The organism is Ralstonia pickettii (assembly GCF_001699815.1).
Lineage (GTDB): Bacteria > Pseudomonadota > Gammaproteobacteria > Burkholderiales > Burkholderiaceae > Ralstonia > Ralstonia thomasii.
In genome coordinates this window covers 1-55,726 of sequence record NZ_MCGB01000092.1, presented here as the reverse complement: position 1 = coordinate 55,726, position 55,726 = coordinate 1, and the positions used below count along the sequence as shown (strand labels likewise).

Annotated in this window: 51 protein-coding genes and 3 pseudogenes (1 of these 54 cut by a window edge); 19 read left to right on the top strand and 35 right to left on the bottom strand. The window is 64.5% G+C overall.

The annotated features are described in order from the left end of the window. Both BEK68_RS19305 and BEK68_RS19300 read right to left on the bottom strand, forming a co-directional pair. Nucleotides 1-637 carry the 5' portion of an NmrA family NAD(P)-binding protein gene (locus BEK68_RS19305; RefSeq protein WP_012430196.1) on the bottom strand. The gene continues 254 nt to the left of window position 1, outside the view, so 637 of the gene's 891 nt are visible here — the first part of the coding sequence; its start codon is at nt 635-637; its stop codon lies off the left edge, out of view. 94 nt (nt 638-731) lie between these two features. Continuing rightward, nucleotides 732-1,631, bottom strand: coding sequence for a helix-turn-helix domain-containing protein (locus BEK68_RS19300; RefSeq protein ID WP_012430195.1), 900 nt, complete (start codon nt 1,629-1,631; stop codon nt 732-734). Nucleotides 1,632-1,859: 228 nt separating this feature from the next. Between BEK68_RS19300 and BEK68_RS19295 the strand changes: the two genes are divergently transcribed. Next, complete coding sequence (locus BEK68_RS19295) at nt 1,860-2,123, top strand: cupin domain-containing protein (RefSeq protein ID WP_004627644.1); 264 nt, start codon at nt 1,860-1,862, stop codon at nt 2,121-2,123. Between the two features lie 9 nt (nt 2,124-2,132). Here BEK68_RS19295 and BEK68_RS19290 read toward each other — a convergent pair whose 3' ends face one another. The 3 genes from BEK68_RS19290 to BEK68_RS19280 form a co-directional block, all read right to left on the bottom strand. Beyond that, entirely contained in the window at nt 2,133-3,296 is a 1,164-nt protein-coding gene (locus BEK68_RS19290; protein ID WP_012430194.1) for an alkane 1-monooxygenase, read from the bottom strand. A 302-nt stretch (nt 3,297-3,598) separates the two neighbouring features. Beyond that, nucleotides 3,599-4,411 (bottom strand): alpha/beta fold hydrolase, encoded by an 813-nt coding sequence (locus tag BEK68_RS19285; RefSeq protein ID WP_012430193.1) that lies wholly within the window; start codon nt 4,409-4,411, stop codon nt 3,599-3,601. A 7-nt stretch (nt 4,412-4,418) separates the two neighbouring features. Next, nucleotides 4,419-5,519 (bottom strand): branched-chain amino acid aminotransferase, encoded by a 1,101-nt coding sequence (locus BEK68_RS19280; protein WP_004627649.1) that lies wholly within the window; start codon nt 5,517-5,519, stop codon nt 4,419-4,421. A 369-nt stretch (nt 5,520-5,888) separates the two neighbouring features. On the opposite strand from BEK68_RS19280, the gene BEK68_RS19275 reads away from it, so the two are divergent. After that, the gene (locus BEK68_RS19275) at nt 5,889-6,320 is read left to right on the top strand and encodes a hypothetical protein (protein WP_012430192.1); all 432 of its coding nucleotides are present in this window, start codon (nt 5,889-5,891) and stop codon (nt 6,318-6,320) included. 90 nt (nt 6,321-6,410) lie between these two features. On the opposite strand, the pseudogene BEK68_RS26590 reads toward BEK68_RS19275, so the two are convergent. Then, nucleotides 6,411-6,672, bottom strand: a pseudogene (locus tag BEK68_RS26590) (MFS transporter); the annotation flags it as partial. Here BEK68_RS26590 and BEK68_RS19265 point away from each other — a divergent pair. Beyond that, nucleotides 6,671-7,168, top strand: a pseudogene (locus BEK68_RS19265) (LysR substrate-binding domain-containing protein); the annotation flags it as partial. The pseudogenes BEK68_RS26590 and BEK68_RS19265 sit on opposite strands and share 2 nt — an antisense overlap. Before the next feature lie 77 nt (nt 7,169-7,245). Here BEK68_RS19265 and BEK68_RS19260 read toward each other — a convergent pair. Further along, a complete protein-coding gene (locus tag BEK68_RS19260) occupies nt 7,246-8,169 on the bottom strand; it encodes a recombination-associated protein RdgC (protein ID WP_012430191.1) in 924 nt (307 codons plus the stop codon). A gap of 175 nt (nt 8,170-8,344) precedes the next feature. On the opposite strand from BEK68_RS19260, the gene BEK68_RS19255 reads away from it, so the two are divergent. Genes BEK68_RS19255 through BEK68_RS19245 form a run of 3 tightly spaced genes read left to right on the top strand, consistent with a single transcriptional unit; the run spans nt 8,345 to nt 10,062 of the window. Beyond that, nucleotides 8,345-9,007 carry a dihydrofolate reductase family protein gene (locus BEK68_RS19255; protein WP_012430190.1) on the top strand — a complete coding sequence of 221 codons (663 nt, stop codon included), beginning with the start codon at nt 8,345-8,347 and terminating at the stop codon, nt 9,005-9,007. 22 nt (nt 9,008-9,029) lie between these two features. Continuing rightward, on the top strand, nt 9,030-9,455 hold the full coding sequence (locus BEK68_RS19250; protein WP_012430189.1) for a lipocalin-like domain-containing protein: 426 nt from the start codon (nt 9,030-9,032) through the stop codon (nt 9,453-9,455). Between the two features lie 37 nt (nt 9,456-9,492). Continuing rightward, complete coding sequence (locus tag BEK68_RS19245) at nt 9,493-10,062, top strand: YdeI/OmpD-associated family protein (protein WP_012430188.1); 570 nt, start codon at nt 9,493-9,495, stop codon at nt 10,060-10,062. Nucleotides 10,063-10,110: 48 nt separating this feature from the next. Here the strand turns inward: BEK68_RS19245 and BEK68_RS19240 are convergent. The 5 genes and pseudogenes from BEK68_RS19240 to BEK68_RS19220 all read right to left on the bottom strand — a co-directional run. Continuing rightward, a pseudogene (locus BEK68_RS19240) lies at nt 10,111-10,455 on the bottom strand (type II 3-dehydroquinate dehydratase); the annotation flags it as partial. A gap of 64 nt (nt 10,456-10,519) precedes the next feature. Next, the gene (yjfF, locus tag BEK68_RS19235) at nt 10,520-11,593 is read right to left on the bottom strand and encodes a galactofuranose ABC transporter, permease protein YjfF (RefSeq protein WP_012430186.1); all 1,074 of its coding nucleotides are present in this window, start codon (nt 11,591-11,593) and stop codon (nt 10,520-10,522) included. Beyond that, nucleotides 11,590-12,639: an ABC transporter permease gene (locus tag BEK68_RS19230; RefSeq protein WP_012430185.1), complete on the bottom strand. Its 1,050-nt coding sequence runs from the start codon at nt 12,637-12,639 to the stop codon at nt 11,590-11,592. The genes yjfF and BEK68_RS19230 overlap by 4 nt, the downstream gene beginning before the upstream one ends. Next, nucleotides 12,636-14,213 carry a sugar ABC transporter ATP-binding protein gene (locus BEK68_RS19225; RefSeq protein WP_012430184.1) on the bottom strand — a complete coding sequence of 526 codons (1,578 nt, stop codon included), beginning with the start codon at nt 14,211-14,213 and terminating at the stop codon, nt 12,636-12,638. Before BEK68_RS19225 ends, BEK68_RS19230 begins: the two co-directional genes overlap by 4 nt. Nucleotides 14,214-14,313: 100 nt before the next feature. Continuing rightward, on the bottom strand, nt 14,314-15,300 hold the full coding sequence (locus tag BEK68_RS19220; RefSeq protein WP_012430183.1) for an ABC transporter substrate-binding protein: 987 nt from the start codon (nt 15,298-15,300) through the stop codon (nt 14,314-14,316). Between the two features lie 395 nt (nt 15,301-15,695). Here BEK68_RS19220 and BEK68_RS19215 point away from each other — a divergent pair, with 395 nt between their 5' ends. From BEK68_RS19215 to BEK68_RS19190, 6 genes are all read left to right on the top strand, one after another. Then, nucleotides 15,696-16,481 (top strand): GntR family transcriptional regulator, encoded by a 786-nt coding sequence (locus BEK68_RS19215; RefSeq protein WP_012430182.1) that lies wholly within the window; start codon nt 15,696-15,698, stop codon nt 16,479-16,481. Continuing rightward, the gene (locus BEK68_RS19210; protein ID WP_012430181.1) at nt 16,478-18,202 is read left to right on the top strand and encodes a fumarate reductase/succinate dehydrogenase flavoprotein subunit; all 1,725 of its coding nucleotides are present in this window, start codon (nt 16,478-16,480) and stop codon (nt 18,200-18,202) included. The genes BEK68_RS19215 and BEK68_RS19210 overlap by 4 nt, the downstream gene beginning before the upstream one ends. A gap of 2 nt (nt 18,203-18,204) precedes the next feature. Next, a complete protein-coding gene (locus BEK68_RS19205; RefSeq protein WP_004627681.1) occupies nt 18,205-18,471 on the top strand; it encodes a 4Fe-4S dicluster domain-containing protein in 267 nt (88 codons plus the stop codon). Between the two features lie 7 nt (nt 18,472-18,478). Then, nucleotides 18,479-19,438 carry a HEAT repeat domain-containing protein gene (locus BEK68_RS19200; protein ID WP_012430180.1) on the top strand — a complete coding sequence of 320 codons (960 nt, stop codon included), beginning with the start codon at nt 18,479-18,481 and terminating at the stop codon, nt 19,436-19,438. After that, a complete protein-coding gene (locus BEK68_RS19195) occupies nt 19,425-19,718 on the top strand; it encodes a DUF971 domain-containing protein (protein WP_012430179.1) in 294 nt (97 codons plus the stop codon). The genes BEK68_RS19200 and BEK68_RS19195 overlap by 14 nt, the downstream gene beginning before the upstream one ends. Nucleotides 19,719-19,815: 97 nt before the next feature. Continuing rightward, complete coding sequence (locus BEK68_RS19190) at nt 19,816-20,802, top strand: sulfonate ABC transporter substrate-binding protein (RefSeq protein ID WP_012430178.1); 987 nt, start codon at nt 19,816-19,818, stop codon at nt 20,800-20,802. 49 nt (nt 20,803-20,851) lie between these two features. On the opposite strand, the gene BEK68_RS19185 is transcribed toward BEK68_RS19190, so the two are convergent. Further along, on the bottom strand, nt 20,852-21,415 hold the full coding sequence (locus BEK68_RS19185; protein ID WP_012430177.1) for a YbhB/YbcL family Raf kinase inhibitor-like protein: 564 nt from the start codon (nt 21,413-21,415) through the stop codon (nt 20,852-20,854). Between the two features lie 177 nt (nt 21,416-21,592). Between BEK68_RS19185 and BEK68_RS19180 the strand changes: the two genes are divergently transcribed. After that, nucleotides 21,593-22,153: a YggT family protein gene (locus tag BEK68_RS19180; protein ID WP_012430176.1), complete on the top strand. Its 561-nt coding sequence runs from the start codon at nt 21,593-21,595 to the stop codon at nt 22,151-22,153. Nucleotides 22,154-22,225: 72 nt separating this feature from the next. Further along, nucleotides 22,226-22,408 (top strand): glycine zipper 2TM domain-containing protein, encoded by a 183-nt coding sequence (locus BEK68_RS19175; RefSeq protein WP_004627694.1) that lies wholly within the window; start codon nt 22,226-22,228, stop codon nt 22,406-22,408. 41 nt (nt 22,409-22,449) lie between these two features. Here the strand turns inward: BEK68_RS19175 and BEK68_RS19170 are convergent, their stop codons facing one another. Then, nucleotides 22,450-23,445 (bottom strand): GlxA family transcriptional regulator, encoded by a 996-nt coding sequence (locus BEK68_RS19170; RefSeq protein ID WP_012430175.1) that lies wholly within the window; start codon nt 23,443-23,445, stop codon nt 22,450-22,452. A 134-nt stretch (nt 23,446-23,579) separates the two neighbouring features. On the opposite strand from BEK68_RS19170, the gene BEK68_RS19165 reads away from it, so the two are divergent. Next, the gene (locus BEK68_RS19165) at nt 23,580-24,239 is read left to right on the top strand and encodes a cysteine hydrolase family protein (RefSeq protein ID WP_012430174.1); all 660 of its coding nucleotides are present in this window, start codon (nt 23,580-23,582) and stop codon (nt 24,237-24,239) included. A gap of 4 nt (nt 24,240-24,243) precedes the next feature. On the opposite strand, the gene BEK68_RS19160 is transcribed toward BEK68_RS19165, so the two are convergent. Further along, nucleotides 24,244-24,783 (bottom strand): hypothetical protein, encoded by a 540-nt coding sequence (locus BEK68_RS19160; RefSeq protein WP_012430173.1) that lies wholly within the window; start codon nt 24,781-24,783, stop codon nt 24,244-24,246. A 303-nt stretch (nt 24,784-25,086) separates the two neighbouring features. On the opposite strand from BEK68_RS19160, the gene BEK68_RS19155 reads away from it, so the two are divergent. Beyond that, on the top strand, nt 25,087-26,871 hold the full coding sequence (locus BEK68_RS19155) for an IlvD/Edd family dehydratase (protein ID WP_012430172.1): 1,785 nt from the start codon (nt 25,087-25,089) through the stop codon (nt 26,869-26,871). Nucleotides 26,872-26,892: 21 nt separating this feature from the next. Here the strand turns inward: BEK68_RS19155 and BEK68_RS19150 are convergent, their stop codons facing one another. Together BEK68_RS19150 and BEK68_RS19145 are read right to left on the bottom strand one after the other, a co-directional pair. Then, nucleotides 26,893-27,909: a LacI family DNA-binding transcriptional regulator gene (locus BEK68_RS19150; RefSeq protein WP_012430171.1), complete on the bottom strand. Its 1,017-nt coding sequence runs from the start codon at nt 27,907-27,909 to the stop codon at nt 26,893-26,895. 89 nt (nt 27,910-27,998) lie between these two features. Continuing rightward, a complete protein-coding gene (locus tag BEK68_RS19145; protein ID WP_012430170.1) occupies nt 27,999-28,754 on the bottom strand; it encodes an IclR family transcriptional regulator in 756 nt (251 codons plus the stop codon). Between the two features lie 139 nt (nt 28,755-28,893). Here BEK68_RS19145 and BEK68_RS19140 point away from each other — a divergent pair, with 139 nt between their 5' ends. After that, the gene (locus tag BEK68_RS19140) at nt 28,894-30,078 is read left to right on the top strand and encodes a fumarylacetoacetate hydrolase family protein (protein WP_012430169.1); all 1,185 of its coding nucleotides are present in this window, start codon (nt 28,894-28,896) and stop codon (nt 30,076-30,078) included. Here the strand turns inward: BEK68_RS19140 and BEK68_RS19135 are convergent. The 5 genes from BEK68_RS19135 to xylF all read right to left on the bottom strand — a co-directional run bounded on the left by BEK68_RS19135 (nt 30,069) and on the right by xylF (nt 35,653). After that, nucleotides 30,069-30,974, bottom strand: coding sequence for an SMP-30/gluconolactonase/LRE family protein (locus tag BEK68_RS19135; RefSeq protein ID WP_012430168.1), 906 nt, complete (start codon nt 30,972-30,974; stop codon nt 30,069-30,071). The genes BEK68_RS19140 and BEK68_RS19135 overlap by 10 nt on opposite strands. Then, nucleotides 30,971-31,738 (bottom strand): SDR family NAD(P)-dependent oxidoreductase, encoded by a 768-nt coding sequence (locus tag BEK68_RS19130; protein ID WP_012430167.1) that lies wholly within the window; start codon nt 31,736-31,738, stop codon nt 30,971-30,973. Before BEK68_RS19130 ends, BEK68_RS19135 begins: the two co-directional genes overlap by 4 nt. Nucleotides 31,739-31,784: 46 nt before the next feature. Next, a complete protein-coding gene (locus BEK68_RS19125; RefSeq protein WP_012430166.1) occupies nt 31,785-32,987 on the bottom strand; it encodes a sugar ABC transporter permease in 1,203 nt (400 codons plus the stop codon). Between the two features lie 2 nt (nt 32,988-32,989). Continuing rightward, complete coding sequence (xylG, locus tag BEK68_RS19120) at nt 32,990-34,543, bottom strand: D-xylose ABC transporter ATP-binding protein (protein ID WP_012430165.1); 1,554 nt, start codon at nt 34,541-34,543, stop codon at nt 32,990-32,992. A gap of 81 nt (nt 34,544-34,624) precedes the next feature. Beyond that, nucleotides 34,625-35,653, bottom strand: coding sequence for a D-xylose ABC transporter substrate-binding protein (xylF, locus tag BEK68_RS19115; protein ID WP_012430164.1), 1,029 nt, complete (start codon nt 35,651-35,653; stop codon nt 34,625-34,627). Between the two features lie 269 nt (nt 35,654-35,922). Between xylF and BEK68_RS19110 the strand changes: the two genes are divergently transcribed. Then, nucleotides 35,923-37,146, top strand: a complete 1,224-nt coding sequence (locus tag BEK68_RS19110; protein ID WP_004627722.1) for a XylR family transcriptional regulator — start codon at nt 35,923-35,925, stop codon at nt 37,144-37,146. After that, nucleotides 37,143-38,225, top strand: coding sequence for an aldose epimerase family protein (locus BEK68_RS19105; protein WP_012430163.1), 1,083 nt, complete (start codon nt 37,143-37,145; stop codon nt 38,223-38,225). Before BEK68_RS19110 ends, BEK68_RS19105 begins: the two co-directional genes overlap by 4 nt. A 28-nt stretch (nt 38,226-38,253) precedes the next feature. Here BEK68_RS19105 and BEK68_RS19100 read toward each other — a convergent pair whose 3' ends face one another. The 13 genes from BEK68_RS19100 to nosZ form a co-directional block, all read right to left on the bottom strand. Continuing rightward, on the bottom strand, nt 38,254-39,681 hold the full coding sequence (locus tag BEK68_RS19100; protein WP_012430162.1) for a nucleobase:cation symporter-2 family protein: 1,428 nt from the start codon (nt 39,679-39,681) through the stop codon (nt 38,254-38,256). 378 nt (nt 39,682-40,059) lie between these two features. Then, nucleotides 40,060-40,821: an RNA polymerase sigma factor FliA gene (locus tag BEK68_RS19095; RefSeq protein ID WP_004627728.1), complete on the bottom strand. Its 762-nt coding sequence runs from the start codon at nt 40,819-40,821 to the stop codon at nt 40,060-40,062. Between the two features lie 8 nt (nt 40,822-40,829). After that, complete coding sequence (locus tag BEK68_RS19090; protein ID WP_012430161.1) at nt 40,830-41,621, bottom strand: MinD/ParA family ATP-binding protein; 792 nt, start codon at nt 41,619-41,621, stop codon at nt 40,830-40,832. Nucleotides 41,622-41,636: 15 nt separating this feature from the next. After that, complete coding sequence (flhF, locus tag BEK68_RS19085) at nt 41,637-43,535, bottom strand: flagellar biosynthesis protein FlhF (RefSeq protein ID WP_012430160.1); 1,899 nt, start codon at nt 43,533-43,535, stop codon at nt 41,637-41,639. Further along, nucleotides 43,532-45,658: a flagellar biosynthesis protein FlhA gene (flhA, locus tag BEK68_RS19080; protein WP_004627733.1), complete on the bottom strand. Its 2,127-nt coding sequence runs from the start codon at nt 45,656-45,658 to the stop codon at nt 43,532-43,534. Before flhA ends, flhF begins: the two co-directional genes overlap by 4 nt. Nucleotides 45,659-45,951: 293 nt before the next feature. After that, nucleotides 45,952-47,115, bottom strand: coding sequence for a flagellar biosynthesis protein FlhB (gene flhB, locus BEK68_RS19075; protein ID WP_012430159.1), 1,164 nt, complete (start codon nt 47,113-47,115; stop codon nt 45,952-45,954). Nucleotides 47,116-47,308: 193 nt separating this feature from the next. Beyond that, on the bottom strand, nt 47,309-47,911 hold the full coding sequence (locus BEK68_RS19070; RefSeq protein ID WP_012430158.1) for a nitrous oxide reductase accessory protein NosL: 603 nt from the start codon (nt 47,909-47,911) through the stop codon (nt 47,309-47,311). A gap of 2 nt (nt 47,912-47,913) precedes the next feature. Continuing rightward, complete coding sequence (locus BEK68_RS19065; protein WP_004627739.1) at nt 47,914-48,444, bottom strand: nitrous oxide reductase accessory protein NosL; 531 nt, start codon at nt 48,442-48,444, stop codon at nt 47,914-47,916. Further along, nucleotides 48,441-49,265 (bottom strand): ABC transporter permease, encoded by an 825-nt coding sequence (locus BEK68_RS19060; protein WP_012430157.1) that lies wholly within the window; start codon nt 49,263-49,265, stop codon nt 48,441-48,443. The genes BEK68_RS19065 and BEK68_RS19060 overlap by 4 nt, the downstream gene beginning before the upstream one ends. Further along, a complete protein-coding gene (locus BEK68_RS19055) occupies nt 49,262-50,218 on the bottom strand; it encodes an ABC transporter ATP-binding protein (RefSeq protein WP_012430156.1) in 957 nt (318 codons plus the stop codon). Before BEK68_RS19055 ends, BEK68_RS19060 begins: the two co-directional genes overlap by 4 nt. Next, nucleotides 50,196-51,491, bottom strand: coding sequence for a nitrous oxide reductase family maturation protein NosD (locus BEK68_RS19050; RefSeq protein WP_012430155.1), 1,296 nt, complete (start codon nt 51,489-51,491; stop codon nt 50,196-50,198). Before BEK68_RS19050 ends, BEK68_RS19055 begins: the two co-directional genes overlap by 23 nt. Beyond that, on the bottom strand, nt 51,488-54,112 hold the full coding sequence (locus BEK68_RS19045; protein ID WP_024542224.1) for a NosR/NirI family protein: 2,625 nt from the start codon (nt 54,110-54,112) through the stop codon (nt 51,488-51,490). The genes BEK68_RS19050 and BEK68_RS19045 overlap by 4 nt, the downstream gene beginning before the upstream one ends. Nucleotides 54,113-54,169: 57 nt before the next feature. Beyond that, nucleotides 54,170-55,726: TAT-dependent nitrous-oxide reductase (gene nosZ / locus BEK68_RS19040; RefSeq protein ID WP_065851858.1), on the bottom strand; the 1,557-nt coding region annotated here is incomplete at its 5' end.

Below are 55,726 nucleotides of genomic sequence, written 5' to 3'. Positions count from 1 at the left end.
CGATCAGGCTCACACGGCGCGGGCCTTCCACGCTGACGATGCGAGGTGTGTTGGCCGATGGCCCATCGAGTAGCAACTGGGCGGCCAGCGCGCCTACGTCCTGCGTGGCGACGGTCGCAAACGCGCGATCCAGCGGATAGTGCAGGCTCGGCAGCCGCCCGGTCGCCAGCATGACGGGCAGCATCGCCGCCCAGTTCTGCGCATGCTCCGCTGAGCGCAGCAGCGTCAGGTGCGTCGCCAGCGGCTTGAGCCGCTCTTCCAGCAGATGGAACAACCGCGTCAGGCCGGTGCCCCGGTCCAGCTCGGCGCCGTAGTCCGACAGGGCCAGGACAGCCGATGGCGGGTTGGCGCGCAGCGCATCGGCGGCTACGTCGATCATGCGCTCCATGGTGAAGGCGGGGTCAACGTCGCCCACCGGCACTGGACACAACATCTGCACAGCCGTCGCGCCCTTGATGGCGGAAGCAACGGAGGCCGGATCGGTCAGATCGGCGATCGCAATCTCGCAGCCGATTCTGGCCAGCGCTTCGCCTTGCCGCGCACCGCGCACGACCGCCCGCACAGGCCGCCCCGCATTGCGCAGCGCTACGGCGGTCGCGTGTCCGACTTTGCCCGATGCCCCAAAGATGACAAACATGTTCGCGCTCCTCTCAAGTGGGAGGCACGAGCTTAGAGCGGGCCGCAAACCAAACTTGCAGGAACGGAGGAATTTGGCAGATTCGGTGGATCGACTACGCAGCCGGCGGGTCCGCAGCCGCGGCCAACGCCTTGCCGGCGCGGATGACGTCACGGGGCGTGACGCCGAGCAACCGCTGCATCCACTCCGTCATATGGCTCTGGTGCGCAAAGCCCACGTCTAGCGCAATCTGCGACGCACTGCGACGGCCTTCCAACAGCAACGCTTTTGCGCGCGCCACCCGGCGCTGCACGACGTAGCGATGCGCCGGCACACCCAGCGTTGCACGAAACAGCACATTGAAATGGGGCACGCTTAAGCCGGCCTGCGCGGCCAGCTCAGCCAGCGTCAGGCGCGCATGCAGATGGGCTTCGATGTAGTCGATCACGCGCGTAGCCACGCGAGGCGCCAACGTGCCGGTGCGGTCGGCCACACCGGCGGCACCATCCCGACTGCTGCTGAGCAGACGAACGACCAACGCCGTGCACAGGCCCTCTGCATATAACGCGTCGGAGGTGTCCTCCGCTAGCAGCTCAGCCCCCAACGCTGCGGCAAGATGACGCACGCGCGCATCGCGCCATTGCAGACGCGGCGTGATGTCGGCTCGCACGCCAATCTGTTCGGCGATGCTGCGTACAGACGTGTCGCTGATGGCGATCCGCAGAATCCGGCAGTCGGCATCGTCCGTCCACATGCCGGGCACGCCTGCGGGAATCACGTCCGCATCGCCGTGTGCCTGGATGCGTGAATAGCGGCGGCCATCGCATACGCAATTCATCCGCACAGGCGGGCCGACATGCACGTTGACCCGGTGCTGCGCCATGGCCGGCACCCGGTACGCGCCGGCGCGGATCCCGAGCAGCGTGGCGGCAAAGCCGTCCCAACCAAGCCCGTCGCTGGAGCGCAGGCTGACTGGAGCGGATTCAAGCAAGGCGAGAGGCGTGATGGCGTTCATGGCAGGTCCGGGAACTCGGTGGCGCCTCGGCATTCTGCGCCACACGGCGCCCTATCGTCGTCATAACAAAGATCAATTAGATTTCTGATATCGATAGTCAGATACTTGCCAGCGTTGTATTTGGCTTCCCCACAGCCGAATTTCCGACGGCCTCCGGGCCGTCTTTTTATTTCTGCGCCCTGCGCTTATGGTGAAACGGGGCACGCATCACAACACGGAGACACGCCAATGGACCGCGACGCATTCGTCAGCGCGCTAAGAGCGGAAGGCTTTACGGAGTTTGTTCTGGTGACGCGAGAGCCGGGCGAGCTGGACACGCACACGCACCCGTTCGAGGCGAAAGCGCTCATCCTGGCCGGCGAAATTCACATCCGCGCAGAAGGCGCGGAGCGCGTCTACCGGCCCGGCGACACGTTTCATCTGGCGGCCAATGCACCGCACACCGAGCGGTACGGCGCGCAGGGTGTGCAGTATCTGGTGGCCCGGCGCTAGGCCGGCAGGTCAGGCGCGCGCCGGATACTGCGCGAGCACCTTGTCGCGAATCGACGGCTTGATATTTGCCAGCGACATGTTGCCGTTGTAGTGCGCCACCACGCGCGGGTTCATCACGCGAAACCACAGCGGCGGCACATAGGCGACCATGATCATCGCCGCATAGCCGGCCGGCAATTGCGGCGAATGCTCGAAATGCCGCAACGCCTGGAAAGACCGCGTCGGGTTGGCGTGGTGATCGGCATGCCGCTGCAGTTGATACAGGAACAGGTTCGTCACCACGTGGTTGCTGTTCCACGAATGCTGCGGCGTGCATCGTTCGTAGCGGCCGCTGGGCAATTGCTGGCGGCACAGGCCGTAGTGCTCGAGGTAGTTCACCACTTCCAGCAACGAGGCGCCGTAGATGGCCTGGATGATCAGGAACGGCACCGCCTTGAGCCCGACGAACGCGATGCATACACCCCACAGCACTACCGTCATCGCCCAGGCGTTGAGCACATCGTTACGCCAGGACCAGACCGAGTGGCCCTGCTGCTCCAGCCGACGTTTCTCCAATGCCCATGCCGATTTGACGCTGCCTACCACCGTACGCGGCAGAAATTCCCAGAACGACTCGCCATAGCGCGCGCTTGCCGGGTCGGCCGGCGTGGCCACGCGCACGTGGTGGCCGCGGTTGTGCTCGACGAAGAAGTGGCCATACGCGACAGGGGCGAGCGTGATCTTGGCCAACCAGCGCTCGAAGCCGTCGGTCTTGTGGCCCAGTTCATGCGCGGTGTTGATCGAGATGCCCGTCACCACGCCCACCGAAAACGCGAACGCAATGTAGTCGTACCAGACAAGGTCATACGTGCGCAGCACCCACATCGATACCGCAAAGCTCACGTAAAGCACGGTGGTCGCCAGGTAGACGATGCGGCGGTAGTAACGCTGTTTTTCCAGCGTCGGGACGACGTCTTCGGGCGGGTTCTCTGGGTCGTCGCCAATCAGGAAATCGAGCAGCGGGATGATCGTGAACACGATGAATGGCCCCGCCCACCAGAGCGGATGCCAGCCGGTCGCCAGCGCCGAAACGGCCGCGACGATGGGTAGCGTGATGGTCAGCGCGCCGAGCATCCAAAGATAGCGCTTGCCGTCGGTCCATTCCACGGACGCGACCATGCCGGGTGTTGCCATTGTCTTCCTCCTGTTTTGCCCCGCTGGGCGGCTTGGCTTGTGTACGCACATGCGTGCGCCGCCGGGGTCGTGCCCGACATCTGCGTTATAGGCGCAGCAGGAGAAGAGACCAACGCCGGAAAGTAGGCGCCAAACTCCAAACGAAAGGGCCGCCGGGCAGCCCTCTGAAGACGGGAAAAAAGCAGGCGATTGAAACGAACGATTTAAAAACGGTCGTTCGATTTTGGTGCGACGCACCTGAAAGGAGGCCGGGTGCGAATGCCGACGCCGTGCACCTCAGGCACCGGGCGAACGCCCAAGAATCAGGCGGAGGCGCTCAGGAAGGCGTTGACGGCGGCGAGCACAGCGGCCTCCTGCTCCCGATGCGGCACATGCCCGCAACGCTGCACCAGCTTGAGCGTGGCAGGCGCGCCGGCCAGCGTGACGATGCGCTCCGGCTGCGCAGTCGAGCCGTATTCGTCTTCGGTGCCGTGCAGCGCCAGTACCGGGCTGCGCACGGCAAGCAGCGCGTCGTCCAGGCACCACTGCGCAAATGCCGGAGACAGCCACGTGTTCACCCACGCATCCAGCACCCATTGCGCCTTGCTGCCGTGGTACCGCTCGAGCCGGCCCATCTGGCCGGGCTCGGCAAACTGCGCCTGAGCGATACGGATGCCTTGGCGCGTTTGCTCTTCCACAAACGCCTGCGCCGACTCGGTAATCAAGCCTGCGCAGCGGCCCGGATACGCTGCGGCAATCGACACCGCCATGCCGCCACCGACGCTGTGGCCGAAGACGAAGAAGCGATCCACGCCAAACTGGTCGGTCAGCGCGGCAAAGCCACCGTACGCTTCCTGCTGGATGAAGCCCGGATCCAACTGGCCGGGATATGCGTCGGATCGGCCAAAGCCGAGCCGGTCATAGGCGATGACCGCATGTCCGGTCGACTGCGCCAGACGCTGCGGAAAATCACGCCACAGCGCGACGCAGCCGAGCGAATCGTGCAGCAGCACGATGGGCGGTTTGGCGGCATCGTTGACCGGGCCGCCCCATTGCCTGGCATGGAGACGGCCATCGGGCGTGGTGATCCAGGCTTCGGTGCCGTCGACGGACGGCGCAGAAAGCGATTCGGCCATACCCGGTTCAGAACAGGCGGTCCAGCCAGCCGTGCGGGTCCGGTGCGCGGCCGTTCTGCAGATCGACCAGCGCCGCCTTCAGCTTGGTCGTCAGCTCGCCTGCCTTGCCATCGCCGATGGTGAAGTTGTGCTTGTGGCCCTTGACCTTGCCGATGGGCGTGACGACCGCTGCGGTGCCGCACGCAAAGGCTTCACGCAGGCGGCCGCTTTGGGCGTCGGCCTGCCACTGGTCGATGGAGTACGGCTCTTCGCGCACGGTCAGGCCCATGCCGCGCGCCAGCGTGATCAACGAATCGCGCGTGATGCCCGGCAGGATCGTGCCAGTCAGCGGCGGCGTCTGCAGCGAACCGTCATCGAAGACGAAGAACACGTTCATACCGCCCAGCTCTTCGATCCACTTGCGCTCCACCGCGTCGAGGAAGACGACCTGGTCGCAGCCCTCGCGGGTGGCTTCAGCTTGAGCGACCAGGCTGGCGGCGTAGTTGCCGCCGCACTTGGCCTCGCCCGTACCGCCCGGTGCGGCGCGCGTGTAGTTGTCCGACACCCAGATGGTGACGCCCGACGATGCATCGCCCTTGAAGTACGCGCCCACCGGGCACGCAATCACGCAGAACAGGTATTCGGCCGAAGGCTTCACGCCCAGGACCACTTCGGTGGCGATCATGAACGGGCGCAGGTACAGCGCCGAGCCCTGGCCCGACGGAATCCAGTCGCGATCGAGCTTGACCAGCTCGCGCACGGCCTGCAGGAAGAGGTCTTCCGGCAGCGCGGGCATCGCCAGGCGCTTGGCGGAATTCTGGAACCGGCGCGCATTGGCTTCCGGGCGGAACAGCGCACCGCCGCCGTCCGGCAGGCGGTAGGCCTTCATGCCCTCGAAGATTTCCTGCGCGTAGTGCAGCACCAGCGTGGACGGATCGCACTGGATCGGGCCATGCGCGCCGATTTTGGCGTCGTGCCAGCCCTTGCCCTCGGTGTAGCGGATGGTGGCCATGTGATCCGTGAAGACGCGGCCGAAAGCGGGGTTTTCCAGCAGGCGCGCGCGCTCTTCCGCCGGAACAGGGTTCGGGCGCTTCTCGATCGAAATAGCCGATTCGACAACGTTGTTCATACCGTCTCCAAGAGTGCGAGGGGCGCAAAATGCCCAAACCGTTATTTTGCGCCAACGGCGATGCAATTTGGTGGCGTATTCACGCACATGCGGTATTGCAGGCGGCGGAAAAGCCATGCGCCGGGCAGGCGCCCAATGGCATCAGCTGCCGTGACGCAGCGGCTTAAACGCCGCCTTGCTGACGTGGATTCCGCATTGGAATGACGGTAGGGCCATGCATTCGCACGCCCAAGAACTCGATGGTCGCGCATCACCCCTGCGGGACATGGGGCCCTATGGTACGGTTGACAGAATGAACGTCATGATCCGCCATCCCCTGCTGGTTGGTGCTCGGCGGCACAGCGGTGCCGCCTGGGAGCGTTGCGCACCATGAGTGATGTGAAACGCGATCCGCGCCGCCCGATCCACGCCGAGAAAGTTGCCGCCAGCCGGGCTTTGCGCCTGAGTGTGCCTGCAGAGGCACGGCCCGCGCCGGTAAGCCGAAAAGACTGGCTTCGGCAACGTAAGGAGCAACTGCAGGCCGCCCGCGTTGCGGCCAAACAGCGACGTGATCAACTCAAGGCAGAAATCCTCTCGGCCGCGCAGGAAGTTGCCCGCGAGGAGCGGGTTGCCGCCCGGCTGGAAGCCGAACGCGTCAAGGCGGAAACCAGGTCCGCCAGCGTGCATGCCAAGGAAGATGCACGTGCTGCGGCCAAGTTCGAGCGCAGCAAACCAGCTCGCTCGACATCAAAGCGCAAGACGCTCGGAACAGGAAAACGCAAACTGATTTCTTACGCCGATCTCTTGCGCATGCGCGGATAACCTGGCAGCGGTTTTGCGGAGATTCATGCACACATAAACCCGCATGACGGCTACACGTTCGAAGGTACCCGGGATGAAGCGCCGGTATCCTTAGCGTGCCTGTACAGCCTCGGCTTCCAGGTTCTTAGTAAGCAACGGCGTGGGCTTCGCGTCGAGCTTGCGGAAAATCAACGCGGAAAACACGGTCACCACGCCCATGGTGAAGAACGCCAGCCGATACGCCGGCGCAGCCACGCCAAGCTTGACCGAGAAAAGGCTGACAAGCCCCCCCTCCGATCGATACGCCCAAGCCGATGGCGAGTATCTGCACCATCGAACACAAACTGTTGCCGCTGCCGGCATCCTGATGCGTCGAGGTCACGATGGGGATGACCAGCAAGCCGTACGAAGGCATCGAAGACGGCTCGCTCGACCTGATTGCCGGCAAGCGCCGCGAAGGCGGCCGACGTGGTGTCCCGCTGTTCCGAGGGCAGCTCGAATGGCTTGCCCGGCCCGGTACCGTGGTCGACGTAACTCAGCCGCTGCCGCTCATCCTCGTCAACGAGCCGAGCGTGACGCGTTCCATCGTGCTCGACACGTTGGCCGCAGCGGGTTGGCTGTGGCGCATCGTCTGCACCAGCTGCAGTCATTCCGGATCTATTGCCGCGGCCCGGGGCGGGCTGGGGATTACCGTGCGTGCGCAAAACCTGGCCGGCGGCGGGCTGGTGCCGCCCGTCAATGGCGACGTTTTACCGCCGCTGCCGGCCATCGAGTTCATCACGTTGTTGGCACGGCGCTTGAGCAAGCCTGCGGAAACGCTCTTGCAGCTCATCCGCAAGAGCGACCTGCGCGCCGGGCGGACCGACTGAGCAACGTTCACGTTACGACAATACGGCCTCGTCAACCTGCACCGACTCCTGCGCAACTTCAAGCCGGCTGACGAAACTCAGGCCGCCTTGGCCTGTTGCACGGCATCGAGCTGATCGCCGCCGAGGCTGTCGACCAGGTCGCTCAGCATCCGCGCCAACTCGCCGGTCATCAGCGCGACATCGGAGTCGAAGCGCTCGTCGTCGTTCTGCGCGGTGGGGTCTTCGGCTTCCTTGATCACGTCCAGCGGCGTCACGCGTTTGATCAGGAGCGACGGCGTCAGCACGAAGGAGACCCGGTCGTCCCAGGTCATGGCGAGCCGCATGCATTGCTTGCCAGCTTCGATGTGCCGGCGCATGTCTTCTGCCTCCAGCGCGTGGCCAACGTATCGCACCGTGGCGCCGCCCTCGCCCGTCGAGCGCAACTCGGCGTCCTGGTCGACGGTGAAGCCGCCGGGCGCGTCGCCGGAGAGCAGCCACTCCGTCATCGCCGCAACAGGCGAATGCTTCACATGCACGCTGGTGAGTGGCAATTGATCGATCGACTTGACGAGCAGGCCGCGCACGTCGTCGGCAACCGCCTGCGAAGCTGCATCGATCACGAGCCAGCCATTTGCCGTATCGATCCACACCCGCGTATCGCGGCGAATGCTGAAGGCGCGCGGCAGCAGTTCGTCGGTCACCTGTTCCTTGAGTTCGCGCAGTTGCTTTCGGCCGGGCTTGAAGCCCTGCTGCTCCTCCAGCTCAAGCGCCCGGGCCTTGGTCACCTGATTGATGACGGACGCGGGCAGCAGCTTCTTCTCGGCACGGAATACCAGCAGCATCTGCCCGTTGTTCGAATACACGAGCGCGCCGTCGTCACGCGGCGAGGCCCAGCCGAAGGTCTGCTTTTCTACGCTGTTGCCCGGTTGAAACGCGTGAGGTGCCAGCCACTTTTCAAGCTGGTCAGGGGTCACGGCCCAAGGTGCCGGCAGACGATGAAGCTGGAGATTTTTGAACCACATGGGAGGTCGGGCAAAGTGTGCGATTCTAAATGATGGCGGGGCCCTCCCCCCCAACGGCCGATGGCCAGCCCGACGCGCGCCGCACGTTCGGCTGGCCCCGGTACTAATATGCAGGTCCTGACGCCGGCATCCGTTGATGACCGATCGGGCGTCCGATTGGAGCTGGAGACAAACGATGACACGCGTTCGCGTTGCGGGCTTCACCCTCTCGCTTGACGGATACGGCGCAGGTCCGGATCAGGACATCAACAATCCGCTCGGCATTGGCGGGATGGAGCTGCACCAGTGGCTGGTCGCGACGCGCACGTTCCAGCGGACCCTGTTCGGCAAGGACGGCGGTACAACTGGCGTTGACGATGACTTTGCCGCCCGTAGTTTCCGGAACGTGGGGGCGTGGATTCTCGGGCGCAACATGTTCGGCCCCATTCGCGGGGATTGGCCCGACGACAATTGGAAAGGCTGGTGGGGCGACAACCCGCCGTATCACGTTCCCGTTTTCGTGTTGACCCACCACGCGCGTGCGCCCATCGAGATGGCGGGCGGCACGACCTTCCACTTCATCACAGGCGGCTTTCGAGAAGCGCTCGACCGTGCGCGCGAGGCCGCTGGCGGGAAGGATGTACGCATTGGCGGAGGGCCGAGCACCATCCGGCAGTACCTGCGTGAAGGCCTCATCGATGAACTGCACATCGCGATCTCGCCGGTCTTGCTTGGCCGAGGGGAACCCCTGTTTGAGGGGATCGACTTGCGAGCGCTGGGCTACGCGTGCGTTGAATCCGTAGCATCAGAAAAGGCGACGCATGTTGTTTTGCGGCGCCCATTGCCTACGAATACTTAAACGAGCGATGACAGGACGAACGATGACTGAGCGCGATACGAAGCTGCACGGTAGCTGGCGGCTGTTGTCTTTCGAGACCGAGCTTCAGGAGACTAAGGAGCGTACGCAGCCCTGGGGCGCTGATCCCAATGGGTCGCTGATCTTCGGCGCTGACGGGCGCATGATGGTGCTCCTCACCGCGAAAGTGCGGGAGCAGGGGAATACAGACGAGAAGCTGGCGGCGCTGTTCCGCACGATCGTGGCCTATACCGGGCGGTATCGGGTCGAAGACGATCGGTTCATCACGAAGGTTGACGCGTCCTGGAATGAAGCCTGGACCGGCACGGAGCAGGAACGGTTCTATACGCTGGATGGAGACAAGCTGGAAGTGCGCACGGCGTGGATGCCGAACCCATTGGTTTCCGAAAACGCAATGGGCAGGGGTGTTCTCGGTTTCAGGCGCGAGTAACGTCTCCGACAAACTCGATGGCGAACGGTCCAGCGCGATGCACAATCCAAAACTTTCCTTCATCAATCAGGAAGCCTGGGAAGCCTGGCTGGAAACCCACGGAGAGACTGTGACCGGTGTCTGGCTCCGCATCGCAAGGCGGTCGGCCGAACAATCCACCGTGTCTTATGCAGAGGCCGTTGAGAGCGCCCTCTGCTATGGATGGATCGACGGGCAAAAGCAGGCGGAAAACGAGCACTACTGGCTGCAGCGGTTCACGCCCAGAACCGCCAAGAGCATCTGGTCGAAGATCAACACCGCCAAGGCTGAAGCCTTGATCACCGCCGGGAGAATGCGCCCTGCAGGGCTTCGCGCAATCGAGCTGGCCAAGCAAGACGGCCGCTGGGAGGCGGCCTATTCGCCTGCGGGTACGTCAACCGTGCCGGATGACCTGCAGCAGGCTTTGGATGCCAACCCGAAGGCCAAGCAATTCTTCGCTACCTTGAATGGCCAGAACCGGTACGCGATTCTGTTCAGGATCCAGAACGTAAAGAAGGCCGAGACGCGTGCCAAGAAGATTACTCAGTTCATCGACATGCTGAACAAGGGCGAGAAGCTTCATCCATAGCATTGTCGAAACTGGAAAGCGCTATCGGTTCACGAAGGACCGCCGCCGCTAAGCGTGATCGATTGCCGATGCCGCCGCCCGCAGGGCCAGAAGGTAACTCTGGACGCCAAACCCGCAGATCTGCCCGCTGACGATGTCAGCAAATACCAAGTGATGTCGGAACGGCTCGCGTGCGTGGATGTTGGACATATGCAATTCCACCACCGGACACGTCAGGATCGCCAGCGCATCGCGGATGCCGTAGCTGTAATGCGTCCACGCGCCTGCGTTAATCAGCACGGCGTCCTGGCGCTCTTCGAACGCACCATGAATGCGCTCGCACATCGCCGCTTCGCTGTTGGTTTGGAATGACTCCACCTGCACGCCAGGTTCGGCGCCCAACGCCTGCAATCTGATAGTTGCACGAAACAACCTTTACAAGGTCGGTATGCCTACGGGAAACCGCAACTGCGTGTGCCTAATTGAAAGGCGGTACGGCGTGCGACTGCATGAGGATGGCCGAGGCCGGGGCGTCCTTGGCCGTCTCGTTCGACGGCCGCGCCGGCCTGTGCGGGGTCGACGGGGGCAATGACGCTCCGCGTTGCGCGCGCCCCAGGAAACGCTGCATGAGGCAGAACAGGCACAGCAGCACGCCAATGGCAATGCGCGCCCACCAGGAGCTGAGCGTGCCGTCAAAGGTGATCAGCGACTGGATGACGCCCAGCAACAGCACGCCCACCACACTACCGCTGATCAGCCCCACGCCGCCAGTGAGCAGCGTGCCGCCGACCACCGTGGCGGCAATGGCGTCCAGTTCCATACCTTGCGCGTGCAGCCCGTAGCCGGACAGCATGTAGAACGTGACCAGCACGCCGCCCAGTGCCGAGCAAAACCCGCTGAGCACATAGACGAGGATGCGCGTGCGCACCACCGGCAAACCCATCAGCAACGCAGACCGTTCATTGCCGCCCAGCGCGTACACCGTGCGGCCAAAGCGGCTGCAATGCGCGAGCCACGCCGCCGCGGCAAACACGACCAGCGCAATCACCACGCTGGGCGATACGTAATTGCCGCCGCCCACCTGGATCTTGTACTGCGACAGCGCGGTATAGATCGGGTCTGTAATGCTGATCGAATCGATGCTGATGAGGTAGCACAGCCCCCGCGCGAGGAACATGCCGCCCAGCGTGACGATGAACGGTTGAATCCGGAACACCTGGATCAGCACGCCCATCACCAGGCCGAACAGGCACCCGACGGCGAGCACCAGAGGCACCACCACACCGATCGACCAGCCGTGGTGTTCGACCTGCGCGGCGGAGATCATGGTGGTGAGCGCCACCACCGCCCCCACCGATAGATCGATGCCGCCCGATAGAATGACGAACGTCATGCCGATAGCAACGACGATCAGGAACGCGTTGTCGATCAGCAGATTGAGAAACACCTGCACGCTGAAGAAGCCCGTGTAAGTCACCGAGCCGAAGCCGAACAACAGCGCAAACAAAAACAGCGTGACGTAGAACGGCAAGCGCCGTGGATTGATTCTCATGACTGCGCCCCCGCACGGCTGTGGCGTTGAAAGAGCATGCTGCGAAACGCCTCCGATTGCGCCAGGCATACGGCAAACACCACCACGGCTTTCACCACGAGGTTGATTTCTGGCGGCACACCCATCGAATAGATCGCGTAGGTCAGCGTCTGGATGATGAGCGCCCCGATCACGCTGCCCCACAGGCTGAACTTGCCGCCCGCCAGGGAGGTACCGCCCAGCGTGACGGCCAGGATGGCGTCAAGCTCCAGCAGCAGCCCGGCGTTGTTGCCGTCCGCGCTCTTGACGTTGGAGCAGATGATGAGCCCCGCAACACCGGCCATGGCGCCGCAGAATGCGTAGATGCCAAACAGCAGCGCCTTGGTGTTGAGCCCCGCAAGACGCGCGGCCACGGGGTTGATGCCGACGGCCTCGACAAACAGACCCAGCGCCGTGCGGTGCATCAACAGCAACAACAGGCCCAGCACAGCAGCCGCGATGTACAACCCAAACGGCAGCCCGAACAGATAGCCATTGCCCACGAAGAAGAACGGCTCGTAGTACACGGTGATGATCTGGCCGCCGGTAATGAGCTGCGCCACGCCGCGGCCGGCCACCATCAGGATCAGCGTGGCGATGATGGGCTGCATGCCCGCACCCGCCACCAGCAGGCCATTCCACAGGCCGCACACCAACGCTGCGCCCACCGCAGCCAGCAGCGCCAGCAGCAGTGGGGCCTTGGTCACATACACGGGCAGGCCGTTCTGCACGACCAGCGTGCCGCCGACAAGCGATGCCGCAATGGCGCCGGAAATGGCGACCACCGCGCCCACTGAAATATCGATGCCGCCCACCGCAATCACCAGCGTCATGCCGAGCGATACGAGCATGAGCGGTGCTGCGCGGTTGAGGATGTCGATCAGGCTGCCGTACAGATGCCCATTACGAATGTCGAGGTGAAAGAAATGCGGGTTGAACCACGCGTTGAGCAGACACAGCAAAAGCAGCGTCACGCCCGGCCAGAACAATCGGTGGCCAGTCAGTGCGCGCAGATTGACGGGGTTCATGCAGCGCCTCCGGTGGTGGTGGATTGGCTGGCGGGCACGTCGCCGCCGGCAATCACGTGGCACAGGTTGTCTTCCGTCACATCGGCGCCGGCCAGCTCGCCCACCTTCTTGCGATCGCGCAGGATCGCCAGCCGGTGGCTCACGCGCAGCACCTCCGGCAGCTCGCTGGAGATGAACAGGATCGCCATGCCCTTGCGGCACTGCGCGGTCACCAGGTCCATGATGTCGAGCTTGGCGGCAATGTCGATGCCGCGCGTGGGTTCGTCCAGGATCAGCATGGCCGGGTCGGTCGCCAGCCAGCGCGCGAGCACGGCCTTCTGCTGGTTGCCGCCCGAGAGTTGGCCGATCGGCTTTTCAGCGTCGGGCGTCTTGATGCCGAGCTGGGCGATGTACTGGTCGGCAATCTCGCGCTGGCGCTTCTTGGGCAGATAGCGGAACAGCCCGCGCTTGGCCTGAAGCGCGAGGATGATGTTCTCGCGAATCGACAGCTCGGCGATGATGCCCTCGGTCTTGCGGTCTTCCGGGCAGAAGCCGATGCCCTGGCGGATGGCATCACGCGGCGAGCTGAACTGGCGCGCTTGCCCGTGCACGTTGATCGAGCCCGCATCGTTGCGGTCAACGCCGAACAGCAGCCGCGCGGTCTCCGTTCGGCCTGAGCCGAGCAGGCCGCCAAGGCCGAGCACCTGCCCGGGGCGGACGTCCAGATCGAGCGGTTGCACGACACCACGACGGCCCATGCCGCGCGCGCTCAGGAATGCGGGCGCGGTGTCATCCACGGATGGCACCTCGGTGCGCTCGAAGCGGCTCGCATCGATGTCGCGCCCGACCATCTTGTTGATCAGTTGCAGTTGCGGCAGATCGCGCGCGGCATATTCGCCCTCCAGCCGGCCGTTGCGCAGCACGGTAATGCGGTCGGCAATCGCGTAGGTCTGCTCCAGAAAATGCGTGACGAACAGCACGGCCATGCCGCGTGCCTTGAGTGTGCGGATGGCGGCAAACAGGCGGGCTACTTCGTCATCGTCCAGGCTGGAGGTGGGCTCGTCCAGGATCAGGATGCGGGCTTCGGTGGAAAGCGCGCGCGCAATCGCCACCATCTGCTGAATGGCCACCGGATACAGCGACAGCGGCAGCGTCACGTCGATGTGGATGTTCAGATCAGCCAGCAGCGCCTGCGCCGCCCGGTTGGTGGCCCGCCAGTCGATGCTGCCCATGCGCATGGGAAAGCGGCCGATGTGGATGTTCTCCGCCACGGTCAGGTTCGGGCAGAGATTGACCTCCTGGTACACCGTGCTGATGCCGAGCTTTTGCGCCTCCAGCGGCGAGCTTGGCGCGATGGGCTGACCGCCGAGCACGATCTCGCCCGCATCGGGCGCTTCAACGCCCGTCAGCACCTTGATGAGCGTCGACTTGCCGGCGCCGTTCTGCCCCATCAGAGCGTGCACTTCTCCGGGAAACAAGCGGAAATCGACCGCGGCCAGCGCCTGCACGCCGGGAAAGTTCTTGCAGATGCCGCGCATGTGCAGCAGCGCGCCGCGTGCATCTGTCGCGGCGGGTTGATCAACGTGATCGGACATGGGTGTGGCCTGTTGAGGGTGCATACCGGCAAGGCGAGTCACCGTCACCCGCCCCGCCTGCATTCCCCGATTCAGCAAAGGGCTTGCGAATGCCCCCCCCTCAGTACTTGCGGTTCGGGAACTCCTTGGCCGCCACCTCCATCGGGAAGATGCCTTCCTTGGTGACGATGCGCTTGGGCACGGTCTTGCCTGCCAGCACGGCGCGCGCGGTGTCCATCAGTTGCGGCCCGAGCAGCGGGCTGCATTCCACCGTGACGTTCAGCTTGCCGGCCATCATGGCTTCAAACGCGCCCTTCACGCCGTCGATCGAGATGATGGTGATGTCCTTGCCCGGCTTGAGCCCTGCCTCTTCAATGGCCTGGATGGCACCGATCGCCATGTCGTCGTTGTGCGCGTACAGCACGTTGATCTTCTTACCCTCGGCCTTCAGGAAGGCTTCCATCACTTCCTTGCCCTTGGCGCGGGTGAAGTCGCCGGTTTGCGAGCGGATGATCTTGTAGTGCGGGTCGGCCTTGATGATCTCTTCAAACCCGCGCTTGCGGTCGATGGCGGGCGCAGAGCCGACGGTGCCTTGCAGCTCGACGATGTTCACGTCACCCTTGGGCTTGACGTTTTCAAGCAGCCAGCGGCCCGCCTTGCGGCCTTCCTCGACGAAATCCGATCCGATGAACGTGGTGTAGAGCGAGGTGTCTTTGCTGTCGATGCCGCGGTCGGTCAGGATGACCGGAATCTTGGCGGCCTTGGCCTCCTGCAGCACCGTGTCCCAGCCGGATTCCACCACCGGTGAGAACGCAATGACGTCGACCTTCTGCGCGATGTACGAGCGGATTGCCTTGATCTGGTTTTCCTGCTTCTGCTGCGCGTCGGAGAACTTCAGGTTCACGCCCTGCGCCTTGGCCGTCGATTTGATCGACTCCGAATTGGCGGTCCGCCATTCGCTCTCGGCGCCCACCTGGGCAAAACCCATGGTGAACGACTTGTCAGCCGCGTGCGCCGCTGTCGCCAAGCCCGTGGCCAGCAGCACACCGGCCGTAGCCAGGAAGGTCAATACGGTCCGTCTGGCGCACGCAGCGCTCGTTTTTTGCATCGTTTGTCTCCGTTATGGTGGAACGCAGCCGGTCACTACCCCCGGGGCTGCGCACGTCGTCTTTGCAACGCGATACACGAGTCGAATCCGGCATGCGGCGCCCGTCTTCCCTTGCCGGTGATCCGTGGTGAGCCATGGTATGGACAGCCTGACATGACCGTCTAATGTTTTTTTGGGGGCTGACTGATATCGGTTTTGATATCAGACACAGCGTTTGCGCATCGTGCAGCGCACCAACATCGCGCAAGGCGATGCCAGCTGTGCAGACCGCTCAGCCAGAGCTGTGGCGGCGGCGTATGCCAAAAACCGAGCATGCATATCGAAAAAGCTTCGTTCCGCTGCATACGCCTGCTTTTTACACTGGGCGCACTTGTTATGACGAGTTGCGCCTATCGATGACCACCTCAAATTTGCACCGCCAACCTGCCCCGCCGCTCTATGAGCGCATCAAGGGCACGCTGCGCGAGGGCATTCTCAGCGGCCACTACGCGCCGGCCTCGCTGCTGCCGTCGGAAGCGGCGCTGGGCGAGCAGTTCAACGCCAGTCGCATCACCGTGCGTCAGGCACTGGCCGATCTGCAGAACGAAGGGCTGATCTTCCGCCGTCACGGCAAAGGCACGTTTGTGAGCCAGCCCAAGGCCTTTCAGAACGTGACGGCGCTGCAGGGCTTTGCCGAGGCGATGTCGGCACAAGGTCATGCCATCCGTAACCGCGTGCTGAAGCTGCGCACGCTGCCCGCGCCGACCGACGTGGCACAGGCGCTGCAACTGGCACCTGGCACGGCCGTCACGGAATTGCATCGCGTGCGGTTGCTCGATCAGGTGCCGGTTTCCCTTGAGGTGACGTGGCTGCCGGAGCCGCTGGGCAGCAGCGTCGCGCGGGCGGACCTCGTCACGCGCGATGTTTTCCTCGTGCTGGAGCAGGACGCAGGGGTGGCGCTCGGTCATGCGACGCTGGCCATCGATGCGGCGCTGGCCGACCACGCCACCGCAACCGCACTCGACACGGGCGCAGGCGCGGCACTGTTGCGCGTGGAGCGTCTGACGCACGACGCACAGGGCACGCCCATCGATTTTGAACGCCTGTATTTTCGCGGCGACGCTTTCCAGTACCGGCTTCGGCTGGATCGGCAGGTGGCGGCGCATGCGCAATCCATCCTTCCTTTGCAAGGCACCAAATGAACACGTTGGAACTGGAGTACGACCTCGTCGTCGTGGGCGGCGGCACGGCCGGCCCGATGGCGGCCATCAAGGCAAAAGAACGCAACCCTGCGCTGCGTGTGCTGCTGATCGACAAGGCGCACGTGAAGCGCAGCGGCGCCATCTCGATGGGCATGGACGGACTGAACAACGCGGTCATCCCCGGGCATGCCACGCCTGAGCAATACACGCGCGAGATCACGCTAGCCAACGATGGCATCGTCGATCAATCGGGCGTGTATGCGTATGCGCAGCACAGCTTTGCCACCATCGAGCAGCTTGACCGCTGGGGCGTGAAGTTCGAGAAGGACGAAACCGGCGACTATGCCGTCAAGAAGGTCCACCACATGGGCAGCTACGTGCTGCCGATGCCGGAGGGGCACGACATCAAGAAGGTGCTGTATCGCCAGCTCAAGCGTGCGCGGGTGGAGATCACGAACCGCATTGTCGTCACGCGTGTGCTGACGGATGCCGATGGCGCCGCCTGCGGCGTGCTCGGCTTCGATTGCCGCACGGCGGATTTCCTCGTGGTGCGCGCAAAGGCCGTGGTGCTGAGCTGCGGCGCTGCAGGGCGGCTTGGCTTGCCGGCCTCCGGCTACCTGATGGGCACATACGAAAACCCCACCAACGCGGGCGATGGCTATGCCATGGCGTATCACGCGGGCGCGGAGCTTTCCAACCTGGAATGCTTCCAAATCAACCCGCTCATCAAGGATTACAACGGCCCCGCCTGCGCGTATGTGACCGGCCCGCTGGGCGGCTACACCGCCAACGCGCGCGGCGAACGCTTCATCCAGTGCGACTACTGGAGCGGCCAGATGATGTGGGAGTTCTACCAGGAGCTGCAGGGCGGAAAGGGGCCGGTGTTTCTCAAGCTCGACCATCTGGCCGAAGAAACCATCCAGACCATCGAGACCATCCTGCACACTAACGAGCGCCCGAGCCGCGGCCGCTTCCACGCGGGGCGCGGCACCGATTACCGGACGCAGATGGTGGAGATGCACATCTCGGAAATCGGCTTCTGCAGCGGGCACAGCGCGTCTGGCGTGTATGTGAATGCACGCGCGGAAACCACCGTGCCGGGCCTTTACGCGGCGGGCGACATGGCGGCCGTGCCGCACAACTACATGCTCGGCGCGTTTACGTATGGCTGGTTTGCGGGGCAGAACGCGGCGGACTACATCGCGGGCCGGCAAGGCGTCGCCCGCGTCGACGACGCGCAGATCGAACGAGAACGCGCGCGCATCTTTGCGCCGCTGCAACGCGACCACGGACTGGCCCCCGCCCAGGTGGAATACAAGCTGCGCCGCATGGTGAACGATTACCTGCAGCCGCCCAAGGTCACGCGCAAGATGGAAATCGGCCTGCGCCGCTTCGACGAGATTGCCGAAGACATCACGCACCTGCACGCGCGCAACCCGCACGAGCTGATGCGCGCGATGGAAGTCAGCTTCATCCGCGATTGCGCCGAGATGGCCGCGCGCGCTTCGCTCTTCCGCACCGAGAGCCGCTGGGGCCTGTATCACCATCGCGTGGACTACCCCGAACGCGACGACGCCAACTGGTTCTGCCACACGCGCTTGTACAAGGACGCACACGGCGCCATGGCCAGCCGCAAGCAGGCGGTTGAGCCGTACGTCATCCCTGTCGATGTGCTCGGCACCGATTCCTACGCGCAGATGCGCATTCCGAAGGCTGCATGACAATGCAACAGACGACCGTTCATTTCACCCACACGCCGCACGACATCACCTCGCGCAGCAGCGCGCCCGTCACCATCGACGAAGCCAAGTGCATTGCCGACAAGGGCTGCACCGTGTGCGTCGACGTCTGCCCACTCGACCTGCTCGCCATCGACCTGACCAAAGGCAAGGCTTTCATGCAATTCGATGAATGCTGGTACTGCATGCCGTGCGAGCAGGACTGCCCGACCGGCGCGGTGAAGGTCGACATCCCGTACCTGTTGCGTTGAGGCGGCGATGACGACAACACCCCTGGCGCGCCTGCACGACGCGGATGCCGCCACCCGCCGCGTTGCCCTGCTGCAGATCGCCGATGAAGAAGACGCCGATTCGCTGCCAAACGTGATTGCCCTGCTTGAGCAAGACCCTGCCCCCGAAGTTCGGCTGGAAGCTGCGCGAATCCTCGCAACGTGGGAACAGCCGGATACCGTGGCCGCACTCGCCCGCGCGCTGGAAGATGTGGATGGCGCCGTGCGTGATGCCGCGGCAATCGGCCTGGCCGATTTGAAATCGCCCGAGTCTGCGTCCGCGCTGTTGGCTTACGTCGACCATGCCAGCGCCTTTGTACGCGCCGCCGCATTGCGTGGGCTGCGTGAACTGCGCGTGCCCGAGAGCGAAGCACCCGCGCTGCACGCCTTGCAAGACGCCGACGCCGCCGTGCGTCGCGAGGCCGTTGCGGTGCTCGGCTGGCGCAAGCATGTGGGCGCATTGCCTGCTCTGGCGGAACGCGCACGCCATGACGCGGATGTCGACGTGCGCCGTGCCGCAGTGGGCGCCCTCGGCCTCGCCACCGATGCTGCCGTGCTGCCCGCGCTGCTCGCTGCGCTGCATGACACCGCCTGGCGCGTGCGCGAGGAAAGCGCCAGCACGCTCGGCAAACTGCGGGCGTTGGCTCCGGACCTACATGTCACGCAGGCGTTGGTGGATGCGCTGGCCGATGCATATTGGCAGGTCCGTCTACAGGCGGCCCGCGCGCTTGGCCGGTGGCGCGCCGCGCATGCCGTCGATGCGCTCGCTGCGTTGCTCACGCACCCAATCAGCAACCTGCGCAAGGAGGCGGCACTCGCACTGGGAGAGATCGGCGAAGCCTCTGCCCTGCCCGCCCTGCGCAGCGCACAAACCGATGGCGACCCGGAAGTCGTCAAGGCCGTGCGGATCGCCTTGGCACAAATCGAGCGCGCCCGTGCATCCGCCTGAGCGTATCGACAACGACGTCGCCCAAGGCCGGCTGCGGTTGCACTGGGCAGACGCCGTTGTCGTACTTGACCACGCGGCATTGCGCGAGGCGTGCCGCTGTGCGGAGTGCCAGTTCAAGCGCCATCACGGCACGCCGATCAACGTGCCGGCCGCCGTGCGCGTCACCAGCATCGCGCCTGCGGGTTACGGCGTGCAACTGGTTTTCAGTGATGGACATGCGCGCGGCATCTATCCGTGGGCGTATCTGGCGGAGCTTGTCGCCATAGCAGCGCCGGGCTGACGTTGGCGGCGTCTATCCACATGCAATCTTGTTCGTTCCTTCGTGCGTGCGCTGTCCGTAGCATCAGCTGCACAACACAGACGACGCAGGAGGAACCATGCAAAGCCATCCGCCCCACACCGCCCCATCTGGCCGCCGACGCTGGCTGGCCGCATTGCTTGGCGCCGGCATGGCGCTGTGCGCAGGCCTGACGCAGGCCGCCGAGCCGACCACGGTGCGTATCGGCTTTCAGAAAGCCGGACTGCTGGCGGTGCTGAAAGCGCAAGGCGCGCTCGACAAACCGCTGGCCGAGCTTGGCTACAAGGTGGAATGGAAGGAATTCCCTGCCGGGCCTCAACTGCTGGAGGCGCTCAACACCGGCAGCATTGAGTTCGGCTACACCGGCGCGCCGCCGGCTGTGTTTGCGCAGGCCGCAGGCGCACGCCTTGTCTATGTGGGGGCCGAGCCGGGCGGCAAGACCAACGAGGCGCTGTTCGTGCTCGACAGCTCACCCGCGCACAGCGTGGCTGACCTGAAAGGCAAGCGCATCGCGCTGCAAAAGGGCTCCAGCTCCAACTACCTGCTGGTGCAGCTGCTTCGTCGCGCCAACCTCACGGTGCAGGATATTCAGCCGATCTACCTGCCACCGGCCGAGGCGCGCGCAGCCTTCGAGAGCGGCGCGGTCGATGCGTGGGTCGTGTGGGATCCGTATTACGCGCTGGCACAGAAGGCGTTGAAGACACGCACGCTGGGCGATTTCAGCGAGCTGCCGGTGTTCAACTTCTACGAAGCCACGCCGGAATTCGTGAACACGCATCCGCGCGCGGTCAATGCCATCCTGGCCCAGTTGCGCACGGCGGGGCTGTGGGTGAATCAGCATCCGCAGGAAACCGCCGCCCTGCTGGCGCCCAAACTCGGCATCGAGCAGCCCGTTGTCGAGACCTGGTTGCGGCGCGTGCCCTACGGCGTCACGCCGGTCACGCCGCAGATCGTGGCCTCGCAGCAGCAGATTGCCGACCTGTTCCTGCAGCAGAAGCTGATTCCGAAACCGGTGAACGTACAAAGCGCTGTCTGGCAGGCGAATTTTCCGGTAGCGGGATTGTGAGCCGCCGCCGGCCGCGCGCAGCGCGGAACCGTGAGCGGCCTCGCATCCGTCAAAAGTTGCCGAATCGGCCGATCCAGGCTGCGGCGCCTTTGCTATGCCCTTTGATGGCCGCATCCAGTTCAGCGCGGGTCAGCCCATTGGGCAGCGCATCCGGCGCCAGGTCCGTGGCGATCAGCAAAAATACGTAGTGATGCATGCCGGTGCCCTTGGGCGGACACGGCCCGAGATACGCCGGCTTGCCGATGGAGTTTTGGCCCATGCGCAGCGCCGGGCCGGTGCCGGCGCCTTCCGGCAGGCTCGTCTGCGTGGCCGGCATACCGTAGGCCATCCAGTGGTTCACGCCCAGGCCGCCCGCGCCCTGCGGGTCGGAGACGATCAGCACAAGGCTGTTGGTGCCCGCGGGCACGTTCGACCAGTGCAGCGGCGGCGAGACGTTGTCGCCCGTGCAATTGGCGTTGGCGGGGTTCTTGCCGGCGTACTTGCGGTCCATGACGCCGTTGTCGGCAAAGGCAGGCGATTCGACGGTGAACGTGGTATCGGCCTGCGCATGCACATGCGGCACAGCGGACAGGCACGCCAGCGACAACAACGCGCGAAATAGGATGGGCTTCAAGGCAGATCTCCTGGCAGAAAAAGCGGCGAACGGGCACCACAATACGCGAATGCGCCGCCGCTGCGCAGAGGCACAACGCACAGATCCCCATCAGATTGCCGTGCGACAATACCGCGCCTCAGCGCGCCGCGTTTACCGCGCGCTTCTGCCAGACCTGACCATAGGAGAACCGGACGCATGTTCGGCGATATCACGCGTTTTCTGCTCGACACGATCTTCTCGCTCTTTGGCGCGGCGCTGCTCCTGCGCGCCTGGACGCAAGCGGTGCGGCTGTCACCGCGCAATCCGCTGTCACAGGCCATCTTCCAGTTGACCGGCTGGCTGGTGCACCCGCTGCGCCGGGTGATTCCGGCCACGGGCTATATCGACTGGTCATCGCTGGTGGCGGCTTATGCCACGGCGCTTGTCTATCTCTTCCTGCTGGTGGCGTCGGTGGGCGTGAGCCCGATGGCACTCGTGCCAATGGGCTTTGTGGCCGCGCTCTTCACCGTGCTCAAATGGGCGTTCAACGTGCTGGTGTGGGTGACCATTGCATCGGCCGTTCTATCGTGGATGGGGCCGGCATCGCCAATGGGCGCGGTGCTCAACACACTGGTCGACCCGCTGTTGCGCCCGATCCGCCGCGTGGTCCCTCCGCTGGGCGGGCGGCTCGACCTGTCTCCGCTGATCCTGCTGGTGATTGCGCAGGTGATCGTGATCGCGCTGTCGCATCTGTCGCTGTCACCGCTGTTCATGTGAGCGCGGCACGCGCTTTGCTCGACTGAGGGATATGCCGACCGCTGCATCTGGCCGGCCACTCAGGAGGACATCATGAATGCATGGAAAACGGCGCTGATATGCGCACTTGCCGCGCTGGCGCCCACGCTCGCGGCGTGTACGGCCGGCGGCGCGGTGGCAGGCGGTGTGGCTGGCCACGAAATGACGCACAGCACGGCTGGGACGATCGGAGGTGCCGCAGCAGGCGCCGTCATCGGCCACGAGCTGAGCAAGTAAACAACACACCACAGCGGCTGACCAGCCGCTTTTTTTTCTTTTCAGGCTTGCGCAAACAAGGCGCGGTAAGCGCTGGGCGACGTGTGATACGTCCGGCTGAAATGCTGGCGCAGCGATACGGCGCTGCCGAACCCCGCCAGTTGCGCAATCGCTTCGACCGGCTGACGCGTGGTTTCCAGCATGCGTTGCGCATAGGCCAGACGCTGCCCGAGCAACCATTGGCTGACAGTGGTTCCTGTCAGTTCACGAAAGCGCCGCGTGAAATTGCGCCGGCTCATGGCCGCGCGTTCGGCCAGCGAGTCGAGCGAATGCGGCTGTGCCAAGTTGGCCACTGCCCAGTTCAGCAAATCGGACAGTCGATCACCGCCCGGCGCATCGTGCAGCGGTTGCTCGATGTATTGCGCCTGACCGCCCTGCCGGTGCGGCGCCACCACGAGCCGCCGCGCCATGCGGTTGGCCACCTCCGCGCCATGCCAGCGGCGCACCAGGTGCAGGCAGCAATCCAACCCGGCGGCGGTGCCTGCAGATGTCACCAGCCGGCCGTCGGCAGCGTCCAGATACAGGACATCGGGCACCAGCTTCACACGCGGGTAGCGTTGGGAGAACGCATCGGCAGCGCTCCAGTGCGTGGTGGCCTCGTGGCCATCGAGCACGCCTGCCTCCGCCAGCACAAACGCGCCCAGGCACAGGCCGACCACCGTGGCGCCGCGTTCGTAAGCATCCCGTACCGCATTCACCATGGCCGCCGGCGGCCGCTCTTCCGTATCGCGCCATGACGGCACGACCAGCACGTCGGCGCGGGCGGCATCTTCGAGTGTGAAATCCGTCTGCACGGCAAACCCAGCCGTGGTGCGCAGACCGCCCTTCCTGGCGGGCTCCCCGGCACAGATCCGCAGGTTGTAGGACGGCAGCCCCGCCCAGACGCGGTCTTCAAATACAAGACACGGCACGGACAGGTGAAACGGGCTGATGTCGTTGAAGGCCAGAACGGCGATTTCCTGGGGATGCTGAGGTTGCTGGAGTTGCTGGGGTTGCATACGGGCTCCGCGCTTTGGCCTGATTCTTTCGATAAACGTATTTCGGGCCACTGTCGGGAAGGATAGTCATCGGCGAAGATGCTGTCCACGGGCTCACGCAAATGCCCGATCCAACCGACCTTGAGGAGTCAGCCATGACCACGAACAACACCCCGAAGCGCGCCCTGATCGTCATCGATGTGCAGAACGAATATTTCACCGGCGGCCTGCCGATCGAGTATCCGGACCCGCAGCAGACCGTCGCAAACATCGGCGTCGCCATGGATGCGGCACGCGAGGCGGGCATTCCGGTGATCGTCGTGCAGCAGACCTCGCCGGCCAGCTCGCCGCTGTTTGCCATTGATACCGACGGCTGGCAACTGCACCCCGTGGTGGCGTCGCGTCCGCATGACCACTATCTGCGCAAGCTGCTGCCCAGCGCCTATCCGGAGACGGACCTGGCGCAATGGCTGGAAGCCCGCGGCATCGATACGCTCACCGTGGTGGGCTACATGACGCACAACTGCGATGCATCCACGATCAACCACGCCCTGCACAACGGCACGGCGGTGGAGTTTCTGCATGACGCGTCGGGCGCGGTGCCGTATCAAAACCAGGCCGGCTTTGCGAGTGCGGAAGAGATCCACCGCGTGTTCAGCGTGGTGCTGCAATCGCGCTTCGCGGCGGTCATGTCGACCCAGGAATGGGTGCACAGCGTGAAGACCGGCGCGGTGCCCGTGCGCGACAATATCTACAAGTCGAATCAGCGGGCCCGTGGGCTGCTCAAGGATGAGGTGGCGCAGCGGGCAGCGTGACCGGTCAGCCGGCCACACCGTCCTCGGCCGGCAGGAACCCGCGGAACGACACCTCCACCTGTTCCACCATCGACGCCGATGTGGCTTCGCGCAGGGCCGCCAGCAACGCATCGAACGCGCTCTCCACAGAGGCGCGGTCGGTGGCCTCGACCAGGCGCTGGCGGATCGGGTGCTCGGCCGAGCTGAATGTGCGTGCCGCAATGTCCATGAGGTACATGCGCGCCGCCGCCAGCGAACGCTTGCGCGCCGGTGCGGCAGGTGCAGCGGGCTTGGGCGCCTCGGGTTGCGGCTCGGCCACCTGAACGAAGACGGGCTCGCCAGCAACATCGGTTGCGCTTTGAATGAAACCTGCCTGCACCAGCTCAACCACGGCCTGCGCTTCCAGGCCGAGCTGGCCGGCACGTACGACAAGGTCCTCTCCCGTAGCCTGCCCGTCCACCATGATGAGCAGCGCGCGGCTTGAGCGGCTGAGCGCGCCGCTGCGCATGGCGATTTCACGTCGCCCCGCGTCAGTCTTTTCGAATCGTGCGGATAACACCTGCATGGCAGCCCCCCCTATCTTCCCCCGAAGATCGGCCCAACATAGGGCGCGTTGTTTGCAGAATCGTGAAACCGCAACCCTCCCCCACCAGCCGGCGGAGCGGCAAACGCTTGCGCTCAGGCAGGTGTCGGCAAATCCAAACACCCTCCCCCGAAGTGGGGCTGACAACACGCGCTATTGCCTGCGCCTTCTTCCGGCTCTACCATGCGCTGTTACCGGTACCAAAATTGCGTCACAGGCTTCCGGAAAGCGCCACGCCAATTCCCCGCGGAGGGAACCCCAGTTGCATATAACGACCGAGACACCATGCCCGCCCAACCTCCACGCAGACTGCGCAGCCAGCTTTGGTTCGACGATCCGAGCCACGCAGACATGACCGCCCTCTACGTAGAACGCTTCATGAACTACGGCTTGACGCGTGAAGAGTTGCAGTCTGGCCGGCCGATCATCGGCATTGCGCAGACGGGTAATGATCTGGCCCCTTGCAACCGGCACCACCTTGAGCTGGCGCAGCGTGTGAAGGCCGGCATACGCGACGCGGGCGGCATTCCGATGGAGTTTCCAGTTCACCCGCTGGCCGAGCAAAGTCGCCGCCCGACCGCGGCGCTCGATCGGAATCTCGCCTATCTCGGTCTGGTCGAGATCCTGCATGGCTTCCCGCTTGACGGCGTCGTGCTGACGACCGGCTGCGATAAAACCACGCCCGCCTGCCTGATGGCCGCTGCCACGGTCGACCTGCCGGCCATCGTCCTGTCTGGCGGGCCGATGCTGGACGGCTGGCACGAGGGCAAACGGGTGGGCTCGGGCACCGTCATCTGGCATGCGCGCAACCGGCTGGCTGCCGGCGACATCGACTACGAAGGCTTCATGGAGTTGACCACCGCGTCGTCGCCGTCGATTGGCCACTGCAATACGATGGGCACCGCGCTGTCGATGAACAGCCTGGCCGAAGCGCTGGGCATGTCGCTGCCTGGGTGCGCCAGCATTCCGGCGGCGTATCGCGAGCGTGGGCAGATGGCCTATGCCACGGGCAAGCGCATCGTCGACCTCGTGCGTGAAGACATCCGCCCCTCGACGATCATGACGCGCGCGGCGTTCGAAAACGCCATCATGGTGGCCTCCGCGCTTGGTGCGTCGACCAACTGCCCGCCACACCTCATCGCAATCGCGCGCCACATGGGCGTGGAACTGAGCCTTGAAGACTGGCAGCGCCACGGAGAGTCGGTTCCGCTGCTCGTGAACTGCATGCCGGCAGGCGAATACCTGGGCGAGAGCTTCCACCGCTCGGGCGGCGTGCCCGCCGTATTGCGCCAGCTTGACGCGGGCGGGTTGCTGCGCCGCGATTGCCCCACCGTATCGGGCCGGACGATCGGCGCAATTGCCGATGCCGCCCCCGCCGCCGACCGCGAGGTGATCTTTCCTGTGGACGCACCGCTCAAGCATCGCGCCGGCTTCATCGTGCTGTCGGGCAATTTCTTCGACAGCGCCATCATGAAGATGTCGGTGGTAGGCGAGGCATTCCGGCAGACCTACCTGAGCGAGCCCGGCGCGGAAAATGTTTTCGAGACGCGCGCGATTGTCTTCGATGGCCCCGAGGATTATCACGCCCGCATCAACGATCCGGCCCTCGCCATTGATGAACGCTGCATCCTCGTTATCCGTGGCTGCGGAACGGTCGGTTATCCGGGCAGCGCGGAGGTCGTCAACATGGCGCCGCCCGCAGCACTGGTCAAGCAAGGGATCGAATCGCTGCCCTGCATGGGCGATGGCCGGCAAAGCGGTACCTCGGCCAGCCCATCGATCTTGAACATGTCTCCGGAGGCGGCAGCCGGTGGCGGGCTTGCGCTGCTGCGCACGGGCGATCGCATCCGCGTGGACCTCAATGCACGCAGGGTCGATGTGTTGGTCGATGCGGAAGAGCTGGAACGCCGCCGTGAAAGCGCGACCTTCAGCGTGCCGCAGTCGCAAACGCCCTGGCAGGAAATCTATCGGAAGTGCGTCGGGCAGCTTTCAACGGGCGGATGCCTGGAGCCGGCAACCCTGTACCTGAACGTCATCGAGACGCGCGGCAATCCACGGCACTCGCATTGACGCTGCGCATGAAGCAGCCGGCTATGCGCTCTCGCGCTCGACAACGCTGAAGTCGATGCGTGAGAGCTTGCGGGTGCTCGTGGCCTCGCCAACGCCGAGCGCATCGAGCAAGACCTCGCCCGTGCGCAGGCCGATGCCATAGGCGTCGACGGAAATCGTCGTGATGGTCGGGTGGCAGCACCACGCGACTTCAAAATTGCCGAAGCCCCCAACAGCAATGTCACCGGGCACGGACAGACCGCGCCGGTGGCATTCCATGATGGCGCCGAATGCGGACATGTCGCTCACGCACATCACGGCATCGGTGTCGGGCCAGGCATCGAGCAACGCGGCCATCGCCGGGCCGCCGTGGCTCATGGTGATGGGCGACTCGCCCAGGCGGATCACACGCGGCTCGCCAAGGCCAAGCGACTTGATTCCGCTCATGTACCCGCGCATGCGGTCGGTGCCGCGCCGGTCCAGTTCGCTTGCCCCGCACAGGAAACCAATGCGCCGGTAGCCCCGCTGATGCAGGTGATGCAGCATCGCGAGCGACGCCTTGGCGTTCGAGAACCCGACCGCGCGATCGATCGGGCGCTCAGGCAGATCCCACATCTCGACGATGGGGATGCCGGCGCGCTCCAGCAACGCACGCGTGCCTGGACTGTGATGGCGCCCGGTCAAGGCAATGCCACGCGGCTGATGGCGCAGCAGCGACCGCACCAGCGCCTCCTCCTGATCGAGGTGGTAGTCGGTATCGCCCAGGAGCAGTTGCAGACCATGCGGCGCCAGCGCATCGCTCAGTCCGCGCACGGTATCGGCAAAGTTGGAACTCGCCAGCGAAGGCACCAGGGCGGCGACGAATTCCGATCGGCCGCTGGACAGCATTCCAGCCGCAGCCGTAGCAACGTAGCCGAGTGCATCGATGGCCTCTTGCACGCGCGCGCGGGTCTCGGGCGACACGCTGCCGCCTGCCAGCACCCGCGACACGGTCATCTTCGACACGCCGGCAACGCGCGCAACATCGGCCATGCGAGGAGGAGTGGTGCCGGTGGTCATGAGAAACGTCTACGCGCCGAGGGGAGAAAAGAGGAAAGAAAAAAGAGGTGTGGCGATCATAGCGGAACCGGCCACGAAGCAGCCCGCCGCTATGCCTGCGCGAGCGCGCGGCCGATGCGGTCCGCCATCCCCGCAACACCGACGACGAGGCGTTTCTCCCTGCGGGCGTCCAGTCGGCTGACGGGCACGCTCGAACTCACCGCAACGCGTTTCCCTAGCGGCGTGATGCCCACAAACGCCGCGAAGCAGGCGAGCCCCGCCACCACCTCCTCACGCTCTGTCGCCAGCCCCCGCACGCGAATGCGCTCAAGCTCGTCGAGCAAATCGGCGCGGCGCGTGGTGGTGCGCTCCGTCATGGCGGCAAGACGAGCCGGCAGGAGCGCGCGCACCGCTTCATCGTCAAGGCTTGCGAGCAGCGCCTTGCCCAGCGCACAACAATGGGCCGGCAGGCGCAGGCCGACATCCGATACCAGGCGGACCGGCCTCGGCGCGTCTTCCCGCGCGATGTAGACGACCTCCGTACCGTCGAGCACAGCCAGTTGCACGACTTCATTGTGTGCGGCCACGAAGGCGGCGGATTCGCGCCGGAACGCTGCCAATAAGCTGTCGTGGCGGAAGTAAGCGTTGCCCAACTCAAACAGGGTCAAGCCGATCAGATAGCCGTCTGCCTGCTTCTCGATCCAGCGACGCTTTTCGAGCGACTCCAGCAGCAGGTACAACGTGCTTCTGGACATGCCCGTCGCCTGCGCCAATGCGGCCGGCCGGACGGGAGACGTCGCCGCGCAGAGTATTTCCAGCACGTCATGAATGCGCTTGAGTGCTGGCACCTCGTAGTCTGTCTTCACTGGAAACCTGCTCCGCTCGCAATTGGCTCGATTTTCCAACAGGTTGGAAATTGCGTCACGTGGTTGGACACCCCGCATCGCCATCTCTACGATCACGCGGGTTCCCTGGCAACAGGACAGTTCAATGAACGGAGCGCACATGACCGCCATCGCCAACCACTTGCCGCACGATCTCGAGCATGCAACGCTCGTCGGTCGGGTCTGGCGCACAACAGAAAAAAGCAAGGGGCCATCCGTCGTGGTGGTGCGCAACGGGGTCGTGTTCGACATCACGGAAGCCGTGCCAACGGTGGCAGATCTGTTCGAGCATCCTGACGCACTGGCCGTCGCGCGGCAGGCCCAAGGGGAAAACCTCGGTCGCGTCGAAACGCTTGTCGAACGCTCACTGGCTGCCGATCGTGCGGGCAACGCGCCAACCCTGCTCGCTCCGAACGATCTGCAGCCGATCAAGGCCTGCGGCGTGACGTTTGCCGTCAGCCTGATCGAACGGGTGATCGAAGAGCAGGCAGGCGGCGACCCAGCCAAGGCGCGCGACGTGCGCGCGTCCATTGCCGGGGTGGTGGGCTCGGATCTCTCCAAGATCAAGCCCGGCTCCGATGCGGCCATGCGGCTCAAGGACGAACTGCAGCGCCGGGGCGCATGGTCACAATACATGGAAGTCGGCATCGGCCCCGATGCGGAAGTGTTTTCCAAATCGCAACCGATGTCGGCAGTCGGATTCGGCGCCGACGTGGGTCTGCATCCGGCCTCGCGGTGGAACAATCCGGAGCCGGAGATCGTGCTGGCGGTCAGCAGCACGGGGCATGTCGTGGGAGCAGCGCTGGGCAACGACGTGAATCTGCGCGACATCGAGGGGCGCTCCGCGCTGCTGCTGGGCAAATGCAAGGACAACAACGGCTCCTGCGCCATCGGCCCGTTCGTGCGCCTGTTTGACGAGCGCTTCACGCTCGACACGATCCGCGCGACGCAGGTGTCGCTGCGTGTTGATGGCGCCGACGACGGCTTCGTGCTCGACGGCGTGAGCCACATGAGCGAGATCAGCCGCGACCCGCTTGACCTCGTCGCCCAGACCTGCGGACCGCACCATCAGTATCCGGACGGCTTCATGCTGTTTCTCGGCACGATGTTCTCGCCGATCAAGGACCGTGACGCACCTGGCGCCGGCTTTACGCACCACCTGGGCGACCGCGTGACGATCAGCGCCCCGCCCCTCGGCGCGCTGGTCAACACGGTACGCCTGTCGACGGAAATCGCGCCGTGGACGTTCGGTGTCCGGGCTCTGTATCGCAACCTGGCGGCACGTGGGCTCGTCCGTCAGGGCTGACCTGTCGCCGCTGCGGAAAAGTCCACAGCACAATCCGTGGACGGGAGCCCTCTGACCGGCGCGCGAAACGCGAACAAGCCGCCGGCAAGCGGCTCCTTCTGCAACGCCTCGTCCGTCAGGCCCTTTCGGGCGGTGGTTGCATAGACCGTCTGCAAGTCATCGCCGCCGAACGCAAGCTTGGTGATGTTGGAACAGGGAAAGTCGACACGCCCGATGCATCGGCCGTCGGGCGAGAACCGCTCGATCCGCCCGCCGCCGAACAGCGCGACCCACAGGCACCCCTCCTCGTCGACGGCCATGCCGTCTGGATAACCGCTGCCCTCGATCGAGGTGAAGATGCGTTTGCGTTCCAGGCTGCCGTCGTCGCCGAGGTCGAAGGCATAGATCACACGCTGCAAGGTATCGGTGTGATAGAGCGTGCGGCCGTCCGGGCTCGCGGTCGGGCCATTCGTGATCACGTAGCCCGAATCGCGCACGCTCAGGCCACCATCCCCGCCTACCCGGTAGAGCTGCCCGCTCGGCTCGCGCTCCGCATCGTCCATCGAACCAAACCACAGCGCGCCGGTGCGGTCGACATAACCATCATTGAGCCGATTTCCCGGCCTGTCGGTCTCGACCGGCAACACGCGGCTGAAGGTGCCGGTTTCGAAGCTGAACCGATAGAGACCGCCTGGTACGCCGCAGATCCAGCTGCCGTCAACGCTGGGCAGCGCAAAGCCGATCTGGCCTGGCGCGACCCAGCTGCGGCGCACATCGGTATCGGGGTCATAGCGGTAGAGCCGCCTGCCCTGGATATCGACAAAGACCACGCAGCGCGATGCCGCGTGCCACACCGCGCCCTCCCCAAGCGTTGCGCCGACGCGCCAGACGCAATCCGGAATGATCGGCGCCATCATCCGCCGTACCACCCGGCATCGACAAAGTACTCGCGCGCTGTGCAACGCGCGGCATCGTCCGACGCAAGAAAAAGCGCCATACGTGCCACATGTTCAGGGTCGACACGCTCATGCAGGCATTGCTCGCCCAGCAGCTTGGCTTCGCTCTCGGGCGATTGCCAGAGCGCCATCTGCCGCGGCGTGCGCACCGCGCCGGGCACGATGCAATTGACGCGAATGCCGAATCCGCCCAGATCACGCGCCAGACCGCGCGTCAGGCCCTCGATGCCGGCCTTGGCCGTCATGTAGATGGCGAGGTCCGCCTGGGCAAGGTGCCACGAGATGGACCCAAGGTTGAGGATCACGCCGTGCCCCCGCTTCTTCATGCTGGGCAGCACGGCCTGCGCGCAGAAGAACTGATGGCGCAGGTTCACCTCGATGCGGTTGTCCCAATAGGCCTGGGTCACGGTTCCGATCTGATGGCGGTCATCATTGGCGGCGTTGTTGATCAGCACGTCGATGGGGCCGGTGTCGGCCTCGATATCCGAGAACGTGGCGTTCAACGTGTCGATGTCGCGCAAGTCGCAGTAGCGGAAGACCGGCGGATGCACGCACTCGCCCAGCGACGACGCCAGCGCTTCTGAGTCGGCACGGGCGATATCGAGGAACGTCACACGCGCGCCCTGTTTGGCAAAGCCTTCGACAATGGCAGCGCCAATGCCGCTACCGCCGCCGGTAATCACAACGTTCTTGTTAACAAGGCTCGGATAAATCGCATAAGACATAAGAGATTCCAGTGACAGCAAAAGAGATAAAGCCTGTAGCGCAGCCTCAGCGGCGGCCGGAGCGCGAGATGACGTCCACCCAGACGGCCAGCACGAGGATGCTGCCCTTGACGATCATCTGCCAGTACGCGTCCACGTCGAGCATGGACATGCCGTTGTCGAGGCTCGCCATGACCAGCGCACCGACCAGCGCGCCGTAGACCGTACCCGCGCCGCCGCGCATGGACGTGCCGCCGATGAAGCAGGCCGCAATGGCATCCAGTTCGCCCATGGTTCCGGCGGACGGCGAGCCCGCCGCCAGACGCGCCGTATTGACGATGCCGGCAAACGCGCACATCAAGCCCATGAGCCCGAAAATGGCAAGCTTCACGCGATCGGTGTTAATGCCCGACAGGCGTGTGGCTTCAAGGTTTGAACCCACGGAGTAGATACGGCGGCCGAAAACCGTCTGGCTGGCGATCCAAGAAAAAATACCGAGCAACGCCAGCACGAGCAGAACAGGCACCGGAATGCCGCCATAGCTGTTGAGCGTGGCGACAAAGGCGACGATGACCGCGCCCGCCACAACAAGCTTGGCGACGTCCTGCCAGAGCGGCGCGACGTCGAGTTCATAGCGGCGATGTTCACGCCGCTGCCTCGCCACCACGAAGATCAACAGGCAGAAGATCAGCACCGCCATGAGGTCGCCCACATGGCGCGGCAAGTAACCTTGGCCGATCAGCACGAAGCTGTCCGACACCGGCGCAATCGTCGAGCCATGCGTCAGGCCGAGCAGGATGCCGCGATACGCCAGCATGCCGCCCAGGCCGACGATGAAGGACGGCACGCCCCGGTAGGTCGACCACCATCCGTTGAACAGGCCCATGGCCACGCCGAGCAGCAGCACCACGGGCACCGTCGCCGTGATCGGCCAGCCCAGTCCTTGATCCAGGATGGCCGCCACGCCACCGAGCAAGCCAAGCAACGAACCGACCGAAAGATCGATCTCGCCCGCGATGATGACGAAGACCATCCCGCAGGCCAGCATCCCCGTAATCGACATCTGCCGCAGCAGATTGGAGAGATTGCGCGGCGACGTAAACGCACCGTCGGTCAGCATCGAAAAGAACAGCCAGATTGCCGCCACGGCGATCAGCAAGGCCAGGATCTTGTAGCGGGCAAAGAGTTGCCGCAAGCGCTGCGTTGCTTTGATTGTGCTGCGCGAATGGTCCACCCCGCCTGCGGCTTGAGGGCTTGTTTGAGAGGTCATGCCTAGCCACCCCGATGAAAAGTGGATGTGTGCCGCACCGGTTGAATGGCTGCGGTCAGAATGTGTTCCTGCGTCAAGCCGTCGTTCACGAAGTCGCCGCGCAGTTCGCCCTCGCCGATCACGAGCACGCGGTCCGAAATGCCAAGCACTTCGGGCAGCTCCGACGAGATCACGATGATGGCCATGCCGCGCTTGGCGAGATCACCGATCAGCTTGTAGATCTCGTATTTGGCGCCGACGTCCACGCCGCGCGTCGGCTCGTCCAGAATCAGGACGCGCGGCTCGGTCAGCAGCATTCGCGTCAGAACGGCCTTTTGCTGATTGCCGCCCGACAGGCTGGCAATGGGTAGCATCGGATGCGCCGCACGCACGGCAAGCCGGCGCATCTCTTTGCGGATCGTGTCGAGTTCGGCCGCGCCGTCAATGCGCCCAAGACGCGCGAAACGCTGCAGGACGGCCAGCGTGATGTTGTGCCCCACGCTCATCAGCGAAACGATGCCGTGACGCTTGCGGTCTTCCGGCACCATCGCAATGCCCGCACGAATGGCGTCTAGCGGCGCGCGGATTTTCAGCGGCTTTCCGTCCAGCACCAGCTCCACCTCACTGGCACCTTCGTACGCGCCAAACACCGCCTGCATCAGCTCGGTGCGCCCTGCCCCAACCAATCCCGCCACGCCGAGAATTTCGCCACGCCGCACCGCGAAGGACACATCGTCGACCCGCTTGCGAGTCGGGTTGTTGGCGTCGTAGCACGTCACGTTGCGTGCCTCGAACACCACCTCGCCGATGGGATGCGGCTCGCGCGGAAACAGTTGCGTAATTTCGCGCCCGACCATCTGCGCGACGATGCGGTCGGTAGTCAGATCACGCATCGGCGCGGTCGACACATGGCGGCCATCGCGGATGACGGTCACGGTGTCGCACACCGCCTCCACCTCGTCGAGCTTGTGCGAGATGTAGACGCACGCAATGCCGCGCGCTTTCAGGTCGCGCACGATGTCGAGCAGGATGCGCGTCTCCGCCGCCGTGAGCGATGACGACGGCTCATCCAGGATCAGCAGCTTGGCGCGCTTGTTAAGCGCCTTGGCAATTTCAATCAGCTGCTGATGGCCGCCGCCGTAGTGCATCACGGGCAACGCCACGTTGATGCCCTGGATGTTCAGGTCGCGCAGCAGCTTGTCGGCGCCCTGGTACATGGCCGCGTAATTCATGCGGCCGCCTGGCAGCGTGATTTCGTTGCCAAGATAGATGTTCTCCGCCACCGACAATTCCGGCACCAGCATCAGTTCCTGATGAATGATGACGATACCCGCGCGCTCGGTGTCGCAAATACCGCCGGCGCGCAGTGGCTGCCCCTCCCAGAGGATTTCGCCATCCCAGGTGCCGCTCGGGTACACACCGGAGAGCACCTTCATGAGCGTGGATTTTCCGGCGCCGTTCTCGCCGCACAGGCCAACACACTCGCTTGGCCTCACGACCAGGTTGATACCGTCAAGCGCCTTCACACCGTCGAACGTCTTGACGATGCCGCGCATCTGCAACAGAGGTTCAGACATGCCCCGTCCTTGAGGTACGAACGCGGCCGGCGACGAAGGGTTAGCTCATCGCCGGCACAAAGCGGCCCTGACTGCGCGACCTTACTGGCCGCTGATCTGAGCCTGCGTGTAGAAGCCGTCTTTCACCACCAGGTTGACGTTGTCCTTGGTGAGTTGGGTGGGTTGCAGCAGCACCGTGTCGACCTTTTTCTTGCCGTTGTCGTACTGCGCGTTGTATTTGAGCTTGTCGCCCTTGGCGAGGGCTACCGAAAGCTGCGCAGCCTCGGTGGCAATCAGCTTGAGTGGCTTGTAGACCGTCATCGTCTGCGTGCCGGCAATCACGCGCTTGACGGCGGCAAGGTCCGCATCCTGGCCCGACACCGGCACCTTGCCGGCCAGCTTCTGCGCAGCCAGCGCCTGGATCGCGCCACCGGCCGTGCCGTCGTTGGATGCGACCACGGCATCGATCTTGTTGTTGTTCGCGGTCAGCGCGTTTTCAACGATACCCAGCGCCGCAGAGGCGCTCCACTCGGGCACCCATTGCGAGCCAACAACTTTGATGTCGCCACGGTCGATGGCAGGCTGCAGCACCTTCAACTGGCCCTGCCGCAGCATCTTCGCGTTGTTGTCCGTCGGCGCGCCGCCCAGCAGGAAGTAGTTGCCCTTCGGGCGCACGTTGAAGACGCCCTGCGCTTGCAGTTCACCCACCTTCTCGTTATCGAACGAAATGTAGGCGTCAACGTCGGCATCGAGAATCAGGCGGTCATATGACACCACCTTGATGCCCGCCTTCTTGGCTTCGGCCACCACGTTGGTCAGCGCCTTGGAGTTGAACGGCACGATGACGATCACGTCGACACCGCGCGAGATCAGGTTCTCGATCTGCGAGATCTGGCGTTGCTCGCTGGCGTCCGCCGATTGCACCGACACCTTGGCACCCAGTTTTTCTGCAGCGGCGACAAAGTAATCGCGGTCGCGCGACCAGCGCTCCACGCGCAGATCGTCGATACAGAAGCCGATTTCCGGATGCGCCTTGCTCGCGTGCGCCAGCGGCGCGCCCATCGACAGGCTGGCGAGCACTGCACCGCAAAAGGCGGCCCTCAGAACACAACGGCGTTGGTTCGATTTCATGTCTCACTCCATCTTCTTTTGTTGGTGGGTACCGACGTGGCGTCTGCTGCGCCGCAATAGATTTCGGCCGGCTCGACGGCAGTCGCATGGTGCATGCGCCGCCTTGGCACCGGCAATTACGAAATTGCCCAACCGCCCTAACATTTATTTCCAACCGGCGGGCATCGTCTGACAGCGCCGCACGCAGCCCATAGAATGTGCGGGCGAGCGGCACGCCCCGGCGCCACCGCCGTATGGCAAACCCCTGCCACCGCGAGCGCCCTCAAGCCATGCATCGTCAACTGCCCGATCCTTCGCAGCACGCGCGCATTCATCGCATTGCGCTGCTGTTCAATGCCAACAAGGTGTATGACCGCGAAATCATTGCGGGCATTGGCGACTACATGCGCTCCACCCGCGTGACGTGGGACCTGTTTCTGGAAGAGGACTTCCGCTGCCGCCTGCCCGGTATCGAGCGCTTTGACGGCGACGGCATCATCGCGGATTTCGACGACCCCGCCGTGGCTGAAGCGCTGCGCGACTGTCCGCTTCCGGTGGTGGCCGTCGGCTCATCGTATGAAGACGCCGCGCACTACCCGGCAAACGTGCCCTATGTCGCAACGGACAACAGCAAGCTGGTCGCGCTGGCATACCGGCACCTGATCGAAGCCGGCCTGCAGCACTTTGCGCTGTACAGCCTGCCCCAGGCGCCGGAAAACCGCTGGGCACAGCAGCGCGAACTGGCCTTTACGCGTTTGCGCCGGCAGGACAATCCCGCCGCCCCCGTTGAGCAGGAGATCTATCGGGGGCTTTCGACCAGCGCGCCGACCTGGCATCAGGCGATCAGCCAGTTGATCGAATGGCTGCGCGGCTTGCCCAGGCCCATCGGCATCATTGCCGTGACGGATGCGCGGGCGCGGCATCTGCTGCAGGCCTGCATGACGGCAGGGTTCGCCGTGCCGGAAGAAATCGCCATCATCGGCATCGACAACGATCCACTCACGCGCACGCTGAGCCGCATCCCGTTGTCGTCGGTCATTCAGGGCACTGTGGAAATGGGTCGCACCGCCGCACATCTGCTGCATCAGATGCTGGGCGGCGCCCGCCTGGCAGGCCGGCAGATTCTCGTGCCGCCGGTCGGCATCAATGTGCTGGCGTCGTCCCGGCACCAGCCGCTTGCCAGCCCGTATGTCATGCGGGCGCGGCACTTCATTCGGCAATATGCCTGCCAAGGGATCAAGACCGAGCAGGTCGCGGACTACGTCGGTATCTCGCGGTCATCGCTCGAAGAACACTTTCGTCGTGAATTGCATTGCACCGTGCACCAGGAAATCCTTCGCCATAAGCTCGACGCGGCCAAGCACATGCTGGCCAGCCGTGATGTTGCAACCGCCGAGGTGGCGGTGCGCTGCGGCTTTACGTCCCCGCAATATATGCACGCCGTATTCCGCCGTGAGCTGGATTGCACGCCGCGCGAATACCAGGAACGCGCCATCGCAGAGGGCCAATCATGAGCATCGCGCCAGCGCTGTCCGCACACGCGCCGCTCGACGGCGCCATCTCGTCAGCAACATGGGGGCACTTGCCCGACGGTGAGCCGGTTCGGCTGTTCACGCTGCGCAATGCCTCGGACATGCGCGTTTCGATCAGCGACCTCGGGGCGACGCTCGTCTCCTGGCAAGCGCCGGATCGCGGCGGGCGCCTGGGCGAGATTCTGCTCAACCACGCGACGCCTGCCGCCTACCTTCAATCGGGGGGCTACCTTGGGGGCTTGATCGGGCGCTGGGCCAACCGGATTGCCGGCGCACGCTTTACGCTCGACGGCATCGACTACGCGCTCGACCGCAATGAGGACAGCAATCTGCTGCATGGAGGGGCAAGCGGATTTCATCGAGCGCTATGGGACGCCGAAGAGCAGGACGGCGCTTTGGTCCTGAGGCTCATGTCTGCGGAAGGCGATGCGGGGTTCCCGGGCAATGTCGCCGTCCAGGTTCGCTATGCGCTTGACGACGACGGCACGCTGTCAATCGACTACGAGGCCCGCACCGATGCGCCCACGCCAATCAACCTGACCAGCCACGGATATTTCAACCTCAGCGGAAAGCCCGGCACTGACATCAGGGGCCACATCCTGTCGATCGATGCCGATGCCTACCTGGAAGTCGATGCCAAGTTGATCCCGACGCGGGCAGTGAGTGTCGCCGGCACGGCATTCGATTTTCGGCAGGCGGCGCCCATCGGGGTACGGCTGGACTGGCCTAACGCGCAGTTGGCGCAGGCCGGCGGGTTCGACCACTGCTTCATGCTGCGTAACACGGTGCCGGACGATCACCCGCATGTGCGTCCGGTCGCGCGTCTGTATGAACCCGGCAGCGGCCGCGAATTGACAGTGCTCACAGACCAGCGCGGGCTTCAGTTCTACTCGGGCCACATGCTGTCGGGCACGCACGCGCAACGCAGCGGCTTATGTCTGGAAGCGAGTGCGTTTCCGAACCAGGTCAACATGCCCGATGCGGAGGCGGTCATGCTGCGCCCGGGCCAGGTCTATCGGCAGCGCACTGCATACCGCGTCTCGGTTGCCAGAGAAACCTGAGCCGCGTTGAAGCGCGGGCGTTGGATGCTCAATGTGCGGCTGCGGCCTCGCCATGTATCACTTCGTGCGAGCCGCGAATGCCGTTGAACCAGGCGTTCAGCACAACGGCCACCAGCGTGCCCATTACGATGCCGCTGTGGGTGATCGGGCGCGTCCAGTCCGGGAAGTGATGGAAGAAGGCCGGCGCCAGCGTCGGCATCATGCCAAAGCCCACCGACACCGCGATGATCAGCAGGTTGTGGCGCTGCTGTTGGAAATCGACCATGCCCAGCATGCGGATACCGGCTGCGGCCACCATGCCGAACATCACGATGCCCGCGCCGCCCAGCACGTATTGCGGCACCGATGCCACCACGTAAGACAGCTTCGGAAACAGCCCCAGCACGATCAGCAGCACACCGCCGGCGGCCGCCACGTAGCGCGACCGCACGCCCGTGATCGACACCAGCCCGATGTTCTGCGAGAACGACGTATGCGGGAACGTATTGAACACACCGGCCACGACCGTCGCCAGACCGTCGGCACGCAGGCCATTGGTCAGTTCGTTGCGCGAGATCGGCTTGCCCACCACGTGCGCCAGCGCGAGGAACATGCCAGTCGATTCCACCAGCGTGATCACGATCACGATGCACATCGAGATGATGGCCGACAGCTCGAACTTCGGCATGCCGAAGTAGAACGGCGTCACCAGCGTCATCAGCGGCGCAGCGCTCGCATCGGCCATTGACACCTTGCCGAACGCCGCCGCGACAAGCGTGCCCGTGACGATGCCCAGCAGCACAGCGATGTTGCACAGCAGTGCGTTGCCGAACTTGGTCAGCAGCAGGATCGTCACCAGCACCAGCGCCGCAATGGCGAGGCCGAACGGATCGCCAAACGCCGGGTTCGGCACCATGTGGCGCACGCCGTCCACCACCTGCGGAATCATCTGCTGGCCGCCCGCGGCCCAGTTGATCCCTACGCTCAGCAGCGAAAAGCCGATCAGCATGATGACCGTGCCCGTCACCACGCGCGGGAACAGGCCCAGCAGCCGCCCCATCAGCGGTGCAACGGCAATGCCGAACACGCCGGAAACGATCGACGCCCCGAAGATGCCGGGCAGCCCCATGCCGGGCTCCACACCGATGGCGATCATCGGGGCAACCGCCGCAAACGTGACGCCCATCATGACCGGCAGGCGGATCCCGAAAATCAGGAAGCCGAGCGATTGGATCAGCGTGCCGATCCCAGCCGCAAACAGGTCGCAATTGACGAGATACGAGAGATCGCTCTTCGAGAGGCCGAGCGCATTGCCGACAATCAGCGGCACGGCAATCGCCCCGGCGTACATCACCAGCAGGTGTTGCAGGCCAAGCGCGAACAGGCGCGGCAGCGGCAGGAACTCGTTGACGGGATCGGCAACGGTGTCGGCGATTGTTGACGAAGAAGGCGTGGGTTGGCCGGGGGATTGGCGCATTGTCTGTCTCCTGGGGCCGCCCCCGTGTCAATGCCGGGAGCGTGCTTTAGGCGGATGGGGCGGGTTCCATCCGCCGGCATTCATGCGGCGTGATGCCGCGTATTTGCCGGAATCTTGGAGGGGCGCCATTTTTCTGTCAACAATTACATACGTTTTTTGTGTACATATTTTGCGTTCTGAAACGCATGTGCGCCGTGATCTACCTGTTTCACGCCTCCAAGCGTGCCTCGTGACCGAGGCCCCAAAGAAAAAGCGCGGCCGCGACATGAGTCGCTGACCGCGCAGTAGAAATACCTGGCAGGTAAAGCTGGGACCAAGAGCCGCCATCCAACCCAGTGAAGCAGAGGGTTTTGTTAGCAGCTCTCAGCCGACCTCATATCAGGTCGGCGTCGGCAGCCATGCGCGATCGCGCAGGCGCGAACGGATGCGGGCAATCGCCTGGCTGTGGATCTGGCACACGCGCGATTCCGACACGCCCATCACGGCGCCGATTTCACGCAGGTTCAGATCCTGCTCGTAGTAGAGGCTCATCATCAGCTTCTCGCGCTCGGGCAGTCCCTCGATGGCAGCGACAACCGATTCGCGCAGGTCGTGGTCTAGCAGTTGGTCCAGCGGCGTGGCGTCGTTCTCGGGTGCGCGGTTCTCGATGAAGGCGTCAGCGTCTTCACGGTCGAAATCTTCGTAATACAGCAACTGGCTGCCTTGCAGGTCGACCAGTTGCTTCTGATATTCGGCCAGCGACATGCCCAGCGCTACGGCAATCTCGGTTTCGGTGGGCGCGCGGCCCTTCTGCTGCTGCAGCTTCTGGATTGCCTGCTCGATCGTGCGCGCGTTGCGGCGCAGGCCGCGCGGCAGCCAATCCGAGCCGCGCAGTTCGTCCAGGATCGCGCCGCGAATACGCTGGGCCGCGTAGAACTCGAACTGCACGCCCTGCGTTTCCTCATAGCGCGACAGCGCATCGAGCAAGCCCATCATGCCGGCCTGGATCAGGTCGTCCAGCTCAACGCTGGCCGGCAGCTTGACCATCATCTGGTTGGCAATGCGGCGCACCAGGGGTGCGTACGTGGCCATCTCGTCGGACTTGGTCTTGCGACCGGTTGCGGTGTACATATCCATGCCTGCCTTTGACGCTTCGTTCATGCTGCGCCTCAATAAACCAATTCGGCCGCGCGTGCGGTGGCGCCGGGTGTCGCTGTCGCTGTCGCTGTCGATGCCGACATTGACGTTGCCTGCGCCGATTCATCTGCCGGCTGTGCCGGTGCCCGCGCCGACATGACCACCCGCGACGGCACACTGCCATCACCGGCTTGGGCCTCGGCGCTGGCCCAGCTCAACATTTCTTCGGCAAGCTGGCGGAAGGCCATGGCCGAAGGCGATGCGGGAAACGCACTCGCCACGGGCTTGCCGAGCGAGAGCGCGAGTTCTACGTGCCGGTCCTCAGGGAGGTAGCCGGCGAAATCGATACGGGTGTTCAGGTACTGGCCCACGGTGTTGGCCAGGTTGCCGAACACGCGCACGGCGGAATCCACCGAGTGCGCGCCGCACACCACGGTGCGGATGCCAGCGCTGCCTTGCAGCACGGCGGTTTTCTTGAGTAGCGTGTACGCGCTCTTGAGGCCTTCCGGACCATCCGAGAAGGTCAGCAGCACGTCGTCGCACGCTTCAGCCACGGTGCTCAGCGCCCGGGTGCCAAAATGCGCGGCCACGAGCGTCACATCCGCCGTCTCGTCGTACTGCTCGAGCACGCCGGGCATGGCGAGCATGGTCTGGGCGTTCACTACGGCCGTGTCGCGGCCCATGGCGGACAGCGCGATGCGCAGGTTGTCGACAAAGTCATCGACCTGCTCTTCCGCACCGATCACCAGCACCCGGCGGGCAGCGGCATGACCGAGCATGCGCCGCAGCCCTGCGGCTTGATCCTTGGCGAATGGCGTCGTCATGGTCGCGCCCCCTTGTCAGGCGAAATCGAAAGCGGCCAGGCCGGGTTCGCGGTTGCCTGCGTTGCGTAACACCGCGCCTTGCGCCACGAGTAACGATTCATCCGAATCCAGCGAGAACGACGACTGCTCTGCACCGGCCCGGAACGAGCGGTGGATCAGCAGCTTCTTGTTCGGCACTGCAATGTCTTCCGGCACACGCTGGCCGTACGACACGTAGTGCAGCGGCAAGCGGCGGCGGATCATCACGTCCATCGCGTGGCCCACCGAGGCAGCCTCGTCGATCTTGGTCAGGATGCAGCCGGCCAGGTTGGCGTCGCGGTAGGCGCCCACGACCTCATCGAGCGTCTTGCCGTTGCTGGCAGCGTTGAGCAGCAGCAGGCGCTTGATCGACGGGCCCACGGCATGCAGCATCGCCATCTGCTCGGACACGGCGCGGTCACGCTGGCTCATGCCGATGGTGTCGATCAGCACCACGTGCTTCTCGCGCAGGTCGTTCAGCGCCAGGCTCAGGTCTTGCGCGTCTTTCACGGCATGCACCGAGACGCCCAGGATCTTGCCGTAGATGCGCAGTTGCTCGTGGCCGCCGATCCGGTAGCTGTCGGTTGAGAGCAGTGCCACGCGCGATGCGCCATGGCGCAGCACGAAGCGCGCGGCCAGCTTGGCGGTCGTGGTGGTCTTGCCCACGCCGGTCGGGCCCATCAGGGCAAACACGCCGCCCTGGTCGAGCAGGCTGTTCTCGTCCGACACGGTGCTCAGGTTCTTTTCAATCGCGCGCTGCACGAAGTCCAGCGCACCTTCATACGCGTCGTGCTGCGGCATGTTCTCCAGCACGTAGCGCGTGAGCTGCGCCGAGAACCCTGCGTTGAGCATGGTCTGGAACAGGCGCGTACGCACCGGGTCGCCCAACTTCACGCCCAGCGAGGCCAGGCTCGACATGGCGTCGTTCAGCGTGCTCTTGAGCGTTTCGATCTCGCCAACCATGCGGCGGGTCATCACGTCGGTCTCGGCACGGATGCTTTCCTTCACGTCGGCCTGGAAGGCCGAACGCTGCAGGCTCACGTCATCACGCGGGGCTTCGGGCTTGACCATCGTGTCCTCCACGCGGACGAAAATGTCGGACGACGTGCCTGCCTCGGCTTGCGCCTCGATGCGCGCCTTCATGGGCGCCTCAGTCTTCTGCTGTTCTGCACGGAGGGTGCGCGCCTGCGCTTCCACGCGCTCGGTAAAGCTGCGCAGCGTGACCGGGCGGTCATCCTGTTCGCGTGCCTGCTCACGACGTGCGGCAAAGCGGGCGGTCGATTCCATTTCCGGCTGGTCGTCTTCCACCGTGCTGCGGCGGGCGATGAACTGGGCGGTGCTGGCCAGGGCCTGCGCCGCAGATTGGGCAACCTCGGCATTGGCACGGTCGAGCGACAGGCCCGCCAGCATGCGGGTGGACGCGGCCAGCGCATCTTCTTCGCCAAACGCCACGTCGTCGTCCACGCGCGTTTGCAGCGTGCGGCCGGCCGGCTTGGCCACGGGAGCAGCCGGCGCTGCCGGTGCGTCTTCCTGTGCGGGAGCGCGGCGCGAAGCAATGAAGCGGTTACGCAGACGGGCCAGTGCGTTGGGTGCCGGGGCCTCGGCCTGCGCGGCCTCTTCAGCGGGAGCGTGAGCGGCGGCGACGGCTGCGGTTGCAGCGGCAATCGGTGCGGGCTCGGGAATCGGAGCCGGAGCCATCGGGCGGCGCTGTGCCGTCTTGGGTGCCGACGACTGCGTATCGACCAGCGCATCCACGTGCGAATCGGATGCCGCGATGATCTCGATGCCGCCCGGAATGGCACGGTTCGACAGGATCAGAGCGCCATCGCCCAGTTGGTCGCGGACCTTGCGCAACACGTCACGCGACGTCAGTCCGGTAAATCGATGCATTTTCATGCGCGGCCTCCAAGCATGGCGACAACCTTAATCGTTCGGTGATCCGGAATTTCTGCGTGCGACAGCACGCGCAGGCTCGGTGCGGCACGCTTGAACAGGCGGGCAAGCATCGGGCGCAGTGCGGGCGGCACGAGCAGGACGCCCGTCTGACCCATCTGTTCGTGCTGCCGCGACGAGTCCGCTGCCGCCTGCATGAGCGAGTCGGCCAGTTGCGGTTCGATCGGGCCGGCGTTAGAGCCAACGACGCTTTGCAGCAAGATGTTCTCCAGATTCGGGTCAAGCGTGACGACCTGCATTTCGGTCTTGTTCGGGAAGAGCTGCTGGGCAATCGCCCGGCCCAGCGCCACACGCACGGCGGCGGTGAGTTCGGCGGGGTCTTGCGTCCTGCCTCCGTGTTCCGCCAGCGTCTCGACGATGGTGCGGATATCGCGGATATGCAGGCCTTCGTCCAGCAGGTTCTGCAGCACCTTCTGCACGGTCGCGACGGGCAACAGCTTGGGTACAACGTCTTCGACCAGCTTCGGTGCTTCCTTGCCCAAATGATCGAGCAACTGCTGGACTTCCAAACGGCCGAGAAGCTCGGTGCTATGGGTGTAAATCAACTGATTGACGTGGGTGGCGATGACGGTGCTGCAATCGACCACGGTGTAGCCCTCGGCCTGCGCGCGATCGCGCACATCGGCGGTGATCCACATGGCCGGCAGGCCAAAGGTCGGGTCCACGGTGGGCGTGCCGGGCAGTTGCGTGCCCAGTCGACCACCGAGGCCACCCATGCCGCCATGACCGCCCATGCCATCCTGGCCGCCCGGATTGATGGCCAGGAACTTGCCCTGCTGCACCTCGCCGTGGCCGATCTCCACGCCCTTGAGCGTGATGCGGTACGACGATGGGCCCAGCTCCAGGTTGTCGCGGATATGCACCACCGGCGCCAGGAAGCCCATGTCCTGCGTGAATTTCTTGCGGATGCCCTTGATGCGGCGCAGCAGCTCGCCGTCCTGGCTCTTGTCGACCAGCGGGATCAAGCGGTAACCGATTTCCAGGCCCAGCACGTCGACCCACGACACGTCGTCCCAGCTCGCTTCGGGCGTATCCACCGGGGCAATGGCCTGCAGCACGGGCTCGATCTCGGGCACTTCGCGCTTCTTCTTCAGGTACCAGCCCAGATAGCCAAGGCCGCCCCCAAACAGGATGAACGGGAAGTGCGGCATGCCCGGCACCAGGCCCAGCAGGCCCAGCACGCCGGCGGTGGTCATCAGCACCGTCGGCATGGCAAACAGCTCGCTCGACAGTTGCTGGCCGACGTCCTTGTCGGTGGAGACGCGGCTGACCATGATGCCCGCCGCGGTGGAGATCACCAGCGCGGGAATCTGCGCGACCAGGCCGTCGCCGATGGTCAGCAGCGTGTAGTTGGTGGCCGCGTGGCCCACGTCCATGCCGTGCTGGAGCACGCCCACCGCCAGGCCGCCGACGATGTTGATCAACAGGATGGCGATACCCGCCACCGAGTCGCCGCGCACGAACTTGCTGGCACCGTCCATGGAGCCGAAGAATTCGGCTTCCTGGGCGATCTCCGTGCGGCGCCTGCGGGCTTCGTCTTCACGGATGAGGCCGGCGTTCAGGTCGGCGTCGATGGCCATCTGCTTACCGGGCATCGCATCGAGCGTGAAGCGCGCGCTGACCTCGGCGATCCGGCCCGCGCCCTTGCTGATCACCATGAAGTTGATGATCACCAGGATGACGAACAGCACGATGCCGACGGTGTAGTTGCCGCCCACGAGGAAGTGGCCAAACGCCTCGATCACCTTGCCGGCGGCGTCGGGGCCGGTGTGGCCTTCCATCAGCACTACACGCGTGGACGCCACGTTCAGCGACAGCCGCATCAGCGTGGTGATCAGCAGGATGCTCGGGAACGACGAGAAATCCAGCGGCTTGAGCGTGTGCATGCTGATCAGCAGCACGATGATCGACAGCGCGATGTTGAAGGTGAACAGCAGGTCCAGGATGAACGGCGGCAATGGCAGCACCATCATCGCCAGGATCAGGATGATGAGCACCGGGCCCGCGGCGGAGCGGTAGTCGCCCTTGCGCAGGATGTCGGTGACTCGGAGCAGTGCGGCGTTCATTGGCGGGGCGTGCAGCGGGGGGCTTTTCGATGGATGCCATCTTGCCGGGCGCGCCGCCAAATCGAAGACGTGAGAAAGCCGCCCAAAAGGCGGCTTTTCTTTGGAATACCCTCCCACCGGGGGGTGTGGAAGCGGCCAGTGGCGCCGTTTGGGCGAAATTGCACGCCAAGCGAGACATGCGCGAGCCTCAAACAGCCGTTCGCCATGCAAAAAGTGTCGAGGGCGATGCTTTTTGCTCGGCGATCCGAGCTCGGAGCTCGGCGCGTGGAGCTCTTTACTCGGCGGGCGGCACTTTATGCGTCTTCGGGCTCGTCGTCCGGGCCGGGCTGTGGCCCCGGGTCCAACTCGGCAGGCACCGGCAGGTCGGTCGGGCGCACCGGCACTCGGCCGCCCACCTGATGCAGGCGGCGCAACTGGTAGACATAGGCGAGCACTTCGGCCACGGCGGCGTAAAGCGCCTCGGGAATCTGGTGGCCGATCTCGGTGTGGCGGTACAGCGCCCGGGCCAGCGGGGGCGCTTCCAGAATGGGAATCTTGTGCTCCGTGCCCAGCTCGCGGATCTTGGCCGCCACCATGTCGGCGCCCTTGGCCAGCACGCGCGGCGCGCCGCCTTCCTTTTCGGAATAGCGCAGCGCCACGGCGTAGTGCGTTGGGTTGGTGACGATCACATCGGCCTTGGGCACGTCGGCCATCATCCGGCGCTGGGCGGCCTGGCGCTGCAGGTTGCGGATGCGGCCCTTGACGTGCGGATCGCCTTCGGACTCGCGGTGCTCCTTGCGCACTTCTTCCTTGGTCATGCGGTGCTTGCGCGCGTATTGCCACAACGACAGCGGCACATCCACGGCCGCCACCAGCATCATCACCGCTGCCATGCAGAGGAAGGCCACGCCGGCCACGTGCAGGGTGTCGCGCATGGCAACGCCCAGGTCCTGCTGCGGCAGCTCGATCAGGTCACCCCGGTAATACCGGACCAGCAGCCAGCCGACGCCGGCAATCAGGAACAGCTTGATCAGCAGGCGGGGCAGCTCCATCAGCCCCTCCAGCGAGAACATGCGCGTCAGCCCCTGCAGCTTGAACAGGCGCGAAATGTCTGGGGACAGCGGCTTGAACGAGATGGCCCCGCGCGTGAGCGCCAACGGCGACAGCGCGGCAATCACCAGCATCAGCATCAGCCCGCCCAGGGTCATGGCCAGCGGCATGAACTGGCCGGTCACGTAGTTCCACTGGTCCTGCCCGCTGGTGTAGTTGTAGCGGTGGAACTCCAGGCAGCGCGCCAGAAAGGACGACGCTGCCCGCACAATCGAGTCGCCCATCACCCACAAACCACCCGCGGACACTGCCGTGAGGGCGAACGAAGCCAGTTCCCGTGATCTGGGAACGTCGCCTTCCTCGCGCGCCTGCTCGAGGCGCCTCGGAGAGGCTGGTTCGGTTTTTTCGAGATCGCTTTCTTCGGACATGCCGGCGTGCGAGGGGGTGGGCGGGACATGCCGGCAGGTTGGCCGGCCGTCGCATTATCCAAGGCCGCACCGCCTGTCGAAGCGCCGAAAAACCAGCTTCCGGGCCGGCTTATCGACAGATGGCCGCCAAGCACCACGCCAGCATGGCCCGCACGGTGCAATCTGCGTCGCCCCACAACCAGACGGGAACGCGCTAGGTGTGCCGACCTGCCGGATGGGGCTGCGAGGGTTCCAACGCCCGGAGGCGTTCTGCGGTAATGCCGGCGGAGCCCGTGACTGATCCGCCGTGGCGCGTAATGAAATCGCGCGCATCCGTGTGATTCCGGAAGGCAGGGAGATTGCCCCTGCGCATTGGCCCCGGCACGTCGGACCCCCATACGTAGACGGCCTGCAGCGCGGCAATCCAGCGCCCGTCGCCAACTGCACGCACGTAGGCGGCGGCAATGTCGGCCGATTTCCGGCCAGCGGCGTAGCGCGGCAGGTTGCGCAAGTAGATGAACAGGCTCAATGGCGAGTCGAAGAAGTACGCGTCGCCATCGGCAAAGATCACCTGGGCTGCCCAATCCGGCGCGCGCGACGGAAACGCGCCGCAGACCGGGCAGCGTGCGTTGAGCGGGATGGCGCGCGGCGCATCGGGCGCCGTGCCCGAGCGCGGGTCATAGGGCGTTGGCGCCGCAACGAAGCAGATTTCGGTGGGAATCTCGGGCTCCACCCGGCGGCTCGCATACACGCCATACCACCAGAGCGAGGCCGCCAGCAAAGCGACTGTCATCAAGCCCGATCGACGCAGCCGCATGGCTACATCCGCCCGTCGTGCAGCGCGCCACCGCTGAGGTCCACCATGTCTGGCGTCACTTCGGCGTAGCGCAGCAGCTTGCCACCGTCGCGGGCAATGAACGCGCGGGCATCGGCTTCCAGCCGGAAGCTCGCGACCGTCGGCCCCATCGAGCCGCGGCGCCGGCTGCCGAACACGTAATAGCCGGTCTTGGCGTCAAACCAGTGGCCACGAGGATGCTCCCAGTCGGCCTGGCCCATGTCCTGCACGAGCGCCGCCCGGATTGGCCGCGCCTGCTCCGGCTTGAGCAGTGTGTTGAACATTTCCACCGTATCGCAGCACCAGTGCGGCGTCGCGTCGCCCTGGTAATAGAGCTGCGCCTTGGGCCCTGGATAATCCGCCACCAGCATGCCATCCAGATCGCAGGTGGTCGCCGCGTCGGCTTCAGCGGGGACAAGGGTGGCTTCGGCCTGCCGGCCACAGGCAGCCAGACCAATCAGGGCGGCCGATCCGGCCAGGGCAGCCGCCAGCAGGCGGCGACGATCCGGGTTCATGCGCGGAATCTCCAGGCGGCCAGTGCCAGCGGCGCGGCAATCCAAGCCAGCATCGCCGCGCCCATCGCCCACGGGTTGCCCAGGGCAGGCGGCACGATGCTGACGAGGCCATGCAAGCCCCGCAGCTGGTCCAGCGAAAACACGTTGAGGATGCGAAAAATATCGGTGGGATTGAGCAGCAGCAGATACGCCAGCGCCTGGCCACCAAAGCTGCCGCCGGTGGCGACGAGCAGGCCGAGCAGCAACAGGTCGAATATCAGCACGAAGCCAAACCACAGCGCGATGGCGGCGCCCGAAGCACGCGTGCGCTCACGGCTGACGACAGAGACGAACAGCGCCAGGCTCAGAAAGACCAGCCCCAGCAGCACCGAACTCAGCACGAAGCCAGCCGCCTGATACAGCCCCGCCGAGCCGAACTGGTGCCACAGGAGCACGGCCATCAGCGCGAAGCCACCCAACGTCGACAGGGTGAGCGCTGCGGCGAGCCCGAGGTATTTGCCCAGCAGCAGTTCCACGCGCGTCAGCGGGAGGGCCAGCAGCAGATCGAGCGAGCCGCGCTCGCGCTCGCCCACAACGGCATCGAACCCAAGCAACAGCGCAATCAGCGGGATCAGGTAGATGACGAGGCTGACCAAGCTGGTAATGACGAACTCGATGGACCGCGGCCCGAGCGTGCCCTGCTCGGCGCCGCCAAAGTAGCTGATCACGAGCGAGAACACGGCGAAGACGACGGCCACTGCGAGCACCCATCGGTTGCGCAGGCGATCGCGCAGTTCTTTGGCCGCCACGGCGGCCACTTGCCGATATTCGATGCCGATCATGCGGCCTCCGTTTGCCTGAGGCCAAAGAACACGTCTTCGAGCGACGGTTCGTGGATCTGCAGATCGAGCAGGCGCCCGCCCAGCGGCTGCAGTGCCTGAAGTACGTCCATCTTGAGCGAGCGGCTGCAGCGCAGCATCACCTCATGCTCGGCCTGCCCGTCGACGATCTCTGCGCCGTGTGCGCGCAAGGGCGCGAGTTGCGCCCACAGTGCGCCGCGCGCGCCGGCCTCGACCCGCAAGGCCAGCGTCAGGGGCAGATCGGCCTGTGCGCGCAGTGCAGCGACACTGCCAAGCGCAAGGACACGGCCGTCGGCCAGGATGGCAAGGCGGTCGATGCGCTGCTGCAGCTCGGCCAGGATGTGCGACGTGATCAGGATCGTGACGCCCTGCTCGCGCAGTGCCTGCAGCGTGGCGTAGAAGTCGTGGATTGCCGCCGGATCGAGGCCGTTGGTCGGCTCATCCAGAAAAAGCACGCGTGGCGCACCCAACAGCGCCTGCGCAAACCCGAGGCGCTGCCGCATCCCCTTTGAATACGCCCGCACGGGTTGGTCGACCGCACCCGCCAGCCCGACGCGGGCAAGCAGCGACGCGCAATCGGCTGCCGGTGCGCCCTTGAGCTTGGCGAAAAACCGCAAGGTCTCCAACCCGCTCAGGTTGTCGTACAGAACGAGGTTCTCGGGCAGGTAGCCGATCTGCCTGCGCGCGGCGCGGAATGCAGCCCCACGCACCGATGCCCCGGCCACGCGGATGCTGCCGGCGGTTGCCGGAATCAGCCCAAGCATCATCTTGAACAGCGTGCTCTTGCCGGCACCGTTGTGCCCGATCAGGCCGAACAGTTCGCCGTAGCCGACGTCCAGGTCAACGCCGTCGACGGCTCGCACGGCACCATAGTGTTTACAGACGCCGCGCAGCGAGATGGCGGCAGTCTCGTCAACGTGAAGGGGATCTGTCACGCCAGGTGCTCCAATGTGGGTTCGCGGGTTGCATGCGCGGATACGCGTCCACCACGCTCGGCACACGCAGGATGGGAAACTGCCGGCTGACGAATCTAAGTGCCTGCACCGCCGGGCTCGCCAACAGCAGTTGCACGCCGGGGTGACGCCAGATCAGCCGGTCGACAACGTCGTTGGCCTCGTAGGGCACATCGCCGATGCCATCGCCATCGCGGTCCCAGCCCAGGTAGTCGCTCCAGAAGTTGCCCTGCGCGCGCTCGGCAGCCGTGCGTGCCCCCCATGCCTCGTCACGCGCGCCCACGTAGCGGACTTGCTCTCGGTTGCCGATGAAGTCGTTGCCTTGCACGACGTTGCGTGTCGAGCCTGCCGACAGGTGCACGCCCACCTGGTTGCCGACGATGAGGTTGCCGCGCAGTTGCGTGTATTCCACGTCGTAGATGAAGAAGCCGCGGTCGTTGTCGGCCACCACGTTGTTCTCCACCACCGAGTCCTGCAACGTGCGCAGCATGATCCCGTGGTCGGCATTGCCCCAGGTGCGGTTGTTGCGCACGATCTGGTCGCGCACCTCCATCAAGGCCAGGCCGCCCCGGTTGGCATAGCTGTCGTTGTCCTCCCACAGGTTGTAGTAGGAGTTCATGTAGTGCGTGCCATAGCGGCTGTGGTGGAGCCGATTGCCTTTGAAAACGGCGTGGTGCGACACGTCCACGTAAAGCGCATCCCGTACGAAGCTGATGTTGTTGCCGATGATGCGCGCGCCTTGCGTGTTGTACAGCTCCACGCCATTGCCGCGCTGCGCCGAGTTGTAGTCACGCTTGCCGGTGATGGTGTTGGCCTCGATGCGCACGTCGTTGGCTTTCTCGATCCACAGACCGAACAGGTTGTAGGTCAGCTCACACTGGCGCACCACGGCGCGATGCGCGCCGGGCAGGATGTTGATGCCTGCGTTCTGCTCTTTCAGGCTGTCGCCCGAATCGCGAACGATCAGGCCCTCGATCACGACGTCCGGTGCGCCGATGCGGATCGTGTCGCCGCGCTGGCCGCCGCTGAGCGTGGGACGATCGAGTCCGCGCAGCGTCAGAGGCTTGTTGACGATGAGGTTGCCGGTATACGTGCCGCGCTCGATCTCAAGCACATCGCCCGGATGTGCTGCGTCGATGGCTGCTTGCAGCGACTGCCCCGCCGCAACGCGCACCGTGGTGGCCGCCGATGCGTGAGCGCCCTGCACAGCCGCAAGCCAGCCGCAGACAACGAGCAACACCGGCAGCCACCTCATACCTGCAGCCACCCCAGCGCTTTCAGGGTCAGGAACAGCATGGCGCCAATCAGCAGGTTCTTGAAGCCGACGTAGCTCAGCATGTCCATGACGGTTGCGCGCCGATAATTGGCTTGCCACCACGGGCCATCCTTGACGTAGCGACGGCCGGCAAGGCGGATCAGCACTTCATACAGGCTCCAGCCGAACCACCATGCGATGACCGCGCCCGACGACAGGTGGCCCGTCGCCGCCAGGATCCATGCCACGCTCGCTGCCAGCGCAAGCGAAGCCCCCGCGATCTGCAGGCCGCGCGCCGACCTCCACCCGTTGCTGCTCCACGGCCAGAGGTGATCGCGCAATTCCAACATCAGCCAGCGCAGGCCACGCGCACCTTCGCGTCCGGTCGGCACCACGCGGTCGGTCGGCATGCGCGGGTCGGGGCCTTGCGCCACCCGCGGGTTCATGGGCACCGGCACCGGCTGGATGGGAATGAAGTAGCCGTCCTTGCCGATGGGCGTGATCTCCAGCCCATCGCGCTCGCGCCGCTTGCGCTCCTTGGCAAGCGGCGGGCAGCCCTTGACGTCGGTGTACAGCACCATGCAATCGAGGCAGTGCAGGCATTCGCGATGGTCGATACGGCCGTCCGCGTCGATCGCCAAAGACCCGCAACCGACGGCGCAGGCCTTGCAACTGTTGCAGTCTTGCTTGCGGCGCAGGCCAAACCAGCGGAACGTGCTCGGCATGGCAAGCGCGGCACCCAGCGGGCAGATGTACTTGCAGTACGGGCGCTCGACAAACAGCGAGATCCCGAGCAGCGTGCAGACGAACAGCCCGTAGGGCCACGCTCGGTGGCTGATGCCGACCAGGAATGTCGTCTTGAACGGTTCCACCTCGGCAAGCTTTTCTGCCAGCCCCATCGAGAACACCGACACCGTCAACAACCCGAAGAAGATGGCGTACTTGAGCCACTTCAGCTTGTCGTGCCAGGCACGCGGCAGATGACGCTGCCAGCGTTTGAGGCCGAGCCGTCCGCCAATCTTGTAGAGCGCTTCCGACAGCGAGCCGAACGGGCACAGCCATCCGCAGAACAGCCCTCGCCCAAAGAGGAACACCGTCAGGATGATGAAGATCCAGAAGCAGAAGATGAACGGATCCGTCAGGAACAGCGACCACGTCCACTGGAACAGCAGCGAGTGGAACCATGTCAGCACTTGCGTGATCGACGGCTGCGCCATCGCACCGAAACCGACGAAGCCGATGCTCAGGGCCCACGCGGTGTACTTGAAGGCGTTCACCGGCCACTTGTTCTTGTGCGTCGAACGGCGCGTCAGGCGCTCACGCAGCGCATACACCACGCTCACCGAAACGAGCAGCACGATGAAGAGTGCAATCTGCGGCGCGCGCGTACGCCAGACCCGCCGCCAGGGGGCCTCCGGCTCGTCGATATGCGGGTGCCCGCCCTGCAGCAGCGTTTCGGGCAACCAGTACGGGGCATCGAACGTAACAAAGCTGCGCGTGCCGGTCGCCCGATCGACGCGGTTGCCCAGGAAGGACAGCTTCCACGGATACGCCGCCGAAAACGCTGGCGAGCGCACCACGAAGATGGCCGATTCCGTGTAGGCCGGCGCGCCAGGGGCTGCCAGGCCATAGAGGTTGAGGTAGTCCGAATCGCGGAAGGTAAAGGACTCCGCGCCTTGCTTGATCTGGATGCGGTCATAGATGCCGCCGCGTACGAAGCCCGACCCCTTGAACGACGCCGCGCCCGCGGTGCGGATGACGAAGATCGCATGCTCGTTCTGCTTGAGCTGAGCGTGCAGGTCGTTCCAGACGGATTGGCCGAGCAGGCTCGCACCCAGGTCGGGATGATTGAGATCACCGAACCACAGTTCAATGAACGGTTCCGGCGCGCGTTCGAGCCCAAGCTGTTCGGGCCGGATCAGCAAGCGCTGCACGCTGCCCTGCTTGACGAGTTCTGCCCAGCTTGCACGCTGCCCGGTCTGCGCATAGCGCGCGGGCTCATGGCGCGTTGGCGCCAGAATGCCAACCTGACGCGCCACGGAAGATGTGGCTGTGGCCAGCACCTGGTTCTGCGCAATCACGGTCACGGTGGCGCCCGAGATCGCATCGACGCCAAGCACACCCTCGTCTGGCCGTGACTGACCGACTTCGATCTTGTCCTTGACCGACTTGCCGATGTACTGCTTGTTGAAGTTCAGCAGCGCAGATTCGGGAATCCCCAGCAGCAGGATCGGCTCGGAATGCTTCAGGACCTTGATGCCGACATAGCGGCCTTGCCGGTCCATGCCGATCAGCGTGACCACGGGCTTGCCCGAATAGGCCGGGATGTCCGTGATGTCGGTGGACAGCATCACGTAGCCCAGCAGCGCCGCCTTACCGCCTTGCGCTGCGCCATAGGCTTCCACATAAGGCGGTTGCCCCATGCGTTCGGAAAAACGCACCGCGCCGGGAAACACGTCGGCGCAAGGTACGAGCGCGCACAGGTCCTTGGCCTCGGCCAGATTGGCGGGCAACTCGGCTTCGTAGGCGCCGCGACCGGCCTGCGCCGGTTGCACGCCCACCAACAGCATCAGGAGGAACACGGCGACCCACGCCGCGAACCCTTGTTTTCGGGATGGCATCTTGGAGTTCATCGGCACGCGCGGGCCCGCACGGGGCACGCGCGCTTCTCCTCGGAATCAGGCCTCAACGATCATGCGACTGCGCATTTCAAGGTGCAGTGCATGACAGAAATGCGTGCAGTAGCACCAGAACACGCCGGGCTTATCGGCAATGAACGTGACCGACGCGGTTTCCTGCGGATTGACGATGAAGTTGATGTTGTATTTCGGAATCGCGAAGCCGTGCGTCAGATCCTCGACCTTGTCCAGATTGGTGAGGATCAGCGTGACCTCGTCGCCCTTCTTCAGCTTGAACTCGCGCAGGCTGTACGCCGGTGCCTGCGAGGTGAGCCGCACCGTCACCTTCTTGCCATTGCGCACCACGCCGGACTGCTTCGGGTCCTTGGTGGCCAGCGGGAAATCGTCCAGCGAATAGACCTGCTTCGGGTGCAGCAGCTCGCGCTTGAAGATGATGAAGTCGTGCGGCTCGCTGCGGATCGGGTGGTCCTGCAGCAGCACCATCTTGTCGCCGGAGATGTCGATGAACTGTTCGTTTTCGGGGTGCAGCGGGCCAACGGGCAGGAAGCGGTCCTTGGAGAACTTGCAGCCCACGGCGAGGAACTTGCCGTCGGCGGCCATGGTTTCGGATTGCGATGCGCTCAGGTGGCCCGGCTGGTAATGCACGTCAAGGCGGTCGACCACGTACTTCGCGTTCTTGTCACCGTTGTGGAACTTGATGGCGGCGTCAATGTTCCACTTCACGATCTGGCTGTCGAGGAACAGCGTCGTGTATGCGTTGCCGCGCCCGTCGAACGCAGTGTGCAGCGGCCCCAGGCCAAGTTCGACCTCCGCCACGATGGCGTCGTCGATCTTGGCGAGCTTGCCGTCGAACCAGTCGAGCACGCGAGACAGCTCGATGACCGTACCGGTGGGCGAAAGCTTGCCGGCACAGACGAAGTACTTCTGGTCGGGGCTGGCATTGACGCCGTGCGGATTCTTCGGCACCGACACATAAGCGGTCAGTGCTGTCTTCGGATCCTGGTTGGCCGCGTGCGTGCCGTCCACCACCGGCACCTTGGAGTCGCCGATGGTCTTGAACTTGCCGGCCTTGACCGCCGCCTCGATGCGCGCAACGTTGAAGAACAGACAGGCATCGCGCTCCGCAGACATCATGTCTTCGTAGTGCACGCCCATCTCGGTGTTGTACTGGTTGGTCGCGGCCAGCTTGCCGTCGTACGACGTTGCGACGAGGTCGCAATTGCCGTCGATCAGCACCTGCCAGCGCACTTCCATGGTTTCAGCGTCCACGCACGTGAACAGTGAACGGTACTTGGACGGATCATCGATGCCCGCCGTGTTCGGTAGCGGGATCGCAAACTCGCCGCCGCAGAACACGCGCGTCGTGTAGTTGATCTTCGGGTCGAGCGGATCGCGCTTGTCCGGGAAGATGCCGTGGAAGCCCTGCACGTTCGGCAGTTCGGTGATCTTGTCGCAGATGAAGTAGTCGAGCCGCACGCGCCCCAGGCGCGAGTTGATCTTGTCGTTGATCCACGCATAGCGGCCGTCGTAATTCCCATCCTTGTACGACGCGTGCACGTGGTGGGTATCGCCCACCGTGTACCTGAGACTGCCAAG

What these genes read in the sequence shown, in the direction of transcription:
- BEK68_RS19225 (WP_012430184.1), bottom strand. Translation starts at nt 14,213, where the DNA reads ATGTCCGATCACGTTGATCAACCCGCCGCGACAGATGCACGCGGCGCG.
- BEK68_RS19125 (WP_012430166.1), bottom strand. Translation starts at nt 32,987, where the DNA reads ATGACCTCTCAAACAAGCCCTCAAGCCGCAGGCGGGGTGGACCATTCG.
- xylG (WP_012430165.1), bottom strand. Translation starts at nt 34,543, where the DNA reads ATGTCTGAACCTCTGTTGCAGATGCGCGGCATCGTCAAGACGTTCGAC.
- BEK68_RS19150 (WP_012430171.1), bottom strand. Translation starts at nt 27,909, where the DNA reads ATGACCACCGGCACCACTCCTCCTCGCATGGCCGATGTTGCGCGCGTT.
- BEK68_RS19190 (WP_012430178.1), top strand. Translation starts at nt 19,816, where the DNA reads ATGCAAAGCCATCCGCCCCACACCGCCCCATCTGGCCGCCGACGCTGG.
- BEK68_RS19050 (WP_012430155.1), bottom strand. Translation starts at nt 51,491, where the DNA reads ATGAGGTGGCTGCCGGTGTTGCTCGTTGTCTGCGGCTGGCTTGCGGCT.
- BEK68_RS19105 (WP_012430163.1), top strand. Translation starts at nt 37,143, where the DNA reads ATGAGCATCGCGCCAGCGCTGTCCGCACACGCGCCGCTCGACGGCGCC.
- BEK68_RS19210 (WP_012430181.1), top strand. Translation starts at nt 16,478, where the DNA reads ATGAACACGTTGGAACTGGAGTACGACCTCGTCGTCGTGGGCGGCGGC.
- BEK68_RS19095 (WP_004627728.1), bottom strand. Translation starts at nt 40,821, where the DNA reads ATGAACGAAGCGTCAAAGGCAGGCATGGATATGTACACCGCAACCGGT.
- BEK68_RS19250 (WP_012430189.1), top strand. Translation starts at nt 9,030, where the DNA reads ATGACTGAGCGCGATACGAAGCTGCACGGTAGCTGGCGGCTGTTGTCT.
- BEK68_RS19220 (WP_012430183.1), bottom strand. Translation starts at nt 15,300, where the DNA reads ATGCAAAAAACGAGCGCTGCGTGCGCCAGACGGACCGTATTGACCTTC.
- BEK68_RS19255 (WP_012430190.1), top strand. Translation starts at nt 8,345, where the DNA reads ATGACACGCGTTCGCGTTGCGGGCTTCACCCTCTCGCTTGACGGATAC.
- BEK68_RS19300 (WP_012430195.1), bottom strand. Translation starts at nt 1,631, where the DNA reads ATGAACGCCATCACGCCTCTCGCCTTGCTTGAATCCGCTCCAGTCAGC.
- BEK68_RS19045 (WP_024542224.1), bottom strand. Translation starts at nt 54,112, where the DNA reads ATGCCATCCCGAAAACAAGGGTTCGCGGCGTGGGTCGCCGTGTTCCTC.
- xylF (WP_012430164.1), bottom strand. Translation starts at nt 35,653, where the DNA reads ATGAAATCGAACCAACGCCGTTGTGTTCTGAGGGCCGCCTTTTGCGGT.
- BEK68_RS19110 (WP_004627722.1), top strand. Translation starts at nt 35,923, where the DNA reads ATGCATCGTCAACTGCCCGATCCTTCGCAGCACGCGCGCATTCATCGC.
- BEK68_RS19295 (WP_004627644.1), top strand. Translation starts at nt 1,860, where the DNA reads ATGGACCGCGACGCATTCGTCAGCGCGCTAAGAGCGGAAGGCTTTACG.
- BEK68_RS19275 (WP_012430192.1), top strand. Translation starts at nt 5,889, where the DNA reads ATGAGTGATGTGAAACGCGATCCGCGCCGCCCGATCCACGCCGAGAAA.
- flhF (WP_012430160.1), bottom strand. Translation starts at nt 43,535, where the DNA reads ATGAAAATGCATCGATTTACCGGACTGACGTCGCGTGACGTGTTGCGC.
- yjfF (WP_012430186.1), bottom strand. Translation starts at nt 11,593, where the DNA reads ATGAGAATCAATCCACGGCGCTTGCCGTTCTACGTCACGCTGTTTTTG.
- BEK68_RS19165 (WP_012430174.1), top strand. Translation starts at nt 23,580, where the DNA reads ATGACCACGAACAACACCCCGAAGCGCGCCCTGATCGTCATCGATGTG.
- BEK68_RS19245 (WP_012430188.1), top strand. Translation starts at nt 9,493, where the DNA reads ATGCACAATCCAAAACTTTCCTTCATCAATCAGGAAGCCTGGGAAGCC.
- BEK68_RS19215 (WP_012430182.1), top strand. Translation starts at nt 15,696, where the DNA reads ATGACCACCTCAAATTTGCACCGCCAACCTGCCCCGCCGCTCTATGAG.
- BEK68_RS19175 (WP_004627694.1), top strand. Translation starts at nt 22,226, where the DNA reads ATGAATGCATGGAAAACGGCGCTGATATGCGCACTTGCCGCGCTGGCG.
- BEK68_RS19065 (WP_004627739.1), bottom strand. Translation starts at nt 48,444, where the DNA reads ATGAACCCGGATCGTCGCCGCCTGCTGGCGGCTGCCCTGGCCGGATCG.
- BEK68_RS19155 (WP_012430172.1), top strand. Translation starts at nt 25,087, where the DNA reads ATGCCCGCCCAACCTCCACGCAGACTGCGCAGCCAGCTTTGGTTCGAC.
- BEK68_RS19060 (WP_012430157.1), bottom strand. Translation starts at nt 49,265, where the DNA reads ATGATCGGCATCGAATATCGGCAAGTGGCCGCCGTGGCGGCCAAAGAA.
- BEK68_RS19160 (WP_012430173.1), bottom strand. Translation starts at nt 24,783, where the DNA reads ATGCAGGTGTTATCCGCACGATTCGAAAAGACTGACGCGGGGCGACGT.
- BEK68_RS19280 (WP_004627649.1), bottom strand. Translation starts at nt 5,519, where the DNA reads ATGAACAACGTTGTCGAATCGGCTATTTCGATCGAGAAGCGCCCGAAC.
- BEK68_RS19135 (WP_012430168.1), bottom strand. Translation starts at nt 30,974, where the DNA reads ATGATGGCGCCGATCATTCCGGATTGCGTCTGGCGCGTCGGCGCAACG.
- BEK68_RS19285 (WP_012430193.1), bottom strand. Translation starts at nt 4,411, where the DNA reads ATGGCCGAATCGCTTTCTGCGCCGTCCGTCGACGGCACCGAAGCCTGG.
- BEK68_RS19130 (WP_012430167.1), bottom strand. Translation starts at nt 31,738, where the DNA reads ATGTCTTATGCGATTTATCCGAGCCTTGTTAACAAGAACGTTGTGATT.
- BEK68_RS19140 (WP_012430169.1), top strand. Translation starts at nt 28,894, where the DNA reads ATGACCGCCATCGCCAACCACTTGCCGCACGATCTCGAGCATGCAACG.
- BEK68_RS19090 (WP_012430161.1), bottom strand. Translation starts at nt 41,621, where the DNA reads ATGACGACGCCATTCGCCAAGGATCAAGCCGCAGGGCTGCGGCGCATG.
- flhB (WP_012430159.1), bottom strand. Translation starts at nt 47,115, where the DNA reads ATGTCCGAAGAAAGCGATCTCGAAAAAACCGAACCAGCCTCTCCGAGG.
- BEK68_RS19205 (WP_004627681.1), top strand. Translation starts at nt 18,205, where the DNA reads ATGCAACAGACGACCGTTCATTTCACCCACACGCCGCACGACATCACC.
- BEK68_RS19290 (WP_012430194.1), bottom strand. Translation starts at nt 3,296, where the DNA reads ATGGCAACACCCGGCATGGTCGCGTCCGTGGAATGGACCGACGGCAAG.
- BEK68_RS19200 (WP_012430180.1), top strand. Translation starts at nt 18,479, where the DNA reads ATGACGACAACACCCCTGGCGCGCCTGCACGACGCGGATGCCGCCACC.
- BEK68_RS19070 (WP_012430158.1), bottom strand. Translation starts at nt 47,911, where the DNA reads ATGCGGCTGCGTCGATCGGGCTTGATGACAGTCGCTTTGCTGGCGGCC.
- BEK68_RS19180 (WP_012430176.1), top strand. Translation starts at nt 21,593, where the DNA reads ATGTTCGGCGATATCACGCGTTTTCTGCTCGACACGATCTTCTCGCTC.
- BEK68_RS19230 (WP_012430185.1), bottom strand. Translation starts at nt 12,639, where the DNA reads ATGAACCCCGTCAATCTGCGCGCACTGACTGGCCACCGATTGTTCTGG.
- BEK68_RS19260 (WP_012430191.1), bottom strand. Translation starts at nt 8,169, where the DNA reads ATGTGGTTCAAAAATCTCCAGCTTCATCGTCTGCCGGCACCTTGGGCC.
- flhA (WP_004627733.1), bottom strand. Translation starts at nt 45,658, where the DNA reads ATGAACGCCGCACTGCTCCGAGTCACCGACATCCTGCGCAAGGGCGAC.
- BEK68_RS19170 (WP_012430175.1), bottom strand. Translation starts at nt 23,445, where the DNA reads ATGCAACCCCAGCAACTCCAGCAACCTCAGCATCCCCAGGAAATCGCC.
- BEK68_RS19100 (WP_012430162.1), bottom strand. Translation starts at nt 39,681, where the DNA reads ATGCGCCAATCCCCCGGCCAACCCACGCCTTCTTCGTCAACAATCGCC.